The 57,671-nt window shown below is 65.4% G+C and carries 47 protein-coding genes and 2 pseudogenes (2 of these 49 only partly in view); 11 read left to right on the top strand and 38 right to left on the bottom strand.

Annotation, left to right across the window (positions count from 1 at the left end):
- A protein-coding gene (locus ABTV68_RS20490) for a TIGR04028 family ABC transporter substrate-binding protein (RefSeq protein ID WP_433675509.1) crosses the window boundary here: on the bottom strand, window positions 1-554 show its beginning. The gene continues 1,102 nt to the left of window position 1, outside the view; the window shows 554 of its 1,656 coding nt (coding positions 1-554); it begins with the start codon at window positions 552-554; the stop codon falls past the left edge of the window.
- A 186-nt stretch (window positions 555-740) separates the two neighbouring features.
- Here ABTV68_RS20490 and ABTV68_RS20495 point away from each other — a divergent pair, with 186 nt between their 5' ends.
- Window positions 741-1,184: a hypothetical protein gene (locus tag ABTV68_RS20495; protein WP_433675510.1), complete on the top strand. Its 444-nt coding sequence runs from the start codon at window positions 741-743 to the stop codon at window positions 1,182-1,184.
- A gap of 70 nt (window positions 1,185-1,254) precedes the next feature.
- On the opposite strand, the gene ABTV68_RS20500 is transcribed toward ABTV68_RS20495, so the two are convergent.
- The 5 genes from ABTV68_RS20500 to ABTV68_RS20520 form a co-directional block, all read right to left on the bottom strand.
- Window positions 1,255-2,952, bottom strand: coding sequence for a DUF726 domain-containing protein (locus ABTV68_RS20500; protein WP_433675511.1), 1,698 nt, complete (start codon window positions 2,950-2,952; stop codon window positions 1,255-1,257).
- A gap of 275 nt (window positions 2,953-3,227) precedes the next feature.
- Window positions 3,228-5,387: a BREX system Lon protease-like protein BrxL gene (brxL, locus tag ABTV68_RS20505; protein WP_433675512.1), complete on the bottom strand. Its 2,160-nt coding sequence runs from the start codon at window positions 5,385-5,387 to the stop codon at window positions 3,228-3,230.
- Window positions 5,388-5,394: 7 nt separating this feature from the next.
- Window positions 5,395-7,827: a BREX-1 system phosphatase PglZ type A gene (gene pglZ / locus ABTV68_RS20510; RefSeq protein ID WP_433675513.1), complete on the bottom strand. Its 2,433-nt coding sequence runs from the start codon at window positions 7,825-7,827 to the stop codon at window positions 5,395-5,397.
- A gap of 52 nt (window positions 7,828-7,879) precedes the next feature.
- Window positions 7,880-8,827, bottom strand: coding sequence for a hypothetical protein (locus tag ABTV68_RS20515; protein ID WP_433675514.1), 948 nt, complete (start codon window positions 8,825-8,827; stop codon window positions 7,880-7,882).
- Between the two features lie 99 nt (window positions 8,828-8,926).
- Window positions 8,927-10,138, bottom strand: coding sequence for a tyrosine-type recombinase/integrase (locus ABTV68_RS20520; protein ID WP_433675515.1), 1,212 nt, complete (start codon window positions 10,136-10,138; stop codon window positions 8,927-8,929).
- 282 nt (window positions 10,139-10,420) lie between these two features.
- Here ABTV68_RS20520 and ABTV68_RS20525 point away from each other — a divergent pair, with 282 nt between their 5' ends.
- Window positions 10,421-11,578 (top strand): Eco57I restriction-modification methylase domain-containing protein, encoded by a 1,158-nt coding sequence (locus ABTV68_RS20525; RefSeq protein ID WP_433675516.1) that lies wholly within the window; start codon window positions 10,421-10,423, stop codon window positions 11,576-11,578.
- Here ABTV68_RS20525 and pglX read toward each other — a convergent pair.
- The 13 genes from pglX to ABTV68_RS20590 form a co-directional block, all read right to left on the bottom strand.
- Window positions 11,559-14,174, bottom strand: a complete 2,616-nt coding sequence (pglX, locus tag ABTV68_RS20530; RefSeq protein WP_433675517.1) for a BREX-1 system adenine-specific DNA-methyltransferase PglX — start codon at window positions 14,172-14,174, stop codon at window positions 11,559-11,561. The two genes, ABTV68_RS20525 and pglX, sit on opposite strands and share 20 nt — an antisense overlap.
- A complete protein-coding gene (gene brxC / locus ABTV68_RS20535) occupies window positions 14,174-17,656 on the bottom strand; it encodes a BREX system P-loop protein BrxC (RefSeq protein WP_433675518.1) in 3,483 nt (1,160 codons plus the stop codon). Before brxC ends, pglX begins: the two co-directional genes overlap by 1 nt.
- A gap of 4 nt (window positions 17,657-17,660) precedes the next feature.
- A complete protein-coding gene (locus ABTV68_RS20540; protein WP_433675519.1) occupies window positions 17,661-18,272 on the bottom strand; it encodes a DUF1788 domain-containing protein in 612 nt (203 codons plus the stop codon).
- Complete coding sequence (locus tag ABTV68_RS20545) at window positions 18,272-18,928, bottom strand: DUF1819 family protein (RefSeq protein WP_433675520.1); 657 nt, start codon at window positions 18,926-18,928, stop codon at window positions 18,272-18,274. The genes ABTV68_RS20540 and ABTV68_RS20545 overlap by 1 nt, the downstream gene beginning before the upstream one ends.
- 96 nt (window positions 18,929-19,024) lie before the next feature.
- On the bottom strand, window positions 19,025-20,401 hold the full coding sequence (dnaB, locus tag ABTV68_RS20550; RefSeq protein WP_433677659.1) for a replicative DNA helicase: 1,377 nt from the start codon (window positions 20,399-20,401) through the stop codon (window positions 19,025-19,027).
- A 703-nt stretch (window positions 20,402-21,104) separates the two neighbouring features.
- Window positions 21,105-21,557: a 50S ribosomal protein L9 gene (gene rplI, locus ABTV68_RS20555; RefSeq protein WP_433675521.1), complete on the bottom strand. Its 453-nt coding sequence runs from the start codon at window positions 21,555-21,557 to the stop codon at window positions 21,105-21,107.
- An 11-nt stretch (window positions 21,558-21,568) separates the two neighbouring features.
- Complete coding sequence (gene rpsR / locus ABTV68_RS20560) at window positions 21,569-21,823, bottom strand: 30S ribosomal protein S18 (protein WP_040168021.1); 255 nt, start codon at window positions 21,821-21,823, stop codon at window positions 21,569-21,571.
- Window positions 21,824-21,860: 37 nt separating this feature from the next.
- Entirely contained in the window at window positions 21,861-22,376 is a 516-nt protein-coding gene (locus ABTV68_RS20565; RefSeq protein ID WP_402845019.1) for a single-stranded DNA-binding protein, read from the bottom strand.
- A 5-nt stretch (window positions 22,377-22,381) separates the two neighbouring features.
- A complete protein-coding gene (gene rpsF / locus ABTV68_RS20570; RefSeq protein ID WP_231092782.1) occupies window positions 22,382-22,753 on the bottom strand; it encodes a 30S ribosomal protein S6 in 372 nt (123 codons plus the stop codon).
- A 167-nt stretch (window positions 22,754-22,920) separates the two neighbouring features.
- Complete coding sequence (locus ABTV68_RS20575) at window positions 22,921-23,943, bottom strand: hypothetical protein (RefSeq protein ID WP_433675522.1); 1,023 nt, start codon at window positions 23,941-23,943, stop codon at window positions 22,921-22,923.
- Window positions 23,927-24,511: an RNA polymerase sigma factor gene (locus tag ABTV68_RS20580; RefSeq protein WP_433675523.1), complete on the bottom strand. Its 585-nt coding sequence runs from the start codon at window positions 24,509-24,511 to the stop codon at window positions 23,927-23,929. Before ABTV68_RS20580 ends, ABTV68_RS20575 begins: the two co-directional genes overlap by 17 nt.
- 59 nt (window positions 24,512-24,570) lie before the next feature.
- On the bottom strand, window positions 24,571-25,218 hold the full coding sequence (locus ABTV68_RS20585) for a peptidase M23 (RefSeq protein WP_433675524.1): 648 nt from the start codon (window positions 25,216-25,218) through the stop codon (window positions 24,571-24,573).
- 66 nt (window positions 25,219-25,284) lie between these two features.
- Window positions 25,285-25,782 carry a GNAT family N-acetyltransferase gene (locus ABTV68_RS20590; RefSeq protein ID WP_433675525.1) on the bottom strand — a complete coding sequence of 166 codons (498 nt, stop codon included), beginning with the start codon at window positions 25,780-25,782 and terminating at the stop codon, window positions 25,285-25,287.
- Window positions 25,783-25,878: 96 nt separating this feature from the next.
- Here ABTV68_RS20590 and ABTV68_RS20595 point away from each other — a divergent pair, with 96 nt between their 5' ends.
- Window positions 25,879-26,640 (top strand): hypothetical protein, encoded by a 762-nt coding sequence (locus ABTV68_RS20595; protein WP_433675526.1) that lies wholly within the window; start codon window positions 25,879-25,881, stop codon window positions 26,638-26,640.
- Window positions 26,641-26,731: 91 nt separating this feature from the next.
- Window positions 26,732-27,862, top strand: coding sequence for a hypothetical protein (locus tag ABTV68_RS20600; RefSeq protein WP_433675527.1), 1,131 nt, complete (start codon window positions 26,732-26,734; stop codon window positions 27,860-27,862).
- A gap of 311 nt (window positions 27,863-28,173) precedes the next feature.
- On the opposite strand, the gene ABTV68_RS20605 is transcribed toward ABTV68_RS20600, so the two are convergent.
- The 4 genes from ABTV68_RS20605 to ABTV68_RS20620 form a co-directional block, all read right to left on the bottom strand.
- Complete coding sequence (locus tag ABTV68_RS20605; RefSeq protein WP_433675528.1) at window positions 28,174-29,865, bottom strand: dipeptide ABC transporter ATP-binding protein; 1,692 nt, start codon at window positions 29,863-29,865, stop codon at window positions 28,174-28,176.
- Window positions 29,862-30,857 carry an ABC transporter permease gene (locus ABTV68_RS20610; protein ID WP_433675529.1) on the bottom strand — a complete coding sequence of 332 codons (996 nt, stop codon included), beginning with the start codon at window positions 30,855-30,857 and terminating at the stop codon, window positions 29,862-29,864. The genes ABTV68_RS20605 and ABTV68_RS20610 overlap by 4 nt, the downstream gene beginning before the upstream one ends.
- A 1-nt stretch (window position 30,858) precedes the next feature.
- A complete protein-coding gene (locus tag ABTV68_RS20615) occupies window positions 30,859-31,932 on the bottom strand; it encodes an ABC transporter permease (protein ID WP_433675530.1) in 1,074 nt (357 codons plus the stop codon).
- A 77-nt stretch (window positions 31,933-32,009) separates the two neighbouring features.
- Window positions 32,010-33,668: an ABC transporter substrate-binding protein gene (locus tag ABTV68_RS20620; RefSeq protein WP_433675531.1), complete on the bottom strand. Its 1,659-nt coding sequence runs from the start codon at window positions 33,666-33,668 to the stop codon at window positions 32,010-32,012.
- A gap of 683 nt (window positions 33,669-34,351) precedes the next feature.
- Between ABTV68_RS20620 and ABTV68_RS20625 the strand changes: the two are divergent.
- From ABTV68_RS20625 to ABTV68_RS20635, 3 genes and pseudogenes are all read left to right on the top strand, one after another.
- Window positions 34,352-35,197 (top strand): annotated as a pseudogene (locus ABTV68_RS20625) (IS5 family transposase).
- 250 nt (window positions 35,198-35,447) lie between these two features.
- Entirely contained in the window at window positions 35,448-36,665 is a 1,218-nt protein-coding gene (locus tag ABTV68_RS20630) for a hypothetical protein (RefSeq protein ID WP_433675532.1), read from the top strand.
- A gap of 67 nt (window positions 36,666-36,732) precedes the next feature.
- Window positions 36,733-37,278 (top strand): dihydrofolate reductase family protein, encoded by a 546-nt coding sequence (locus ABTV68_RS20635; protein WP_433675533.1) that lies wholly within the window; start codon window positions 36,733-36,735, stop codon window positions 37,276-37,278.
- Here ABTV68_RS20635 and ABTV68_RS20640 read toward each other — a convergent pair.
- Window positions 37,262-37,348 (bottom strand): annotated as a pseudogene (locus tag ABTV68_RS20640) (IS5/IS1182 family transposase); the annotation flags it as partial. The gene ABTV68_RS20635 and the pseudogene ABTV68_RS20640 sit on opposite strands and share 17 nt — an antisense overlap.
- 175 nt (window positions 37,349-37,523) lie before the next feature.
- Window positions 37,524-38,189, bottom strand: a complete 666-nt coding sequence (locus ABTV68_RS20645; RefSeq protein WP_433675534.1) for a YczE/YyaS/YitT family protein — start codon at window positions 38,187-38,189, stop codon at window positions 37,524-37,526.
- A 96-nt stretch (window positions 38,190-38,285) separates the two neighbouring features.
- Here ABTV68_RS20645 and ABTV68_RS20650 point away from each other — a divergent pair, with 96 nt between their 5' ends.
- Complete coding sequence (locus tag ABTV68_RS20650) at window positions 38,286-39,680, top strand: PLP-dependent aminotransferase family protein (RefSeq protein WP_433675536.1); 1,395 nt, start codon at window positions 38,286-38,288, stop codon at window positions 39,678-39,680.
- A gap of 3 nt (window positions 39,681-39,683) precedes the next feature.
- On the opposite strand, the gene ABTV68_RS20655 is transcribed toward ABTV68_RS20650, so the two are convergent.
- The 4 genes from ABTV68_RS20655 to ABTV68_RS20670 all read right to left on the bottom strand — a co-directional run bounded on the left by ABTV68_RS20655 (window position 39,684) and on the right by ABTV68_RS20670 (window position 43,757).
- Window positions 39,684-40,076: a DUF779 domain-containing protein gene (locus tag ABTV68_RS20655; RefSeq protein WP_433675537.1), complete on the bottom strand. Its 393-nt coding sequence runs from the start codon at window positions 40,074-40,076 to the stop codon at window positions 39,684-39,686.
- Window positions 40,077-40,134: 58 nt separating this feature from the next.
- Window positions 40,135-41,685, bottom strand: a complete 1,551-nt coding sequence (exaC, locus tag ABTV68_RS20660) for an acetaldehyde dehydrogenase ExaC (protein WP_433675538.1) — start codon at window positions 41,683-41,685, stop codon at window positions 40,135-40,137.
- Window positions 41,686-41,766: 81 nt separating this feature from the next.
- Entirely contained in the window at window positions 41,767-43,077 is a 1,311-nt protein-coding gene (locus tag ABTV68_RS20665; protein ID WP_433675539.1) for a GAF domain-containing protein, read from the bottom strand.
- A gap of 77 nt (window positions 43,078-43,154) precedes the next feature.
- On the bottom strand, window positions 43,155-43,757 hold the full coding sequence (locus ABTV68_RS20670) for an HD domain-containing protein (RefSeq protein WP_433675540.1): 603 nt from the start codon (window positions 43,755-43,757) through the stop codon (window positions 43,155-43,157).
- Window positions 43,758-43,874: 117 nt separating this feature from the next.
- Here ABTV68_RS20670 and ABTV68_RS20675 point away from each other — a divergent pair, with 117 nt between their 5' ends.
- The gene (locus ABTV68_RS20675; protein ID WP_433675541.1) at window positions 43,875-45,026 is read left to right on the top strand and encodes a hypothetical protein; all 1,152 of its coding nucleotides are present in this window, start codon (window positions 43,875-43,877) and stop codon (window positions 45,024-45,026) included.
- A 26-nt stretch (window positions 45,027-45,052) separates the two neighbouring features.
- On the opposite strand, the gene ABTV68_RS20680 is transcribed toward ABTV68_RS20675, so the two are convergent.
- The 9 genes from ABTV68_RS20680 to ABTV68_RS20720 form a co-directional block, all read right to left on the bottom strand.
- Window positions 45,053-46,045, bottom strand: coding sequence for a malate dehydrogenase (locus ABTV68_RS20680; protein WP_433675542.1), 993 nt, complete (start codon window positions 46,043-46,045; stop codon window positions 45,053-45,055).
- Between the two features lie 39 nt (window positions 46,046-46,084).
- Window positions 46,085-47,167 carry a magnesium and cobalt transport protein CorA gene (locus tag ABTV68_RS20685; RefSeq protein WP_433675543.1) on the bottom strand — a complete coding sequence of 361 codons (1,083 nt, stop codon included), beginning with the start codon at window positions 47,165-47,167 and terminating at the stop codon, window positions 46,085-46,087.
- Window positions 47,168-47,275: 108 nt separating this feature from the next.
- The gene (locus ABTV68_RS20690) at window positions 47,276-48,706 is read right to left on the bottom strand and encodes a CCA tRNA nucleotidyltransferase (protein WP_433675544.1); all 1,431 of its coding nucleotides are present in this window, start codon (window positions 48,704-48,706) and stop codon (window positions 47,276-47,278) included.
- A gap of 33 nt (window positions 48,707-48,739) precedes the next feature.
- The gene (locus tag ABTV68_RS20695; RefSeq protein ID WP_433675545.1) at window positions 48,740-49,399 is read right to left on the bottom strand and encodes a GNAT family N-acetyltransferase; all 660 of its coding nucleotides are present in this window, start codon (window positions 49,397-49,399) and stop codon (window positions 48,740-48,742) included.
- A complete protein-coding gene (locus ABTV68_RS20700) occupies window positions 49,396-50,301 on the bottom strand; it encodes a phosphotransferase (protein WP_433675546.1) in 906 nt (301 codons plus the stop codon). Before ABTV68_RS20700 ends, ABTV68_RS20695 begins: the two co-directional genes overlap by 4 nt.
- Before the next feature lie 22 nt (window positions 50,302-50,323).
- Window positions 50,324-51,616, bottom strand: a complete 1,293-nt coding sequence (locus tag ABTV68_RS20705) for a hypothetical protein (RefSeq protein WP_433675547.1) — start codon at window positions 51,614-51,616, stop codon at window positions 50,324-50,326.
- 72 nt (window positions 51,617-51,688) lie between these two features.
- Window positions 51,689-52,258 (bottom strand): RNA polymerase sigma factor, encoded by a 570-nt coding sequence (locus ABTV68_RS20710; RefSeq protein ID WP_433675548.1) that lies wholly within the window; start codon window positions 52,256-52,258, stop codon window positions 51,689-51,691.
- A gap of 62 nt (window positions 52,259-52,320) precedes the next feature.
- Entirely contained in the window at window positions 52,321-52,749 is a 429-nt protein-coding gene (locus ABTV68_RS20715) for an SMI1/KNR4 family protein (RefSeq protein ID WP_433675549.1), read from the bottom strand.
- Window positions 52,746-54,281, bottom strand: coding sequence for a DUF7059 domain-containing protein (locus ABTV68_RS20720; RefSeq protein WP_433675550.1), 1,536 nt, complete (start codon window positions 54,279-54,281; stop codon window positions 52,746-52,748). Before ABTV68_RS20720 ends, ABTV68_RS20715 begins: the two co-directional genes overlap by 4 nt.
- A gap of 147 nt (window positions 54,282-54,428) precedes the next feature.
- Here ABTV68_RS20720 and ABTV68_RS20725 point away from each other — a divergent pair, with 147 nt between their 5' ends.
- Window positions 54,429-56,699, top strand: a complete 2,271-nt coding sequence (locus ABTV68_RS20725) for a DUF6049 family protein (RefSeq protein WP_433675551.1) — start codon at window positions 54,429-54,431, stop codon at window positions 56,697-56,699.
- Window positions 56,692-57,671 carry the 5' portion of a murein biosynthesis integral membrane protein MurJ gene (gene murJ / locus ABTV68_RS20730; RefSeq protein WP_433675552.1) on the top strand. It continues 637 nt past the right edge of the window, so the window shows 980 of its 1,617 coding nt (coding positions 1-980); it begins with the start codon at window positions 56,692-56,694; its stop codon lies beyond the right edge, outside the window. The genes ABTV68_RS20725 and murJ overlap by 8 nt, the downstream gene beginning before the upstream one ends.

Raw genomic sequence — 57,671 nt, forward strand, 5'->3', positions numbered from 1 at the left:
ACGACGCTCGTCGCCTGCAGGAAGCCGGGGCTGGGAGCGCTGAAGGTGAACTTCACGGTGTGCTCGTCCACCACCTCGCTGCTGACGTAGTTGGAGACGAACTCCTGCTTCGAGAGCCCGAGAGCCTCGTCTCCGAGTCCGAAGTGGTCGAAGTTGAGGGCCACGACCTCCGCCGTCAGCGGCGATCCGTCGGAGAAGGTGACGTCATCGCGGAGGTGGAAGACGTACTCGGTGGCGTCCGCATTCACCTCCCATTCGGTGGCGAGCCACGGGGTGATCTCCCGCGTCTCGGGGTCCTGGTAGGTGAGCTTGTCGCCGAGCTGGTTGATCAGCGTCGCGTTCGGGTAGAACCCGCCGCCGCCGGCGTAGAGACAGGTGGGGATCTGGGATTCGAGGAAGGTGAGCGTCCCGCCCGTGACGGGCGATGCGCTGCTGCTGTTGGGCTGTTCGCCGGACCCGCTGCTCACCGCTCCGGCGGGGGCACAGGCGGAGAGCAGAAGCGCGGCACCAAGCAGCGCGATGCCCGGTGGAGTGAGGCGGTGGATCGAGGACATGTGTGGCTCCTTGCTGGGGGAAGACTTGGTAGTCATCGACCCTAGAAATCGCCACCGTCCCCGGTTCGCCGATGTCGTCGCATGCCGCCGCAATGTGAAATAGCGCGACTTGTTACGCAATTCCGGGCCACGCCCGGCGCTACATGTGCATATGCCACGCCTGCGATGATGGTGATGGGAGCACGAATGAACAACTTCGACAACGCACCGGTGCTGGTGACAGAACTGGATCGCCTTGCCGCCGACTCCAGAGATGACGCGGGTCAGATCGCCGTGTGGCAGGCGGCCGCCCGACTCGGACTCTGGTTCTTCGTGAATCGGGGCGCGCCGGACTCCCCCACCCCGTACGCCGTGCAGCCGCCCGGGATGGGGCCGGTCATCTGCGTCTACAGCTGCCGTGACCGCGCGCTGGAGTCCGCGACCCAGCTCGGCCAGGACGCGTCGGTGGTGCTGTCACTGCCCACCCCACAGGCGATCGACTACCTGGAGTCCCTGGGGCAGCATGGCGTCGCCGGCATCGTGCTGGACAAGGAGCACATCGGCCTGTGGTCGCCGTTGGGGAACCTCCCGCGCATGCGGGAGTGGGTGGTGCCGCAGACGATCATCGGCCGGGGGCCGCGAGGAGACTAGTACGCCGTGCGGTGGCGCTCGGCCCCGATGAGGGCGGAGCGCCAGTGCTCGGCCGATACAGCCCCTTCGATCAGCGGAGTCGGACGTTGTCTTGGTAGTCGAAATGCGTCTTCACATCGGCTGAGACGTCAACGTTCTGCAGCTTGCTCGAATCGGGGATGAAGCCGCCTAGCCCAGCAGCTGTCTCTCCTCCTTGGGCGCTCTTGTACACGTACTTGAGTACATTGTCCGTGCTCGAGTGATATCCATAGACGACGCCGTCAACCCCGGCAGTGAGGCTGTCCCAGTTGCTCTTGGCACCGATCGCGGCCCCCAGCAGATGCGCGGACTCGATCCTTGGCCCGCCCGGCTTTGTGCCCAATGTCTGTGCGGCAACCACCATCGCGCGTGCCCCCAGGCTGTGTCCGATGAGCACATAGGACTCCGCGTCGGTTCGGGCAAGCAAGTCGCCGACGATCACGCCCGTCTTGTCCGCGCGACTCTTCGCAACGTGCCATGGGTTTTTTGCGAGGTCCGTGGCAATCATCGCCGGGCCGACAAGGTTCCCAAGTACCTTCGCGCCCGCCTTCGTGGCGGTCGCGGCCGCGGCCTTCGCCGCCGCGACACCTCCGGCCTTGCCGAAAGCGCTCGCGCCCAGGAGGCCGAAGTCGCGAAGCTCCTTCGCTCCCCAGTGCACACGGTAAACAGGGGAATCTGGATAGCGGTCGGTGACGATCGCCTTCCATCCGCCCCACTTGTCGGACTTGCCATCCGTCAAGAAGCCATTCGCGACCAGTACGGGGACACCTCCGTTTCCTGGCCGGAGAAGCTCAATTCGGAATGACCTGTCCTCTCGCAAATAGGCGTTGACGACCGACGCGCCGAGCGCACCACCCACGGCCGCTCCGACGGCCGTCACGACGGCCGTGCCGCCGGCCATTCCGAGCCCACCCATAGCAAGGCTTCCGCCTCCAAGCAGAGCGAGCCCGTGAGACGTGGCCGCCGCACCTGACAGCCCGCCGAACATTCCCAGCGAACCGATCGCACCTCCGATCGCGGGCGCAGCTAGGAGACCAAGGGGGACTGCCACGCCCACAGCGACAGCGCCGCCGACCACGACCTTGGATGCTCTGTCGAGGTTGGGCTTCTCGTATTGAAGGTAATCCTCGTAGTCGTGAAGCTCGCCGATCGTACCCTGCGCTTTCTCGAACCCAGAGATGTCGTGGCGGTGCTCGGCGCAGAATCGCGGAATCCTGAGTGCGCCTCGTTCGCGCACAGCCATGTTGTCGCATCCGACCGCAACGCACGGCAGGGTCGGCGATCCGCATCCCTGACACACGAACACGGGTAGCTGACCGCCAGGCCGATTGGACTTGCGGTGCTGCGCTTTGGAGAAGCAGGACGAACACCATGCGGTCTCGACATCAAGTTGGGACAGATCATCAGCAACGTCTGCGATCCACTGCGCAGTCTTCGCGTACGACTCAGCCCGCTTCTGGGCGATCTGGCGAGTCTCGTCCACGAGCTTCAGGGCGGCCGCCTGGGCATCGGGATCAGCAATGCTCAAGGCGTCTGCGTTTGATACCGTGTGCGCGACGTACCAGGCCTTCGCATATGACCACATATTGCTTCGGAGAGCTGGGTTCTCCGCGAGAACGCCGTCGACCTCGACGGTTGCTTCGAGGTCCTCCAGCGATCCCGTCATGGATAGCGTGGCTCCCTGATCGGAAACCACGTCAACCCTCAGGCGAGTTCCTTCAACGACATGGGCATGGAGCGTACCGGGCATGGGTAGATCGTCCCATGGGAATCGGTTCTGGACTGGAAACGCACGACCTCGCGTATTGCTGAGCCTCCCGACACGCGCAATCTGCTTCCCATGAGTCGATCCGGTGTCGGGCACTGCGACCGTCCGGAGGGTTGTCAAGCGGTCCAAGTCAAGTTAATCGCCCGGAGACAGGAACGCTTTCACACCGTCATCGGTTTACCCCAGAACGAGGTCGCTAGTTGCGGCGCCTTCAGCGAAGCCAACGATCAGGTTGGACACCTTGTCCTCCTCGGAGCTCACGACGGGACCGTCACGTAGTGGACAGTGAATGCCGAGCCGATGAGCCGGAACTCTTGGCGGTTACGGCCGAAGTCGAACGGGTTGTCGCTTGACCTCTGCCAGATATCGAGGCCCTTACCTAGATCGATACGCCAGCCGTGGTTGGTCTCGATTCGGCGGTCGTGGATGGTGTCGTCCAGCCGCACGGCGAGGCGGACACCCACTGCATCGGACGCGTCCTTGAGGTCCTTGAGCATCAGCAGTTGACGCTGCTTGAACTCGGCTTTCGGTTCTTCCGTGGTGACGAGCACGACGTCGATCTCGTCGGCGTCGTCCTTGGCGGCGGCGAGGAGGCTGAGCAGGTCGGCGAGGTTGCGGCCTTGATGGGGCATGCGGATGTAGGGGTCCGTGATCGTGATCTTGGATGCGCCGCGAAGGTACGGCAGAAGAAGGGTCTCGTAGGAGACTCCTCTCTGACCTGCGATGAAGTCCCGATGCCCCTCGGCCAACACGGCGGGTGCGGGCCCCGCGGGTGCGTCCTGAGCAGCCGTTGATTGTGCCGGGGACGGCTGAGTTGCCGCAAGCGCGGCTTCACGTGACCCGCCGTCACCTTCGGGCGTTGCGTCCCAGGCCCGCCGGTACAGCTGCGGGTACTGTCTCTCTTCGAGAGTGGCGACGTCACGCCAGACCCCTGCCTTGTCGGCGTAGCGGAAGCGGACAGGCGTGTCGCGCATCGTGGCGTCGATCCTCAGGATTGAGTCCTTGACGCGCTTGCGCCCCTCGATCGCGAACTCGAGCAGAACACGGATCTCGTCCTCTGGGGCCTCTCCGGTGGGATGCACGAGCTTCATCAGCCCAGAGAACGTCTTGCGGATGCCGTCCTGGTCGCGCGTCGAGATCGAGCTGTCGAGCGTGAAATAGGCCTTGTACTTGTCCGAGAAGTCCTCCGACCGCTTCGCGCGCAGGATCTCGGCGAGGTAATCGACGACAAAACCGTACCCCGTGGAGAACATCTCCGAACGGATCGGGGCGACCTCCCAACCGGGGATGTAGTGGTGGACGCGGTCGAGCCAGGCCGGGTCGCGGTAGGCGTCGGGCAGCTCGTCGAACAAGTCGGAATGCTTCAGCATGTAGGGCACGGTGTGGGTGGTGTTGCCGATGAAGGCCATTGAGGCCTCAGCGCCGTAGATACTGGTGCCGCGCGAGAAGGATTTATTTGCGAGGTAGTTCTTCATCACGTTGACGAGGTTCTGGTCAGTGCGCCTATTGGCGGCGAACTCGTCGAACGCGACGCAGTCCCAGTACCCGACCAGCCCGATACGGCCGCTGGCGTTGTTGACGAATAGCTTGGCGACGGTGACTTCGCCACCGGAGATGAGAATGCCGTTTGGAGAGAACTCGCTGAACGTGTGCGACTTACCGGTGCCCTTGGGCCCCAGTTCAACGACGTTATAGTTGCGCTCAACGAACGGAATGAGCCGTGTCAGCGCGATGAGTTTGCCGCGCTCGTTGTACTGTTCGGGGTTGAGGCCGATCGACTGCATGAGCAGGTCGACCCACTCCTCCGTCGTGAACGCCCTGCGGGCCTCGTAATAGTGGTCGATGTCGACGCCGGCTACTTGGATGGGCTTGAGCTTGTCGAGAATCCAGGGCACGACGCGTGGGTCATCAGAGTGAAAGTACTCGATGTCGCAGATGCACCATACGCCGCCGACGAGGAGCTTTGGGTTCTGCTTGACCGTGACGTCATCGATGATCACGCCCTTGATCTGGAGGTTCTCGAACTCTGCCTCGTGGACGTCGTCCTTCTCGTTGAGCGTGACGGTGACCTTATCGATCACGCGGTGGCGGCCTTTGCGGCGAATCTCTGACTTCACGAGCATGTGCTCGTTGCGGTTGACATAGTGGGTGGCGAGGATCTGTCGCACGGTGTCGATCCCAGCCTGGATGGTTGCCTCATCGTCGGATGCGGCATACTGGCCCAGCAGGTATTCCAGGACGTAGGACGGCACCACAGCGTTGCCCCGGACCGCCTTGACGAGGTCCTTCCGGACGACGGCACCGGCGAAGTGCTCGTTAATCTTGTCGTCGAGCGCGGACTTCGTCGGCGTGGCAGCTGCCGCCTCAGCTGCAGCGAGAACGTCGATCTCGTCGAGCGCGTCTTCGAGGTTCGTCATGGCTCTCCTAGAAGTCGAAATCCGTCGTGAACGACCGTCGGATGGTGTAGTTCCCCCTCGAGAACAGCCTCCACTGCGTCGTGTTCGGGATCGGCTCTTCGAGCCGCAGCTCGACAGGCCGGTTGTTGAACTGGTCAGCGTCCTCGGTAAGGTACAACACAGCCCTCTGGTAGCGGTCGCGCTGATCGCTGGATGCGCTGTCGAACGTGAGGACGGGCTGGTCGGAGATCAGGGCCTCACCGACGTAAAGCCCGAGGCGAACGTGCCGCGGCTGAATTTTGTCGGTGACGGCCTCACGCTGAAGCAGCTTCACGGCGAGTTGTCCAGTAGTGATCTTGTCAGTTTCTGGCATGAGGTCGACATTCACCGGACGGACGTCGCTCTTGCGCTTCTTGTTGACCGTGATCACCGGGACGACAATCTCCTGGAGGGAGGCCCCCCCGTGCACGTAGCGAGTGCCGGCACCGGGTTGCGGTATGCGGTGAATCGACTTGGGAATCTGGATATCAACGTCTCCCGCGAGCCCGGCCTGAGCCGAGGTGAACGTCATGAAGGATGAGGACGGCTTCAGCGACCGGCCGAGCACGTAGCGGCGATTGGTTTTGGTGACTGCGTCGCCCTGGGGCTTCTCCGAGAGGTAATACGCCTGCTCGAGCGGGATGTCCTGGTAGAGAAACCCGTGGTCAGCGGTGATGAGGATGTTCGTCGCGTTCGCGTTCGTCCACTTCTTCACCAGAAGCAGCAGTTCACGGAGAGTCTCCTCTGCGGCTTCGAACACGGTCCGCTCGGTCGGGGCCTTGTCGCCTGCGGCATCGATGCGGTCGTGGTAGACGTAGAACACCTGGTGCTTCGTGTACAGCTCACGAAGCTCACTGCTTTGCATAGCGAGCACCTCAGCGGCGGTGACTGCATGCCCCTTGACGGCCTGCAGAATCTTGTCACGGTTCGCGGTGCCGTTCGTCGGATTCCCGTCCGCCAGCACCGGCAGACCCTCAGGGTCGAGCTCCAGGCTCGACTGTGGCAATAGCGACGCCATGCCGAGCTGGGTAAAGCTCGGCAACGAGCCGAGCACGGCCGAGAGCGAGGCATCGAACCGATCCTCGCTGCGGATCATCGACGCGAGCTCCTCGGCGACCTCGTACCGCATGCCGTCCGAGACGATCACGACCACCTTGGTGCGGCCGTCCTTGACCACGGGCGCGACGTGACCATCGAAGAACTTCGCCTGCGGCGCGAGCACAGCAGACTTCCACTCGCTCATCGGCTCGAGAGCCTGCTGCCAGAGCCCTCCGAAGTCATACAGATACTTGTTGGCGTACTGCTTATCGACCTCAGCCTTCAGCGCCTCGAGCGGTTTGTGGAAATCGGCAGTCTGGTGGGCGTGGGTGAACCAGCGGTAATGCTGGTCGATGCGGAACCACTCGGACTGGTACTTCTCTAACCCGACGGCTGCCGACGCAATAGCGTGCGGCAAGCCCGCGATCGCTGCGAGCAGCTCTGAGGCGCTTTGGATTGCCTGGTAGAGCTTCGCGTACTTCGCCTTCCAGAAACTCTCCTGACGCTGCCGCACGACGTCGGCAACCTCACGCGGCGTCACCGTCTGCGCAGAGACGGCCGCGGCAAGGTCCACGACCACCTTGCGATCAATCTCCTCGAAAATCGTGATCTTGGCGAGCTCGCGGTAGTCGCGATGCTCAATCTTGGACTTTACGTCGAGAGCTTCTGCCGCGCGGGCGGCAAGCGTCGTCATCGTGTCCTGACTGCGGACGTCATAGCGGAGGGCATTGAAGTCGCTGCGGATGTTGCGAAACTCGTCAGGTGCGGTCGACGCGAAGTCTTCGTTGGCGCGGCTGAACATCCATAGAACGAAGTCGTCGATCGTCGGTGATGCACTCGGGTATTTGTAGATGCTCGCGAGCCCATCCCAGAAGAACTGATCGAGACCGAAGGTGACGAGCTCGTTGAACTTGGCGCTTTTGCCGGCGGCGTTCTCGACGAGGAGTTCACGGACGATGTCGGTCAGCTTGTTGCCCGGTGCCTTCACAAGCACCTGGCACATCTTGGCGCGAAGTCGGGCTGCGTCGTCGCCTTCGTTCAGAAGCTTCTCCAGCGCCTGTTTGCGGCTGCCCGCGGCGAAGAATTTCTGATGCTGCTCGATCACTGGCAGCAGAGCAGGGTCGTTCAGGCCAAGCTCCTGCTGGAGCATGGATGTCTTGTCAGCCGTAAAGACCCCGTACGCGAGCTCGAGATCAAGCAACCAGTTCGCCGTTCCGCGAGGGGTATCGCCAGAGCGGTAGACGAGGTACTTGCTGACGGGATCGGTGAGCACCGTGCTCTTGACGCCAAACTCATTGTCCTCGACACGGATGATGCTGACCGGCCCGAGATCGAGCGCGTCGAGGTCCGCAACGTACTGGCTGGCGGGGTCGTGCCAGAACACGACCCGTTCCGAGGCGAGTCGGGTCTTGAGGGCGTCCTGGACGGAAGTCAGATCAGTCACTCGCTGCCTCCAGCCCGGGGATCTTCTTGAGCGCGCCGCCGAACTTCGGATAGTTCGCCTTGACGCCATCGTCCAGGTCGATGACGATGTTCTCGGACGCCTTCGGGAAGAGGGTGTCGTGCTCGTACTCGTTGAGTTCGACGAGGACCTTACGGAGCCGGTCAGACTCCTTCGCATTCCCTACGCGCTCAGCCTGTTGGAGGGCGGACTCCAGCTTGGTGACGTACTCGCGCAGGTAGGTCAGCACCGCCGAGACCGCCGATGGCGCATACCGGTGCATGTAGATCAGGGCATTGAACGAGCCTTTGGGGCTGGAGAAGAGCCAATAGATCGGCCGCTTCTTATAACGCTGAAGGTGATCATCGTAGAACTTCGACACCGCGCCACGCCCGGCGGCCTTGATGAAGTAGTCCCGCAGATTCTTGAGGCCGAGCGTCTCGATCACGAACTGCAGGTTCGCCTCGAAATGTTGCTCCCCGAAGACGGTGCGAAGAAACAGACGGAACCGTTCGACGATGTCATCCTCGAACCAGTCGCCATCGACGATCGGGATAACGTTGTCCTTGTCGGGCATGAACCTCGGGTTCGGGATCTTGGTGAGGTAGTCCTCGAGAGTAGCCCCTTGGTCGCCGAGGATGAGCCCCGGCTCGTCCAGGCTGTACCGACCGAACATGCATCCCACGGCGTAGGAAATGAGGTCGACGATTGACGACTGAGCGAACAGTGCGTCGCGTTCCTCGGGAGTCTTATTGGGCCAGCGGAACGCTGAATTGTTCGTGAGTGACACACGTTCGAGAGGCACATGGGACGGAACTTCATCTTCGAGCCCGTACAGCCTCGCGACAGCCTCGTTGTTCTCGATCTCCAGCCGCTGTTGTTCGAGTGAGCGTTCCTTCCACTCGTCGCGGTGCAGCGCAACAATCTGTTCGAGCGTCTTCACCGGTTGCCTCACTTGTCATGCATGAATCCCTGCTCGACACAACACCGACGAAGCGGTGTTCGTGACAGGCAGCGATGGATCGATGTGTGCGGTTCCAGGCTATCGGCCCAGCCCGACACTCTCAGCAGACGCCACCAGCGCCGAGCGAACTCGCGTGGTGTCAGCATGGAGATAGGCCTGCGTACTCAGCACCGAAGAGTGCCCGAGGATGGCCTTGATGATGGTCTCGTCGATCCCGTTTGAGAGGAGCAGAGTCGCGGCAGTGTGCCGCGCTTCGTAGAGCAGCGGGCGACGGGTTTCGCCGCCCGGTCCCGTTACGGTGACGCCAGCCTGGTCGACGATCTCGTACCATCGTCGGCGATCAATTTCGGCTGGGCACGGGGAGCCGTCTTCACGCGGCCAGACAAGACCGAAGGGGGACGGCGGCGCACACTTCTGCCAGGCCTCCAGCGCCTCAGCGAGCCACGGCACCACGGGGACGACGCGGATTCCGGCACGGGTCTTCGGCCGCACCAAGTGGAAGGCGCCGATAAGGTGCCGTGACTCGAATCCGCGGGGCACGCGGAAGCCGCTGACCGGGCATCTGTGCCTTACATATGGAAGCGCTTTGAGCTGCCACGCGAGCGTCATCGTCGCCGCATCGAGATCGACCATGTCCCAGGTGAGCCCGAGCGCTTCCGCAGGGCGCAGCCCCGCGACGAGCGCGGCAACCCATCTTGAGGCGTCTGGCCGCTGGGCGACAGCCGCGAGGATACGCATTGCAGCGTCGGGGTCAAGCGCCTGCCGTGACGACGGACCGGCACCCGGACCGCTCGTCTCTCGTGTTCGCTGCGAGACCTGATACCCCTCGGCGACGGCGTCCGTAAGGAGCTTTCCCAGCACCGCATGCGTGCGTTGCAGCGTCGGGAGCGCGAGCCCCGCGTTCTCCTGAGCGACTGCGACTTTGCGGATGTCGGCGGGCGAAAGCGCGTCGAGCCGCAAGTGGCCGAGCGTGGGGACGATCCAACGGTTGACTGCCGAGCGGTCGGCGACGTAGGTTCCCGGACGCACGGCGCGCTGCCGGTCAGCGAGCCATTCATCGGCCCATCGCTTGACGGTGGTGCTGGCGAAAGACGCGACGGCGCCTTCCGCAGCGATTCTCTGATGTGCTTCCGCGAGCCGGGCACGGATCTCCTTCTCCGTCCGGGCTTTGAGCGTGAGACGACGCCGGGTCCCGCGCTCAGTCCATCCGGTCTCGATGGCCGCGACCCACTGGCCGCGGGAGTTCCGGTAGATCGATCCGGTCCCTTTTCTACGTTGCTTGCGTGCCATCTCTCTATGTCACACCGCTGCGACGCACCGCCGGGATAGCCATAGGGGTAGCCATCCAGTCCTGCCAGCGTGGCTGGGACCGCACGCCTCCGGATCTACGGGTCAGCACTCCTCCGCGCGGTGATCACACCATTTGTCTTTCTGTCACGTGGGTAGCCATCAGGGTAGCCATCTCCCTCGCGCGGCCAGAACTGTGCAGCTGAGGCTGCGGGCGACCCCGCGCCTCAACGCCGCTGGATTGGCTGACATCTCCCGCCGCCGATATCCACCGCAACACAGTTCATGAAGGACGAGTACCCGGAATCAAAGTCTGATCTGTTCGCCGGCTTCATCCAGCGCTGCACCAGCCTCGCAGGGCAGCAAGGAATGGTGGCCATGATCACGATGCAGTCGTGGATGTTCCTCAGCTCATACGAAAAGCTCCGCGCCTCACTCCTCACCAGGCAGCGAATCACCTCGATGACGCACCTGGGCGCGCGGGCCTTCGACTCGATCGGAGGTGAAGTCGTCTCCTCGACCGCGTTTACTTTGGCGAACGTCCCGCCGGCAGCTCGTGGTGATGCCCGTAAGCGCGCGGGCATCTTCATCCGCCTCGTGGATGGGACTTCCGAAGCGGAGAAAGTCGCCGCGCTGCGCACGGCCCTTGCGGTTCGGACCGCGGAAGCGGGCTTCCACCGCGCGTCGGACGCCGACTTCACGGCAATTCCAGGCTCGCCGATCGTCTACTGGCTCAGTGAAAAGATGCGCGCCGTGTTCCAGAGCGGTACCACCCTGGCTGACGTGGTGACTACGCGCGAGGGGCTGACCACGGGTGACAACAACCGCTTCCTAAAGTTCTGGTGGGAGCCTTCTGCGCGGGGCGTTGCGCTGCCACAGTCCCTTGACGACTCTCCGCCGCCAGGAAAGCGCTGGTTTGCGTACCTAAAAGGAGGTACAGAACGTTGCTGGTCAGGGAACTTCGAGTACGTCGTTGACTGGGAGCACGATGGCGAACGGCAGCGCCTCAACATCGAAGAGCACACCGGTCGTGTACGATCGCACAACTACAACGGAGAGTGGGCCTTTCGTGCAGGCATCACCTGGACCGGGCTTACGTCTGGCCGATTCTGCGGTCGAGCAATGGGAAAGGGGTTCATGTTCGACGCCAAGGGGCCCGTGGCTTTTCCTCACGACGGCCGCAGGCGAGACTATCTGCTTTCGATTCTCAACAGTTCTGTCGGGACCACCATTCTGAAGATGCTTGCACCGACGATGGACTTCAAGCTCGGCCAGATCGAGAAGGTTCCGCTTCCGGCTACCACGCCCGACGTGACCGATCAGTTGAGTGCGCGCTGCGAGGCCTTGATTGCGACATCGGTCGCCGACTGGGACGTAGTCGAGACAGCATGGGACTTTGCCGACAATCCGCTTGTGACGATCGCTAAGCGTCGGGATCCGTAGAGGAGATCCGAACGAGCGCAACTAGCGGGTTGAGCTGAAACCCCCACGCGGTTTCGGCTTCGTCCCAGTCACTTTCGGAGGTCTCAACAAGACGGGTGACCGCGTTCGTTGGCAGTTCGTCGGCATTCTTCGGCACCGGTACCGCCCCCAGGTATCCAGGATGCAGGTTCAGGGTCGGGTTGATTGCTGAGAGGATCATCGAGACCACGTGGGAGTTCAGGATTGCGAGGTGAATCTCGTCCGTGTCTGACTGGCACATTCCTGCGGCGGCGTCGAACAAGGAACCCCTGGGGACGTTGCGGAACGACTGCTCACCAGACGTGACCACGGTCCAAGCGAGCCCAGCTCTAAAGATTCGATCCAGGTTGAAGTTTGTTGCTCGAACCCTTACGCCGTCCGTTGTCATGGTTTTCTGCAGCCGGAGACCGTCGTCTTGCCAATCGACCACTGAGTCAAGGTTCCCGGCCCAGCGACGAAACTCGCCTCCCTTGGCGTAAGGGAACCAGCGGCGTTGCGAGGCCTGCGCCTCCTCCCGGTTTGACCTGTCGAATCCGGTCTTGTCTTGTGCCACCTCCCACCAGAACCGAACGAAAGTTGCGTTGTCTGCGGTCACGAGGCCCTTCGCAGAGCGAGAGCGCCGTTCCAGAGCGGGCGACTCCTGGAACACGGCGCGCATCTTTTCACTGAGCCAGTAGACGATCGGCGAGCCTGGAATTGCCGTGAAGTCGGCGTCCGACGCGCGGTGGAAGCCCGCTTCCGCGGTCCGAACCGCAAGGGCCGTGCGCAGCGCGGCGACTTTCTCCGCTTCGGAAGTCCCATCCACGAGGCGGATGAAGATGCCCGCGCGCTTACGGGCATCACCACGAGCTGCCGGCGGGACGTTCGCCAAAGTAAACGCGGTCGAGGAGACGACTTCACCTCCGATCGAGTCGAAGGCCCGCGCGCCCAGGTGCGTCATCGAGGTGATTCGCTGCCTGGTGAGGAGTGAGGCGCGGAGCTTTTCGTATGAGCTGAGGAACATCCACGACTGCATCGTGATCATGGCCACCATTCCTTGCTGCCCTGCGAGGCTGGTGCAGCGCTGGATGAAGCCGGCGAACAGATCAGACTTTGATTCCGGGTACTCGTCCTTCATGAACTGTGAAAGCAGCGCGTTCATCTGCTTGCTGCCCATGTACGGCGGGTTCGCGACCACAACTGCGTACTCCCGCGAGAGGTACGAGGCCTGGTCGATGACGCGCTGAGCCCAATCGAGAGCGTCGGCGCGGAGAAGGTCGCCCCCGTCCTCGAGCACCGCGAGGTGTCCGCCGAGGCGAGCGGTCAGCGCGGGATCGGGTTGGATGAGCGAACCGAACGTGTCCGCGTGGGCGAATTGGTTCCAGAACGCCTTCTCCGCTTGGGGATCACCGTCCTGGGTGACGAGGTAGCTCAGCTCGTCGGCGCTGAAGGAGATCGGGTCGAGCACGCAAACGTTCGGTTCGACAGGCTTCTTGAGGAACAGCTTGCGCCTGGCGGTGGCCTTCATCGTCAACGCGAACGCGGCGAGTGCGCCCGCACGAGGGTCGATTTCGGTGCCGTAAAGGTTGTTGGCAAGGATCAGGCTCGGAATCTGTGACGGCGTATACCCCTCTTCTTCGTAGATCGCGTAGAGGAGGTCGAAGGCGTAAGTGAGCATGTGACCGGAGCCGCACGCGGGGTCGATGACCGTGAGCTCTTCGGGCCTAGTGATCTTGAGGAAGTCTGTCTCATCATCGACGGGTGCGATGTAGTAGTCCATCTGGTCGACGAGGCGGGACTCGGGGTGGTTGAGCATCCACAGACGGCCCACGGAATTCTCGACGAGGTACCGGACGATCCAGTGTGGGGTGAAGAGCTGCGTGGCAGCAGGGATCTCGTCGGCGCCGGCCTTCTTGTTCTTCTTGAACCCAGCGAAGACTTCGTCCTTCCGCTCGGCGATGTAAAACTGGTAGAGCCAGCCGATGACCTCGACGTCCTGGCAGACCTCTTCGGTGAGTACCTTGCCGGAGCGGTTCAGGACGGAATCGTCGGCGAGCAGGTTGGCGGGGATGAGCAGCTCGGTGTAGTCGCCTTCGCGCTCGAACATGAACGGCATGGCCTTGTTCCAGTAGCGGCAGTAGTCCGCCAGGAGGAGCGCATATGCCTCGGCTTGAGCGTCGGCGCCGGGGCGAGGGCGGCGGGTGCCGTTGAGCAGCCCGGTGATGGTAGCGACGTTCGCACCTTTGACCACATCACTGTCGATCTGGCCACGCTTGGCCGCAGCGAGTATCTCGGGCTGGCCGACCTGATCGGTTGCGGGCGAGACGACGCCGATGCCGGTGTATCCGTTGGCGTCCATGAACCGCAGGGCGATGATGCGGTTGAACCAGATGTACGCAACCTTGTCGGCCACGTGTGCCTCGCCTTTATCGCCACCCCCCGCGGCGGCGATGGTGCGTTCCAGCGCGGTCACGGCTTGGGGTTTTTCGACGCGTTCGGGTGACCCTTGAGCCAGCACAGCGGTGATGCGCGCGCCGACCTCACGGATGAGTTCGACGCGCGCTGACGTAGCGAAGGACTTGAGCGGTGCGGTATCCATCAGAGCGTGATTCGCTTTCCGTCGCTGAGGGTCGCGACGAGCGCGACGCGGTACTTAGCAAGGTAGCTGTCGATGTCGGCCTCGGATTCCAGGACACCCGACGCGCCGGGCACACTGATCGATTTGACCGACACCATCGGCTTCGGGGGCGCAGCGTCGTCATCCCCATCCTGTTGCGCCGCGATGAGCCGACCCAGCAGATCCGGGTAGTCATCCTGCTCGAAGGTTGCGCCGGCCTGGAGGATGAGTGCGGCCTGAGTCTCCCCACCAAGACGCGCAAGGATCCCGTCGATCCTCCGGATCACGTTCTCCTGTGCGGCTGGCGTGGCTTTGACATAGTAGGTGCTGGCGAGGATTTCGGCCCGGCGCCCATTGATCGCTGCAGTCACCTCCGCACGTTTGTCGGCGACGATATCGTCGATCAGTCCACGCAGGGTGTCGGCCGCGGCCTTGAGCTGGTTCATCTTGTTGCCGCGGAAAGCGTTGACATCCGAGAGTAGATCTCTCACCGTGTCGACGCTTCCTGTGGGGAGGTAGTCAAGGTTTCCGACGTTGGCGCTCAAGAGGGCCTTTGTCTCGTCAAAGATCTTGGCCTGCTGGCCATTGAGGAAGGACTTGATGGGGTCGATCAGGTCTTCCTTGGCTTCGAGCAGCTCGTCAGCCGTATCGAAGTCGTTGAGGTACCAGTCGGCCTGCTTGCCGACGACCTCGTCGAGCAAGGCGACGACGCCGGCGAGCTCGCTGACGAAGGGGTACCGGCTACTACTGACGAGCGCATTGAGTTCATCCCGCCTGGCGGCGAGCTTCTCCTTCCCGAACCGAGCGAGTTCGATGGGGTCGCTCGGTACGGCACCTTCGTCGAAGAAGTCAGTACAGAACTTCTTGAACGCGGCGACCTTCGCATGGTCGTATGCCTTCTGGGGTGAGATGAGGACGTGATGGTGCTTGGCGGTGTTGCGGATCAGGCTCGCCGCTTCGGTCCGGGCGACCGGGTTGGAATCGACGCTCAGAGCGACCTTGCCAGTGCCCACGAGCCAGCCAAGCACTACTTCGATGGATCCGAGATCCCAGCCGTAAGGTTTGGTCTCGAAGCGGTCAGCGATCTTCTTAATCGTCACCTGTTCGCCAAGGCCCGTTTGGGTGATGATCCAAGACTCCATCTCGGTGCCCGGCGAGTTGAGCGCACTGAGAGTCGCCGCGTCAAATAGCCCCGTCTCGTTCTGAACCGCTGCGGCGACCTGCTGCTCGGGGTATGTCTTGCCGCCGAGCAACCCGAGGTTCGTGTACGTCCGGCTGACGAGTTCCTGAAACCCGTCGGTAACGCGTGCCACGGCATCCTCTGAGCTGGAGGGGATCTCAGCGGCGTTGATGATCAGTTGTGCCTTGCCAACAGCCTGGCGGAGGCGTTCGATGAGCTCCTTCTCCCGGTCCTCGTTGAGTACCTGCTTCGCCTGGAGGATCGTTTGGATCGAGGGCATCACCCCCGTGCTCGTGCGCTGTTTGGTGTATTTCTCCGTCTTGAGCAGCAGACGCAGGTCCGCGAGCAGCCGCTTGTCACGACCGAGGAACACCCGCAGCTCGTCCCGCCCCATGCTCTGCGCCGCGATCTCGGAGTCGCTGTAGCTCGTCTCGGGCGTGATGAAGTGAATAGTCAGCTCACGCTGGTTTCCCTGGGGCACGTCGTCGAGCTTGTAACCGAACGAGAAGTCCTGGCCGTTCTTCACATACTTCAGCTTGTTGGTCCTGAGGATGTCGGACGAGAGGTACCGGAAGAGCTTGGTGGAGACCTCGGACGAGTCGATGTCGACCGCCTTGATCTCCTTCTCGATCTCCTGCTCCTCGTTCGTGAGGTATTCGTAGACGTTGCCGTTGCGCTGAACGTACGACTGTGCCTCGAGCAGGTTGAGCGACTCCTGCACCTGCTTGCCAAGTCCGGTGAGGTCGAGCCCGAAACGGTCGTATATCAGCACCGTGAGGTTGCGGGGCGTGGCCTTGAAGGTGTCGACGTACTTGACGAGGAACAGCGCCTTGAGCAGCCGATTGGCGAGGATGGTGATCTCGGAGCCGGGGTCGGGCAGGTGCTTCTCGGCCTGGAGAATGGCGCTCTGCGCGGCTGACTTCAGCGCGGCGCTGATACCGGCGAACATCTGGTCAAAGGTCGCAAGATAGCCGACCTGTTCTGTGCCGATGCGCTTGGCGACCTCCTGCACCACGCCGAGCATCGAACGTTCACCAACTGAGCTGTTCTTGCCCTCGAACATGTTGTGGTCGGACAGACCCTCGATCGCAGCCTGGAACATCGGGATCTGGTAGGTGACGAACGGGTACGTGCTGATGAATCGTCCGCCATCGACGTAGTTACGGTAAGTCTTCGCACCGTCGACGAAGTCGAAGATGGTCTTGAAGTTTGCTCCTTCCTCGGCGTGGATGGCCATGAGTTCGGCAGCGCCCGCATCGTTCTTCTCCAGCAGACGCTTACTGATGACCTCTTCAACGTCCTGGCTGGTGAGCTTCACCTTGGCACTGAACCGGGCTTGGATCTTGGAGAAGTCGTTACCCTGCTGCTTGGTACGGTCCCCGATGACCTTGTCCATATCCTCCTGCGATGTGACGAAGACCCACGACTGCCCCTTGCACTTGGTGTTGAGGGACTCGGCGATCGTCTGCAGGTTGAGCATGAGCTTGACGTCGTCGGCGATGAACTGACCGACCTCGTCAACGAAGAAGTTGAGCCGGAAACCTGGTACCTGCTTGTCGATCCACCCCTGAACCGAGGTAGCGAAGTCCTCGATCGAAACGGCGTATGACTTCTGGTACTGCGCGATGATCCCGGGGTTCGCTTCCCCGTTGACCTCGGCGAACGCCTTGTCGATGTTGTGCCCTTCCAGAGCCGTCTGCTCGCGCCCCTGCGACCAGTCGATACCGGCGTGCTTCGCGAAGGCAGACTTGAATGCCTCGTATTGGCCGCGCTTATCGAGATCCTCCTCGAACCGGGCAACGGCGCCGTCGTTGCCGAAGTAGCCCCGGCTCTCGTCGAAGACCTTGACAAAGACCTTGAGCAGCGCGTCAGTCTGATCCTTGGCGATCAAGGTCGCCTTCTGGTCGATGTTGAACAGTAGACTCTTCGCAGGGATGGCCGCAGCCTTCTTGAGAGACGCAATGAGCATCGCGTCGTCGGTCTTGCTCAGGAAGGCCTCGCTCACCTTCTCACGGGGGAACGCCTGACCTTCCACGTTGCCCAGCAGGTGGGCGAGCATCTTGAGCAGGTGGGATTTACCGGAACCGAAGAAGCCCGAGATCCACACACCGTTGGCGTTCGTGTAGTTGGTGTACTCCTCCAGCAATGGCGCCACACCCTTCGCGGCGTCGTTGGTGAGGACGTACTCCTCAACCTCAACGCCCAGATGGTCGATGTCGTCGGCTTTGACGACACCCTCGATCGAGCGGGTGACATCTTTGAGGAAGATCTCGTTGAGTTTCATCGGGTCATGCTTCCTGGTCGAGGATACGCTTCGCGCGGTAGAAGGAGTCGTCTTTGAGCTGGCCGAACAGCACCAGTGCCGAACCCTGCGTGGCCGACACCTCGTACCGGCCAGGGAAGAACATCAGCATCGGCTTGTCTGAAACCACAGTCTGCAAGTTATTGAGAACGGTGTGCGAGCGCACGAACGGGAACACTTCGCCGATCCCCGTGAGGAAAAGGATCTGGAACGACTCGTTCGCGATGCGCTCCTTGATCGCCGGAGCGAGGTGCATCTGCGGGTCGAGCATGTTCTGAAGCATCTTGAGAAAGTCGAGCTTGTCCATCGTCGGCTCAGCCGCGAGGACACGCTCCCATACATTGCGTTTCTTGAGAAGCTCGACGCACAGGTCGTAGAGGTTGATCTCGAAGACCTTGATCCCACGCTCGGTGTCAAGCTTGGTCTTGATGCGCTTCTTGGCCTGGGCCACATCCAGGGCCCATGTGGGGTCGTAGTCGTAGATGAAATGAGCGACCTCGTTGCCAAGGCCCTCCATCTTCAGAAAGCGATCGCTGCTGAGCACCTTGAACAAGTGCTCTTCTTGCTGAACCAATGTGGCCCTGAAGTGCAGAGGCATCAGACTGTCCTCGTCGGGAAGAAGCGGACGTCGCTGGGCGTGCGTTCGTTGAGGAGCTCGGCGACTCGAGCGGAGAACAAAGCGGGTTCGATGGCCCCCTTGGACGTCACCAGCCCTGCCTCGACCATCATCTTGAACAGCACCTGCCGAAGCTTCTGGTACGTGGCGGCCGAGACGCTGTCGAGTTCGTCGTGCCACATCGCCTTGGCGCGATAGAAGGAGTCGTAGTCCTCGTGGGAGACGGTTCCCGTCAAGGTGAGGAAGCGCTCACGGAGCACTTCCTCACCGAACTCGGCGATGAGGTCGTATCGACGGCACGCCGCTGCCCACATGAGGTGACCTCGTTCAGTTGCTGTGAGATCGGGAAGGATCTCAAGCTCTCGTCCTGAGAGCACCGACAGGCGTCTGACAGTCTCTCGTACGCGTCGGACACCCGTGCTGTGTGTGCGCGATTGCAGGAGATTCTCGTTGACCGCACGGTCGCGCACTTTCGCCCAGTCACGAAGCTCGACATAGACCGGCGCCAAGACCGCTGCCTCGCGCGAGAGGAGGCCGCCGGTGGTGAACGACAGTGCGTAGCGTTTGGCTGCAGTCGATCCGATGTTCATGGACACCCCCGCGGCGATCTCCTCAGCAGACAGCCAGGGCTCAGCCACGTCGACAAACCTCCAAGATCAGCCTGTGCGATGGACGCACAGATTCACCCTATCGGCGGTGATACCCGCCTGATCCCTAGGAAGCACGAGTTGCCGTCAGTCGAAGCCGCCGCCGTCGTCGGGACCGGGGCCGCCGGGGGCCTCACCCGGCGCCATGTCGGTGAAGCGGGAGTAGTGGCCCTGGAACGCCACGGGCACGGTCGCCGTGGGGCCGTTACGGTGCTTGGCCACGATGAGGTCGGCCTCGCCCGGGCGCACGTCCTTGTCGTAGGCGGACTCGCGGTGCAGCAGGATGACCATGTCGGCGTCCTGCTCGATCGAGCCGGACTCACGCAGGTCGCTGATGGCGGGCTTCTTGTCCTGGCGCTGCTCAGGACCACGGTTCAGCTGTGACAGGGCGATGACGGGAACCTGCAGCTCCTTGGCGAGCAGCTTCAGGGCACGCGAGAACTCCGAGACCTCCTGCTGACGGGACTCGACACGCTTGCCGCTGGTCATGAGCTGGAGGTAGTCGATGACCACCATGCGCAGACCCACACGCTGCTTGAGGCGACGGCACTTGGCGCGGATCTCGACGAGCGTCATGTTAGGGCTGTCGTCGATGTAGAGGGGGGCGTCGTTGATGCGACCGCGAGTGGCCGCCACCTGCGTCCAGTCGCGGTTGTCCATCATGCCCTTGCGGAGGTTCTGCAGCATGATGCCGCCCTCCGCACTCAGCAGACGCATAGCGATCTCGGCGCGACCCATTTCGAGGGAGAAGAAGATGGTGGGCATCTCGTGCTTGATGGCCGCGGCCCGCGCGAAGTCGAGCGCGAGGGTCGACTTTCCCATGGCAGGACGCGCGGCGACCACGATCATCTGGCCACCGTGCAGACCGTTGGTGAGTTCGTCGAGCTCGCGGAAGCCCGTCGGGATTCCGGTCATCTGGCCGTCACGGCCTCGGGCGGCCTCGATCTCCTCAACGGCGGCGTCGACGGCGATGGTCAGCGGCACATAGTCCTCGGCGGTCTGCTGGCCCGTGACGCCGTAGATCTCCGCCTGAGCGCTGTTGACGATCTCGGTCGCGTCACCCTCACCGGCATAGCCCATCTGCACGATGCGAGTGCCGGCATCGACGAGGCGGCGCAGCAGAGCGCGCTCGGCCACGATGCTGCCGTAGTAGCCCGCGTTGGCCGCCGTCGGAACGATGGAGGTCAGCGTGTGAAGGTAGTCCGCTCCCCCGGCCCGCTGCAGATCACCGGTCTTGATGAGCTCATCCGTGACGGCGACGACGTCAGTCGGCTCACCGTGCGAGTACAGCGAGAGGATCGCCTCGTAGATGACCTCGTGCTTGGGGATGTAGAAGTCGGTGCCGCGCAGCGTCTCGATGACATCGGCGACCGCGTCCTTCGACAGCAGCATGCCGCCCAGTGTGGACTGCTCGGCAAGGAAGTCGTGCGGCGGAGTGCGCTCGGGACGCGGAGCCCCGCCCATCCGGTCTTCCGTGATGTCGGCAATGGACACACGCACTCCTTCCCCGCGCAGGGCGCAACGATACGACGGATGATGCTCGCCGTCGGTTCCGACCGAACTCGCTTCCCAGCATCAGATCACGGGCCTCCGACATCCCTCTGGGATCGAGAGGTGCGGGGCCCGCGCGCGAGGATGAGATCCGGTCGTGAACTCACGCTATGACCCGCTCCTCCACAGGTCAAATGCCCCTGTGGATAACTCTGTGGAGAGGCTGCGTGAAACGCCGTTCGAACTGTGGACAAACCCTGGGGAGAACTGGGGATAACTTGTGGATTGCCAACTTTTTTATGCGAATCAACCTGGGCTTTTGTCGTCCACAGCCGATCTGGGGAAAGAATCTTGAAGTACCTGTTGAATGTTAACGCAGGCCGGGCGCGCCCTGTGTACAAACCGGGGGATAACCGTCGCAAGATCCTGCTCGTATGAGCGGTGCGGCATGTTAACCACCGCTCGCCCGTGAGCACCCTGCGGGTGCCGTGAAACGAGGAGATTTCGCCCGTCTGAGGGCCCGGCTGCAGTTCTCGTCCTCCGCTCGCGACAATGCCCTCGTTTCGCGACACGCGCTCGACCAGACGCGAGCGGAAGCGGCGTCCCACGCCACCCCGAACACAGCAGCAGCGCCCCTCCTCCCGAAGGAGAAGAGGCGCTGCTGCGGCGTTGCTGCTTACTTGGCAGCGACAACCTGAAGGGTGATGACCGCGGTCACGTCGTCGGTGAGACGAACGGTGGCCTCGTGCTCGCCCGTCGACTTGATCACAGAGGTGATGTGCACCTTGCGCTTGTCGATCTTGCCCAGGCCAGCAGCCTCGACGGCGTTCGCGATGGTCTCGGTCTTCACCGAACCGAACAGACGACCCTCGGCACCGGCCTTGACAGCAACACGGACCTTGGCGGACTCGATGCTGTTCTTCAGCGCGACGGCCTCATCGTGGTCGTGGATCGCACGAGCCTGGCGAGCGGCCTGGATCGAAGCAACCTGCTTCTCGCCACCACGCGTCCAGTTGACGGCGAATCCCTGGGGAACGAGGTAGTTACGGGCGTACCCGTTCTTGACCTCGACAACGTCACCGGCGCTACCGAGCCCGGCGACCTCATTCGTGAGAATCAGCTTTGCCATTCCGGTGCTCCTTAGCGGCCAGCGCCGGCGTAGGGCAGGAGAGCCATCTCGCGTGCGTTCTTGATCGCCTTGGCGATCAGACGCTGCTCCTGAACCGAGACACCGGTGATACGACGGGCGCGGATCTTTCCACGCTCCGAGATGAACTTGCGAAGGGTTGCGACGTCCTTGTAGTCAATGACGCCAACCCGGATCGACTTCGCGGGAGCGGCGTTCTTCGCGCCCTTCCGCGGCTTGCGGCGGTCGCCGCTCGACTTTCCAGCCATGGTTTTTCCTTATCGAGAATGTGTGCCCGAAGGCGAATCAGAACGGGGTGTCGTCGCCGTAGGCGCCGGGAGCTGCCCAGCCGTCGCCACCCGAGGAACCCGGGGTCGACCAGGGCTCGTCCGAGACCTGCTGCTGGGGGCGGCTCTGGCCGCCGCCACCACCGAAGCCTCCGCCGGCACCGCCGGACGAGGCTGCACGGGTGACCTGGGCCGTCGCGTAGCGCAGCGAGGGGCCGATCTCGTCGACCTCCAGCTCGATCGCCGTGCGGTTCTGGCCCTCGCGGTCCTGGTAGGAGCGCTGCTTCAGGCGACCCGTCGCGATGACGCGCGAGCCCTTCGTCAGCGACCCGGCGACGTGCTCGGCGAACTCACGCCACACGCTCGCACGCAGGAACAGCGCTTCGCCGTCCTTCCACTCGTTCGCCTGACGGTCGAACGTACGCGGGGTCGAGGCGATCGTGAAGTTCGCCACCGGCAGGCCGTTCTGCGTGTAACGCAGCTCGGGGTCTGCCGTGAGGTTACCCACGACGGTGATGATCGTTTCGCCGGCCATCGTGATTACGCGTCCTTCTTCGGAGCCTTAGGCTTGCGAGCGGCCTTCTCCTCGGCGCGCTTGGCCTCGGCAGCGACCTGAGCGATCGCCTCTTCGGCACGCAGCACCTTGGTGCGCATGACGAGCTCGCTCAGCTTCAGCTGACGGTCGAGCTCCAGCGTGGCCTCGCTGGTCGCGGTGAAGTCAACGACGGCGTAGATGCCCTCGTTCTTCTTCTGGATCTCGTATGCAAGACGGCGCTTGCCCCAGACGTCGACCTTGTCGATCGAGCCACCATCGTTCGTGATGACCTTCAGGAACTTGTCGAGGTTGGGGGCCACCTGGCGCTCGTCGAGCTCGGGGTGAAGGATCACCATGAGTTCGTACTGGTGCGTCACAGACCCACCTCCTTCGGACTAATCGGCCGCGAAGACTTTCTCCGCGGCAGGAGGGTGTGTTGCACGTGCCCGGGCAGACTGAGCCCAGGCAACCACAACAGCCTACCGTATGGATGCACGCGGAACGCCCCGGGTCTGCACAGGGACCCGGGACGTTCGCTCGGCGCCTACTGCGGCGTGGGTGCCTCGTCCACGATCGAGGTGGTGAAGCTGATCACCTGCTCGGGGATGTCCGCCGGCACCACGCTGCTCGGATGCTGTTGCGGATTGGTGAATCGCACGATCTGGCCCGTGGAGGTGTCGATGGTCAACAGGGTCGGATTCGCCTCCGGCCCATCGGACCGGGATGCTTCCTGAAGAACGGCGATGTCGCCTTCACGAGACACCAACGTGTAACCAGGGACACGAGCCAGCGCCCCGAGCATCGCGGCGCGAACATCCGCCGGCGGCAGATTCTGGAACAGGGCGTTGGTGATCGCGAAACCCGCGTAACCGGGAGCACGCGCGCTGAACCACTCCAGGAGCTCATCCGGATCCCGGGGCATCGTGTCGTAGTCGTTGCGGTACCTGTCGATCGGCTGTCCGTTGTCCATGCCGCTCGGGTATGACCTAAGAGAGTCCTGACTCAACCCTTCGCTCAACACGTTGGCCGTGAAGGCCTCCGCATCGTCGCCATAGAGCGCGACCACTTCCGAAGCATCCGCCTGGACGATCCAGTCGTCGCTTCGATCGGCCGGCACGTAGAGCACGCTCACTTGCCGCTGCAAGAAGCCTGCCTTCTCTGCAGCAGCCCCATTCTGAGTGCCGTCCGTGTGGAGCTGTTCAGTCACCTGCTCCACCCGCAGGTACTGTCCGGGCTCCAGCGTCACGTCCGCCGCGCCGATGCCTTCGAGCACCGACTCCTGCGCCTGCAGGAACACTTCGGCCGCCGCTGCATCCGGGCTCGGCACCGGCGCGAACACGCTCCCCGCGACGATCCCGACCACCGCGAGCGCTCCCGCCACACCGACACCGCCGAGCCCGAGGCTCAGACCCAGCCGACGAGAACGCGGTTGCCGCGAACGCGAGCGGCCGCCCGACGCCGTCCGATCGATCTCCCGCTGAAGCGCGCGCCGCGCCGTAGCCAGCTGCGCCTCGGTCACCTGCGTCTCATCCGTCCGCACCGTGCGGACCTCATCCACCCACGACATTCGCTTCCTCCTTCGCAATCCATGTCACTCGTCCGGGTCCCCGAGAATCGGGCGGTCCGAGTTTCTGGCGAACACGACTGAGCCGAGAGCGGACCGTTCCCACCGGAACGTTGAGCGCGGACGCGATCTGCTCGTAGGTGAGTTCTTCCCAGGCGTAGAGAAACAGCACGTCGCGCTCTCGCTGTGACAGTGCTGCGATCCGCGGAGCGAGCCGCCGGAGGGCCGATGCAGCATCCAGCTGGGCATCCGCTCGCGACTCGTGAGACGACACGGTCTCCGCCTCCCCGAATCCCAACCGCCACTGCCGCGCCTCGACGCGTCGCAGCCGATGGATGACGCGTGTCGCGATCCCCAGCAGCCAGGGTCGCGCCGATGTCGCCTCGCGATCGAAGCTGGCCCTGCGGCGGAACGCGACGAGAAAGGTCTCGCTCAGCACGTCGTCGGCCGCATCCGCGCCCACACGGCGACGCGCGTATCCGCCGATCGCGGCAGCATGTCGTTCGAAGAGCTCGGCGAAGGCGCCGGGTTCGTCTTGCGACCGGCTCAGGATCTCGCTGTCAGTGTTCACACCTGGTATTCCTCATCGCGCGGGAACGAGTTCCATATTCGCGTGCGATGAGCCCGATGTCAGGGTTGCGCGAGCGCGGCGACCACGGCGACCGCCGATTCCCAGTACTTCGCGTAATGCTGCTCGTCACTGTTCACCTGCACGAGATGCGCGACCACGGTGGGCTCCAGGGCGTCGCGATCCGGAACTTTGCGCAGGAGTGCGGCATAGAAGAGGTGCGCGCTGGTGGGCGGATCCAATCGCTCGTCGCGCGTGCCCCACCAGTCCTGCTGCTGGAACAGTCCGAGCGATGAGGTCGGCGATCCGTCGGGATTGGTCCGCTGCGAGGTCTCCCAATCGCCGTAGTCGATGTTGCGGAGGCTGGACTCGCCCATCGCGGTCATCACCGCAATCGCCTGGTCGCGCGGGCCGAGTCCCAGCTGGTTTCCCACGTCGATGATGACCGCGGCGTTGACCAGCTGCTCGTGGTCGTAGCCGTCGACCGTCATCTCCGGTACCGCGGACGGGTTGACGCTGACGCTCGCCACGTCCGGCAGGACGGGTGCCGGGGGAGTGGCGGCGATGATCGCTCCCGTCATCCCCACGATCCCGACGATCGCCGCGAGAATGACTCCGCGCACCTGCCACTCGCGACGCGCCGCGCGCTGCTTCTTCGTGAGGCGACGCGTGCGCGGCTTCTGTGAGCGCCGATCGGTTGAGCTCACCACGCGACGTCGACCTCCGTGTCGCGTCGAATCACGAGCACCGGGGTGTGGTGTTCGCTGCGCACCCGCTCAGTCCAGCACGGCAATCCCGGCGAGCGCTGTTTTGTCGCCGTGAGGTTGCTCCGTATCGAGCGGACGTGCGGGGCGCACCAGAACATCGTCGATGCCGTCCGCGCTCACCAGCCCGAAGCCATGCCGCTCGTAGAGCCGCCGGGCGGCAGATCCGTCGAGCACCTGAAGGTGGATATCGCGCGAACCCGTTTCCGCGAGCACACGGCTCAGCACCGCGGAGCCGATGCCCCGTCCCTGCGCGGTGGGCTCCAGGTAGAACATCTCGAGCCAGATCACCGCGTCCTCCGGACGCATTGTGATGGTTCCGACTCGTTCGTCTCCATCCCACACGATCCGCGTCCACGCCGGGGAGAAGTGGTCGCGAACGCGCTCCGCAGACCGGAGCGGGTTCCACGCGCCGACCGCGCGCTCGAGATCTGCTCTCAGGACTCTCGCCTTGAGGTCGATGACATAATCGACGTCGTCGGGGGCGGCAGGAACGAGCGTGATAACCACGTCGACCAGCATCCCACCGATCGGTGAACCTCCGGGACACCGCATTCGATACAGGGGGGCGACGCTTCGGCGACGCTCGAATGAACGGAGACGCATATGCGCGCGACCACATCCAGAATCGCCTCGGGGTTCATGCTCCTCGCGGCATTGACTCTCGCCGGGTGCTCGTCCAGCCCGGCTTCGAGTCCAGTCGACTCATCGCAGGAGTCGACTGCCTCGCAGCCGAAGGCGACCGATGAGCCCGCGGGCGACACGACGTCCGAGGATACGTCGGCGAACACCGCCGACTGCGCTCCGCTGACGGCGGGACAGACCGTCGACCGCGAGCAGTTCACCTCCTGCGTCGCCGGCGCCATGTCCCAGGCCAAGGGGTACGCCGCCACCAGCGATGTCATGGGCATGTCCAGCACCACCCGCATCAACCTCACCGAAGGTCAGGTCAGCGCCTTCTCCACCGCGACACCCATGGGTGACGTCATCAGCATCGACGGGAAGACCTATATCCGGGTGGGCGGCGGGGAATGGAAGCCGGGCGATCCGAACTCCACCGACCCCATCGAGGCCGGCTTGTCGCAGGCCGCTGTCACCATCGGCACGATGGACCCGACCACCCTGGCCGGTCAGGTGACGGGGGATCTCACGGTCACCGGGACCGACAACAAGGCTGGCACGGACGTCCTCGTGCTCTCGGGAACACAGGAAGCGAACGGCGTATCCATGGAGGCCACCTTCTTCGTCACGCCGGAGTGGGTCGTGATGGGCTCCACCGCCACCGGCGACCTGAGTGGAACTCCGATCACCACCACCATGGAGCTCACGGAGTGGGACGTGCTGCAGGACATCGCCGCGCCGATGTGAGCACTCTTCGTGCGAGGGGGTCGGTCCGACAGGATCGACCCCCTCGTGTGAGCGCTCCGGGACGGTCAGTCGGCACAGATATCCTGTCGGGATGATGGCCATGAGCCCCTCGTCTGTTCCCCGAAACGACGATGAAGCCGCCCGTTCGACCCTTCGCACACAGGCGCTCACCGACCGCATCCGCTTCGGCGATGTGCGTCGCTACGCGCGCGCGGTGCGCACTCAGTTGCCGAAGCGGCTGGCGTCGGGGGCGCAGTACATCGTGCTCATCGGTGTGCTGCTTGCGTTCGTGATGGTCAGCATGGTGTGGCCGATGGTGGACGACCTTTTCTCGGGCGATACAGACGCGGCGGACCTCGGCATCATCGCGATCGCGCTGATCGCGCCCCTCACCGTTCTGGTGGTGTGGGTGTGGCTGTGCGTCCGGCTCATCCGTCAGGATCGGCGCCGCTATCGGCTCTCACGCTTCGCGGCGGACAACGGCTGGCGCTATGACCCGTGGCTGCCGACGAGCTGGTACCACGGCATGTACGCGATGCCGGGAGCCGTCGAGGATGTGTTCGACCGAACCGTGATTCCTGGTCCGGCGCCGATCGAGGTCGCGACCTACCGCGGGACGACGGGAACCGGCAAGAGCCGCACGATCCGGCAGACCGACTATGTCCGCGTGCAGCTGGGGGTCGTGCTTCCGCACATCGTGCTGGATGCGCGGGCGAATGATCGACCCTTCGGACGCACGAACCTCCCGATCGGCCTCACGTCCGATCAGCGACTGATCCCCGAGGGACCGTTCGCCGACGCGTTTCGGCTGTACTGCCCCAGCGGATACGAGAGGGACGCGCTCTACCTGTTCCCGCCCGACGTGCTGGCCGTGATGCTGGATCACGCGCGCGATCTGGACGTGGAGATCGTCGACGACACCCTCTACCTCTGCGCCCCGAAGAACGTGGTCAGCACCGACCCGCAGCGCTGGCAGTCTCTACTCACCACGGTCGAGGCCATCACGGCGAAGGCTCGTCAGTGGGAGGCGTGGCGTGACGATCGCCTCGTCCCGGATTCGGCCGATCCGCTCAACCGGCCGATGGGCGTCGCCCCCGCCGGCCGTCGCCTTCGCCAACGGTTCGAATGGTGGTGGCTCGTGGGCGGCATCCTCGTCCTCGGATTCGGCCTGTACTCGCTGATCAGCGACTTCGTGAGCTGGCTCATGTCGCTCGGTTCCTGAAACGCCGGCCCGGAAAGTCAGCGCACGGGCGAGCGTCCGTGCATACGCCGCTGCTACACACCGCCGGCTTGCGATGTCGCGAAACGAGGAGATCGTCGCCGAACGAGGAGGGAATCAGGGCTTCAGCGCCCGGCGGGGCGAAATATCCTCTGTTCGCGATGGTCTCACCCCACGCCACCCGGCATGACGCACGAACCCACGGCAGAGCGCGAGTACGGCGGAACAGGAGAGGGGCCGACGCGAAGGCGCGCGTCAGCCCCTCCGTTCCGCTACAGCCGGAACTGTATTCCCAAACGGGAATACAGCGAACCTCAGGCCCTGCGGGATGCGGCGCGAGCCTTCTCCCAGTCCGCGCGGCGCTGTTCCTGCGCCACCGGATCCGGCACCGGAAGCGAGGCCAACAGCTCCACCGTGTACGGATCGGCGGGATGATTCAGCACCTGCGATGTGGTTCCCTGCTCGCGAATCACTCCGCGCTGCAGCACGATGATCCGGTCGGCGACCTCGTCGATCACGGCGAGATCATGGCTGATGAACAGGCACGCGAAGCCGAGCTCCTTCTGCAGCTGCACGAACAGCTCGAGCACCTTCGCCTGCACCGAGACGTCCAGGGCGCTCGTCGGCTCGTCCGCGATGAGCAGCTTCGGGTCCAACGCCAGGGCTCGAGCCAGCGAGGCACGCTGACGCTGACCGCCCGACAGCTCGTGCGGGTAGCGGTCACCGAAGTTGGTGGGCAGGCGCACAGCGTCCAGTAGCTCGTTCACCCGGCCTCGTGCATCCGACGTCGATCCGGCGCGACCGTGGACAACGAGCGGCTCGGCGATGCAGTCCGCGATCGTCAGCAGCGGATTGAAGCTCGTCGCGGGATCCTGGAACACGAACCCGATGTCGGCGCGCTGCGCCCGCAGCTGCCGCGGTTTCACGTGGAACATCTCTCGACCGAGAACCGTGAGAGATCCGCCAACCACCTGGGTCAGCCCCACCATGGCGCGACCGATGGTCGTCTTGCCGGAGCCGGACTCACCGACCAGGCCCACAACCTCACCGGGCCCGATCCAGAAGCTCGCGCCCTTCACCGCCACGACGCCCGCGCTGCCGAAGCGGCCCGGATATCCGATCTGCACGTTGTCGGCGACGACGAGACTCCCGGCCGGCGGTGCACTGGGTGCCTCCAGCGTCGGATCCTGCGTCGCCGACTTCCCGCGACCCACATGCGGAACCGCGGCAAGCAACTCCCGCGTGTACTCCTGCTGCGGCGCGGCGAAGAGCTCCCGCACGGGTGCCTGCTCCACGATGTCACCGCGATACATCACGATGACGCGGTCGGCGAGATCGGCGACCACACCCATGTTGTGGGTGATCAGCACGATCGTGGCGCCGAACTGGTCGCGGCAGCGACGCAGGAGATCCAGAATCTCGGCCTGCACCGTGACATCCAGCGCTGTGGTCGGCTCGTCCGCGATGATCAGTCCGGCGTTGAGCACGAGCGCCATGGCGATGACCACGCGCTGCTTCTGGCCACCGGAGAACTGGTGCGGATAGTCGTCGACCCGACGCTCAGGGTCCGGGATGCCCACCCGGCGCAGGATGTCGATGGCCTGCGCCCGAGCGTCCTTGCGGCTGATCTTGCCGTGCGCGCGCAGGCCCTCGATGATCTGCCACCCGATCGTGTACACCGGGTTGAGCGCCGTGGACGGTTCCTGGAACACCATCGCCGCATCGCGACCGCGCATGGCACGCAGCTGCGTGTGCGTGGCGTGCACCACGTCGGTCTGCTGGCCGTCGCGGCCTCGGATCACGACAGCACCGGACATGGTGGCCGTCTCCGGCAGCAGTCCGAGGAGCGTGTTCGCCGTCACCGTCTTGCCCGATCCGGACTCACCCACGATGGCGACGACCTCGCCGGCATGCGCCTGCAGGTCTATGCCGTTGATGGCATGTACTGGTTCACCGTCTGTCGCGAACGTGACCCGAAGATCGCGGATCTCTGCGATGTCGGTCATGCTGCACCTCCCGCGCGACGACGCTTGCGCAGTCGCGGATCGCTCAGGTCGTTGAGGCTCTCGCCCACGAGGGTGATGCCGAGCACCACCAGCACGATCGCCACACCGGGGAACACACCGGTCCACCAGATGCCGCTCGTGACATCGGCGATGGCACGGTTGAGGTCGTAGCCCCACTCGGCCGCCTGCGTCGCCTCGATACCGAAGCCGAGGAAGCCGAGTCCGGCCAGGGTGAGGATCGACTCCGACGCGTTCAGGGTGATCACAACCGGCAGGGAGCGCGTCGAGTTGCGCAGCACGTGACGGATCAGGATGCGCCCGGTCGGGACTCCGATGACCTTCGCGGACTCCACGAACGGCTCCTGCTTCACACGCACCACCTCGGCACGGATCACGCGGAAGTACTGCGGAACGAACACCACGGTGATCGACAGCGCCGTCGCCATCACACCACCCCAGAGGTTCGACTGACCGCGACTGATCACGATAGTCATCACGATCGCCAGCAGCAGCGACGGGAAGGCGTAGATCGCGTCACAGATCACCACGAGGATCCGATCCAGCCACCCGCCGAAGTAGCCGGAGATCAGACCGAGGGCGATGCCCAAGAAGATCGAGCAGACGATACCGGCGACGATAACGAGGAAGGCGGTCTGCGCGCCCCAGATCACGCGGGAGAACACGTCGAAGCCGGAAACGGTGGTGCCCAGGATGTTCGTGGCGTTCGGCGGCTGCTGGGTGCCGAACGAGGTGCCGTCGGGCAGCTTCTGCTGCGCCCACCCGAAGGGGGCGATCAGCGGGGCGAACACGGCGATCAGGATGAACACCGTGACGATGATCAGACCGGCCACCAGCATTCCGCGCTGCAGGCCGACGCTCTGGCGCAGCTGCGAGATCACCGGCAGGCGATCCTTCAGCGGTCGCTTCTGCGGCGCGATGGCGGCGAGCGTGGAGGTCTTCGGGGTGGGGAGGTCGCGAGAGGACTCGGACATGTCAGTACCTCACCCTCGGGTCGATCATGGCGGCCACGACGTCCACGAGGAAGTTGGTCAACGCGACGATCACGGCGATCATCACGACGATTCCCTGCACGGCCACGAAGTCGCGAGCCTTCAGGTAGGACGCCAGCATGAAGCCAAGGCCCTTCCACTCGAAGGTCGTCTCGGTGAGCACCGCGCCGGCCAGAAGCATCGCGATCTGCATGCCCATCACGGTGATGATCGGGATGAGTGCGGGTCGGAACGCGTGCTTGGTGACCAGTCGCGACTCGCTCACGCCGCGCGAGCGACCGGAGGTCACGTACTGCTGACCGAGCGTTCCGATCACGTTGGTGCGCACCAGTCGCAGGAAGACGCCACCGGTGAGCAGGCCGAGCGCGACCGCCGGGAGGATCGCGTGCTGCAGCAGATCACCCACCGCATCCAGGCTCCCCACCCGCAGGGCGTCGATCAGGTAGATGCCGGTGGGGTTCTGCACTCCGCTCATGAGCAGCTCGGTGTCGGTGCTGGCACGGCCGGCGACCGGAAGCACATCCAGCCACACCGCGAAGATGAGCTTGAGCAGGAGGCCCACGAAGAAGATCGGCGTGGCGTAGGCGAGGATCGCCATGATCCGCAGCACGGCGTCCTGCCACTTGTCCCGCCGATAGGCGGCGATGAGTCCGAGCGGGATGCCGATGAGGAGCGAGACGATCACCGCGTAGATGACCAGCTCCAGGGTCGCCGAGCCGTAGAGGAAGAGGATCTCGATGACCGGACGGCCGTCGGTGATCGTGGTGCCGAAGTCACCACGGAAGACGTTTCCGAGGTACTCGAGGTATTGGACGATCACCGGTCGGTCATAGCCGGCCTGGTGAATCCGTTCCTGCAACGCGTCCGGGGTGAGCCGACCGCCGAGAGCGGCGGTGATCGGGTCTCCCGTGAGGCGCATGAGGAAGAAGACCATCGTGACCAGGATGAACACGGTCGGGATGATCAGGACGAGGCGGATGAGAATGTACCGCCAGAGCCCGCCGGAGGGCGCTTTGGCAGCACTCTCCACGACGGGGTCCGCGACGACTGTTGCCATGCGTGAACCTTAGCTGTGAAGCGACAGAGACCGGGGGACCCAGCGCATGAAACGCTGGATCCCCCGGCCTCAGGTCATCACTTCTTGGTGAGCGGTCCGTAACGGAACTTGAACGACGCGTCCAGCGTCGTGCCGTCCACGTCGGTGCCGACGATCGCGACCTGCTTGCCCTGCAGCAGCGGCAGGGTGGAGAGGTCAGCGGCCACCAGGTCCTGGATCTTGCCGATCTCCTCGAGGCGCTTGGCCGAGTCGGTCTCGGTCTGCTCCTTGGTGATCAGTTCCTGAACCTCGGTGTTGTTGTAGTGGTTGTTCAGGAAGTTGTCCGCCGTGAAGAACGGGGACAGGTAGTTGTCCGGGTCGGAGTAGTCCGGGAACCAGCCGAGCTGGTACATCGGGTAGACGTCCGCGCTGCGGTCCTCGGCGTACTGCACCCACTCGGTCTGCTGCAGGTTGACGGTGAACAGACCGCCCTCCTCCAGCTGCGTCTTCACCGCGGCGTACTCGTCACCCGAGGACGGACCGTAGTGGTCGCCGTTGTACTGCAGGTTCAGGGTCACCGGGGTGGTCACGCCCGCGGCCGTGAGGATCTCCTTGGCCTTGTCGAGCGACGGGCCGCCGTTGCCGTCACCATAGAGCTCCTTCAGCGGCTCGGTGGCGCCGGGCATGCCCTCGGCGACGAACGAGTACAGCGGGCTGTAGGTGTCCTTGTAGACGTCGGTCGCCAGCGCCTGGCGGTCGACGAGCGACGCCATCGCCTGACGGACGGCCAGCGCCTTCGCGGGGTCAGCGCCCTCGGCCTTGGCACCGAACGGCATGGTGTCGAAGTTGAAGACGATGTAGCGGATCTCTCCGCCGGGACCGTCGACGACCTTGACCTTGTCGTTCTTGCTGAGGTCTTCCACGTCGGTGGCCGACAGGCTGCGGAAGGCGACGTCGATCGCGTTCTTGCCGATGTCGAGCTTCAGGTTGGAGGCGTCGGCGTAGTACTTCACGGTGACACCGCTGTTCGCCGGCTTGCCCAGGTTGCCCTGATAGTCCGCGTAGGGCTTGTACTGCACGAGCTCGTTGAACTTGTACGACTCGATGGTGTACTGGCCGGCGAATGCCTTGCCATCCACGATGGCGGAATCGTCGGTGAGCGCGTCGGCCGAGAAGACCTCTTCGTCGACGATGGGGCCGGCGGGGCTGGAGAGGATGAGCGGCCAGATCTGGTCGTTGCCGTTCTTCAGCGTGAAGACGACGGTGGTTTCGTCGGGGGTGGCGACTGAATCCAGATTGCCAAGAAGCGGCCATGCCCCGTTGTCATCCTTGATCTTCACCATGCGATCGAAAGAGAACTTGACATCGGAGGAGCTCAGGTCGTGACCGTTGGCGAACTTCAGTCCCGGCTTGAGCTTGACCGTGTACTCGGTGGGGGAGGTGAACTCTCCCGACTCGGCGATGTCCGGCGTGACCTCGGCGGTGCCGTACACGCTGTTCATGAGGAACGGGTACACCTGATTCATCACCGCGAACGAGCCGTTGTCGTAGGAGCCGGCCGGGTCGAGCTTGGTGATCTTGTCGGTGGTGCCGACAACGATCTTAGAGCCCGACGACTCGGAACCACTGCTAGCTCCCTCCGAGGGGGAGGTGTTGCCGCCCGTGCTGCTGGTGGTGCAGCCGGCGAGGATCAGTGCGGAGGCGCCCACGACGCCGAGGGCGAGAACCAGACGGCTCCGCTTGTTGTGCGATGACATATATTGCTACCTCTGTGAAATCGGGTACGGGGCCGGCCTGCAGGCGCGACCGTTGCGTCATCCTCTCCCTTGAAGCGCATTCATAGGAAGCACCCCTTTCACATCGTGACGAGACTGAGACAGTGGAAAGCCGTCAATCACCATGGGAATTACAAAGGCGGGCGCGACGCCAACAGTGTTGACGTCGCGCCCGCCCTGATTGTGCGTTAACGCTCTTGAACCCAGACGCTACTCACCCCCCACCAACCGCACCAGGCCGACGAGCGATGCCCTGATGTGACCCACAGGCCAAAGACGCGCCCTCCTGCACCATTGCAGTCGGCCACGGCCCGGTACTGCCCACTTCCATTGGCACAGATCGCATCGCCATACCACCCCAGGTCCCTACCTCCGACTGAGGTTGAACAGTTGTATGGGGTGGCTGACGCCGCGAGCGGCGCGCTCAACACGAGCGCTCCTACACCGAAAGTGACCGCCGCAATCGCCGCAGCTACCTTGCTGTTCTTCTTATTCATGGTGTGCCCCCTTGCACTAGTATCCATTGCCGGTGACCATACTCGTCCCTCACCGCCCCCGCAAGACCTAGGGCGTGTCCGATAAATAGATCAGCGGTTTGCTGGGAGTGTTTAAGTCGTGTCGCGTTCCAATTGCTGTCGGATGCCCAGTGGTTGTTGATCGAGTCGATGCTGCCGCGTCCGACGGGGCGGAAGGGTAGGCCGTTCTCGGATGCGTGGACTATTCACGAGGGAATCATTTACCGGTATCGGTGCGGGATCACGGTGGCGTGATCTGCCTGAGGTGTTCGGGCCGTGGCAGACGGCGTGGACGTGGCATCACCGCATGGCGGTCGATGGGGCCTGGGACCGAGTGGTCGCGGAGCTGACCGCCGCGGCGGACGCGGCAGGTTGATCGATTGGTCCCTTTCTGTGGACTCCACCATCGCTCGGACGTATCAGCATGCGACGACATGACTCGCGTCACTGGGGGGGGGCTGGATCGAATTACACGAATCCGGGCGTCGAGCCGCCTGATCACGGGATCGGCCGCTCCCAGGGAGGCCTGTCGAGGAAGATCCACCAGCTCGTCGACGGGAACGGGCTCCCGCTGGTAACGCTGATCCCACCCGGGCAGGTCGGCGACTCGCCAATGTTCCTCCCGTTGATGTCCCTTCTGCGCGTGGCCGTGGCACGGGCAGGCCCAGGACCCGTCCGGATGCAGTCCGCGGCGACAAGGCGTACTCGTCTCGCGCGATCCGCACCCACCTGCGCTCTCGCGGGATCAAGGCCGTGATCCCCGAGCCCGACGACCAGAAGCGGCAGCGGAAGCGGCGCGGCTCACGAGGCGGACGCCCGATCGGGCTGGACCACAACGACTACAGGAACCGCAACACCATCGAGCGCCGATTCTGCGCCGTCAAACAATGGCGCGGCCTCGCGACCCACTACGACAAACACGCCATCGTCTACCGCGCCGCCGTCCTCGTCCAAGCGGCCATAGCCTGGACCCGGCAATTAGAAGACACACCCTAGTGGAAACACCAGCCTTCCATCACGAAGGCTCGTGACCTTCCTCCCCATGAAACGATGGATCATCACATCGAATCCGGCATAGCGCAAAAGGGGGACTGCATGACGGTCTTGTTCGACGCCAGGTCATTTGGCCCTCCGATTGCAGCTGAGGACTTTGGCGTGCTTCTTGAACAGCGCGTAAGACGGATGACCACTGCGTCCGGCACCATGTGGCCGATCACCGCTGCTTCGGGATGACGGCGGTGGTGTGATGAGCATTCCGTTCGATCCCCGCCCGCTTCTCGATCCGGTCGACGAGCACGCCGCCCGCATCGAGGGCAAGCTTCGCCGTGAGCGCGATCCGCTGATCGCCCGCACCGGCAGGCGACAGCAGCGGACCACGTTGATCCTGCTCGCCACGCTGGGGCCGTTCGTGCTGTCGCTGGTCAGTTCCGCGTTCGTTCCGATGCTGATCAGCGCGGTGCAGACGCCGTCGATCCTTCCCGCGGTGATCTTCTTCGGGCTCCTGATGACCGCGTTCATCGCCGGCATCATCGCGCTCGCCCTGGTGCTGGTGCGTTCCGCTCGCCGAGCGCAGGACGTGCAGTGGTTCCGCTTCTCGCGCTTCGCCGCCGCGAACGGCCTGGAGTTCCACCCGTACATCCCGAGTCCGCCGCTTCCCGGCCTTCTGTTCAGCGGCCGCAACGGCACGGATCCCGCCAGCGAAAACGTGCTGCGCGGTATGGCCCCGCGGGTGGTGGAGTTCGGCGACTTCGCCTACACGGTGAGCAACGGCAAGAGCTCCACGCGCGTGCGGCGCGGGTACATCGCCATCCGCGTGGACAATCTGCTGCCCAACATCGTGCTGGACGCCAAGGGGAACGACGGCCCGCTCGGCGGCCTCAGCCTGGATCGTAATCAGCGACTGAGTCTCGAGGGCGACTTCGATCGCTTCTTCACGCTGTACTGCCCGACGGGATATGAGACGGATGCGCTGTATCTGTTCACGCCCGACATCATGCTGCGGCTGATGACGCAGGCTGCCGTGCTGGATGTGGAGCTGGTCGACAACTGGATCTTCTTCTACGCCAACCGATCCATCCCCTCGATGGATCCCGCGGTGTGGGCGTGGCTGTTCTCGCTGGTGCACGCGATGCTCACCAAGCTCGAGCAATGGGAGCGGTGGCGTGACGAGCGCCTGGCCGGGGTTCATCCGGGCAGCGGGATCGCTGTCATTCCGTCCACGCCGCGGTCGACTGGAGCACCGGCACCCCTGGCGGGGGTTCCGTTCGCCGCACCGGGAAACCCGGCGCCACCCGCCGCGTTCGTGCTGCAGCCGCCGGGGGTTGCCGCACCCGGCCGACGCCTGCGCAGCGGATGCAGCGGACGGGCGTGGGTGGTGGTGCTCATCGCCCTGGCCGTGGTGGTGATGCCTGCACTCGCGTTCTTCGGGATCCTGGCGGCGACGGTGATCGGATCCGTGCGCTGAGAGAGTGGGCTAGGGCGTGTCCGACAATTACCGAGGCGATGTCGGTGGGCGGCGATACGTTGACCCGATGACTTCCTTTCACGCGTTTCTTGGTTGCAGCATAGACGGCTTCATCGCGGGCCCGAACGGCGAGTTGGACTGGCTTCTGTGGTTTGACGAGCGTCTCGGTGAGTACGGATACGACGCCTTCTTCTCATCGATCGACGCTCTAGTGATGGGGCGTGCAAGCTATGACGCGATCCGTCAGCAGAGTCCCGATCTCTACGACGGCACTCCCGTATATGTGCTGTCACGCACGCTACCGGCCGGACCGCAGCCCGAGATGGGTCGCTCCCGTGTGACCGTGTACGCGGATCTCGCCACGCTCCGCGCGGCGCTGGCTGCCGACGGCATCAAGCGCGCGTACGTCGACGGAGGCCGGACGGTTCAGACGTTCTTGGCTGAAGGTCTGCTCTCCGACATCGTCATCACTCGGGTTCCGGTGCTGATCGGCGAGGGTGTTCCCCTTTTCGGCCCGGTACCCCACCCGGTCCCCGCTGAACTCGTCGAGACGCGGGAACTCGGCGCTGGTGCCGTCCAATCGACCTACCGGTTCTCGCCTGGCCGGGAGTGAGCAGAGTCACCAGGGGGCGCCCGTTGCCGTCGACGAGTTGGTGGATCTTCGTGGACAGATGCACACGAGCGATAGCGCTCGACGATTCCCTCGACCATCAGTCTGGCGGCCATGGACGGGCGGCCCTTACGGCCCGTGGGACGCGGCATCTCCTCAATCATTGACCACTGGGCATCTGACAGCACCCGAAACGCGACACCCGAGCAGACTCTCGGCGAACCACCTAACTATTTGTCAGACATGCCCTAGGACGTCAGCGCGGGGGCCAGACGTGCGGAGCGGCGGGCACGCCATGCGGTGATGCGCGGCAGGAACATCCCGATCAGCGGTCCCACTCCGAACGCGAAGATCACGGTTCCGACACCCACCGGACCGCCAAGCAGCCAGCCGACCAGCAGCACGCTGCCCTCGATGATGGTGCGGACGATCCACACCTTCCACTTCGTCACGCGCACGAGCCCGGTCATCAGCCCATCACGCGGACCGGGGCCGAAGTCCGCGGCGATGTACACGCCCGTGGCGATCGACAGCACCACCAGTCCCGCGAGGAACAGTGCGGCACCGGCCACCACGTTCGGCATCTCGGGAATGAGCCAGAGGCCGACGTTCGCCGACGGTCCCACCAGGAGGGCGTTCAGCAGGGTTCCCAGCCCCATCTTCTGGCGCAGCGGAATCCACAGCACCAGCACCACGAACGAGATGACCAGCGTGGCGGTCCCGTAGTCGATCGGCAGGTGGAGGGTGGTGCCCACCGAGAGCACGTCCCAGGGCGAGAGCCCGATGCCGCCGCGGATCATCATCGCCAGGCTGATGCCGTAGACGAACAGCCCGACCAGCAGCTGCACAATGCGCTCCACCAGATCGCGCGGCGACGTGGCGGTGATGGGAAGCAGGGGTGAGCGGAGAGCCATAGGTGCCATGGTGCTCCTCATGCGGCCTGTTGTTCCCAGTCCACTCGTCGATAAGTGGCCTGTGACGGGCAGGCCACATCGTGGCACAGTGGGTTCATGACCTCCCGACTCGTTCTCCTCCTCGGCACCTGGCAACCCGACCGTGCGGTCGCGGCGTCGCTTGCGGAGCGCGTACGAGCCCTGATTCTGGACGGCCGTCTGACCGTGGGGGAGCGGCTGCCCAGCGAGCGGATGCTGGCGCAGGAGCTCGGTCGTTCGCGCGCCACGATCACGGCGGCCTATGGACGGCTCGAGGCTGCCGGCTACGTTGTGCGGACCCACGGCGGCGGCACGCACATCGCGCTGCCGCATTCCTCCTCGGGGCGTCCGACGCTTCCCGGGAGCGCCTCGATCGACTTCTCGATCGCCTCCACGGGCTCAGCTCCCGGCCTGCACGAGGCCACGATCCGCGCCCTGCCGCGCCTCGCCGCCCAGCGCGGCGGTACCGGCTACACGCTGGAGGGTCTCGATGAGCTGCGCGAGATGATCGCCGCTCGGTACCGCGACCGCGGCGTTCCCACGGATGCCGACGAGATCATCATCACCTCTGGAGCGATGCACGCCCTGGCACTGGTGCTCGCGGCATTCTCCCGACCGGGCCGCATGGCTGTGGTCGAGGAGCCCACCTTCCCGCACGCGATGGATGCCATCCGTCGCGCCGGGCATCGGCTGGTCACCACCCCGGTCACGGCGGCCGGGTGGGACGTGGGTCATCTGACCACCACCCTGCTCGATCTGCACCCGCACCTGGCGTATCTGATCCCCGACTTCCACAACCCCACGGGCGCGAACATGCCCGACGCAGACCGCTCCGTCGTGGTGGCCACGGCACGCAGCGCCGGGACGATGCTCATCGTCGACGAGACGTGCGCCGATCTCGACATCGATCGCCCGTTCACGCCCCGGCCCTTCGCGGCCTACGGCGATGTGATCACCCTCGGCTCGCTGTCGAAGATCGCGTGGGGAGGACTGCGGATCGGCTGGATCCGCGCGTCACGAGCGGTGGTGAGTCGGATCCTCGCGGTGCGTCCCACCATCGATCTCGGCACAGCTCCCCTGGAGCAGTGCATCGCCGTCGAGCTGCTGGACGACGTACCGGCGCTGCAGGAGCACGTGCGTTCCCGACTGGCCGCGGGCCGCACCGCTGTGCGAGCCGGCCTGGAGGCGATCGGGCTCAGGATGCCGGAGACCTACGGGGGTCTCGCGGTGTGGATCGGTCTGCGCGGATTCGACTCGACCGCGCTCTCACTCGCAGCGCATGACCACGGGTTGCGCCTGCCGCCGGGGCCACGCTTCTCGGCATCCGGGGTGCTCAACGGCTACATGCGTCTGCCGATCACGCTCGATCCCGAGACCACCGCCGACGGCATGCAGCGTCTGGCCGCCGCGTGGAAGGACGTCCACGACGGGCCCGTCACGCACGCTGCGATGGAGCACCTCGCGGTGGTGTGAGCCCTACCCCCGGGGAATCAGGTCGAAGTGCTCCAGCTCCGGTGTGGTGAGCATCCGTGAGCGCACGATGAACCGCATCCCGCTCGGGCCCTCCACACTGAACCCGGCACCGCGCCCCGACACGACATCGATGGTCAGGTGCGTGTACTTCCAGTACTCGAACTGGCTCACCGACATGAACACGTCGATCGGATCGATCCCGGGGACGTCCAGCGTGGCGAGATGCACATCGCCGAGCCCCGTGATGAACATGCCCACCGGGTAGCACATCGGTGCGCTGCCGTCGCAGCAGCCGCCGGACTGATGGAACATCAGCGGTCCGTGCTGGGCGGCAAGCGTGCGCAGCAGGTTCGCGGCCTCCGCGGTGACCGCGACGCGTGTCGGCTCATCCGTCATCTCGTCACCTTTCGACAGCGGAGCACCCGCCCGACGCCGGACGGGTGCTCCATACCGATCAGAAGAAGCCCATGCTTCCTTCGGCATATGACACCAGGAGGTTCTTCGTCTGCTGGTAGTGATCCAGCATCCGGAGGTGGTTCTCCCGGCCGATTCCGGACTGCTTGTACCCACCGAACGCCGCGTGCGCGGGGTACTGGTGGTAGGTGTTCGTCCAGACTCGTCCGGCCTCGATCGCCCGACCGGCGCGATACGCGGTGTCACCCGACCGACTCCAGACCCCGGCACCCAGGCCGTACAGGGTGTCGTTGGCGATGGAGATGGCGTCGTCGAAGTCGGTGAAGGAGGTGACCGACAGCACCGGTCCGAAGATCTCCTCCTGGAAGATGCGCATGTCGTTGGTGCCCTCGAACACCGTGGGGGCGACGTAGTAGCCCTCGGAGAGGTCGCCGCCGAGGTCGACCCGCTCGCCGCCGGTGAGCAGCTTCGCCCCGCCCGCCTTGCCGATCTCGATGTAGGACAGGATCTTCTCCAGCTGGTCGTTGGACGCCTGCGCACCGATCATCGTGCGCGGGTCCAGCGGGTTGCCCTGGATCACCTTGCCCACGCGCTCCAGGCCGTCGGCGAGGAAGCCGTCGTAGATCGAGCGCTGGATCAGAGCCCGCGAGGGGCACGTGCACACCTCACCCTGGTTCAGTGCGAAGAGCGTGAAGCCCTCGAGCGCCTTGTCGTAGTACGCGTCCGACGTGTCGCGAGCCACGTCCTCGAAGAAGAGGTTCGGGCTCTTGCCTCCAAGCTCCAGCGTCACCGGGATGAGGTTCTGCGACGCGTACTGCATGATGAGTCGGCCCGTGGTGGTCTCGCCCGTGAACGCGATCTTGCGGATCCGCTTGTGCTGGGCCAGCGGCGCTCCCGCCTCGATGCCGAAGCCGTTGACGATGTTCACCACACCGGCGGGAAGCAGGTCACCGATGAGGTCGAACAGATACAGGATCGACGCCGGCGTCTGCTCCGCGGGCTTCAGCACGACGCAGTTGCCGGCCGCGAGCGCGGGGGCGAGCTTCCACACGGCCATGAGGATGGGGAAGTTCCACGGGATGATCTGACCGACCACTCCCAGCGGCTCGGCGAAGTGGTACGCGATGGTGTCGCCGTCGATCTCGCTAATGCCGCCCTCCTGGGCACGCAGCGCCCCCGCGAAGTAACGGAAGTGATCGATCGCGAGCGGAATGTCTGCCGCCAGCGTCTCCCGCACCGGCTTGCCGTTCTCCCACGTCTCCGCAACGGCGATCTCCTCCAGGTGCGCCTCCATGCGATCCGCGATGCGGTTCAGGATGAGCGCTCGTTCTGCCACGCTGGTGCGTCGCCAGCTGCTGAAGGCGAACCAGGCCGCCTCGACCGCGCGGTCGATGTCCTCCGCGGTGCCGCGACCCACCTCGCAGAAGGGCTTTCCGTTCACGGGGGAGATGTTCTCGAAGTACTGACCGCGGGCGGGCTCGACCCACGCTCCGCCGATGTAGTGGCCGTAGCGCGAGCGGTAGTTGGCGACGGCTCCGGGCTGTCCGGGTGCAGCGTACGCGGTGGTGACGTCCTCGTCGACGAGTGTCATGGTGTCTCCTTTGACCGATCCAGCAGCGGTATCCCGCCGTGGCAGAGACGTTAGGCGCGGGGACGTTGCAACAGGTTGCGGTCAGTGCTCGAGACGTTCGATGCGGGTCACCAGGCCCGCGCGTTTCGGCGAGCGGGGTGGGAGGAGCTCCAGTGCCAGCCGCAGCACTTCCTCGTCCTCCTCGCCCGCCGCGGTGTCCGCATACGCGAGCAGAACGTCGGCGCTCGCCTCCGCGATGAGGGCGCCGCGCAGCGTGGTGCGCACCATGTCGCGGAACTCCTCGACCCCGGGAGCGACCGAGTCGATGAGCACGTCGCCCGCAAAGGAGGCCAACGCGACCCGGTGCGCCCCGCGATCCAGCAGCGACAGCACGCGGTGCGCGTCGGTGTCGAGCTCCGCGGTGAGCCGGTAGGGCCGCGACTCCACGCCGATGAACGGTGCCGAGCGCGCGAGCGCCTTGCGCAGCCGCACCATCTCCGGGCGCAGGGTGTCGACCGCCGCATCGGGCCCGTAGACGAGCTCGGTGAGACGTTCGGCGGTGAGGCCCTGCCGGTGCAGGCTGAGAAGCAGGAGGATCTCGGCATGGCGACCCGACACGGTGTGACGGGTGAGCTCCCGACCGTCATCCACGTCGAGGTGAGCCCGCTCCTGACCCAGGACGCGCAGCGTCGCCCGCTGCGGCCGAGCCGCCGGCGCCCGTCGCGGGGTGGTCTCGCGGGCGCGCATGCGGGTGATCAGCAGTTCGCCCTCCACGGCGCGGGCGGCGGCATCCACGAGGAGCTGCGCCTGCGGAGTGATCACTTCGGTCCCGCCCGTCACGTCGATCACGCCGACGATGAGCCCGGTCTCGGGGTCGCGGACGGGGGCTGCCGTGCAGGACCACGGCTGCACGAACCGGTTGAAGTGCTCGGCCCCCAGGATCTGCACGCCCGTACCGAGCGTGAGGGCGGTACCGGGGGCGGAGGTCCCGACGGCCGATTCCGACCAGTCCGCGCCGGCCACGAAGCCCATCTCTCCGGTGCGGGTGCGCACCTGGCGGTCGCCCTCGACCCACAGCAGCCGACCCGCCGCGTCACCCACAGCCACGACCACACCGGCTTCCTCTGCCACCCCGGGCAGGAGCAGCGAACGGATCATGTCGCGGACGCCGGCCAGCGGATGCGCTTGGCGATACTCCTCCAGAGCCGACCCGGTCAAGGCCACGGGTGGCAGAGCTTCGGCGGCGACGGCACCGTCTCGGCTGCGTCGCCACGACTCCCGCACCAACTGACGGACATCAGCGAGGCGACGATCATCGGCGTTACCCGTGACGAACTCCTCGTGCGCGCGCTCGACCATCAGACGTGACGTCTGCGGGGAGACATCACGCTGCGGCGACCAGCTCGATGACATGAGAGATCCTGGGGCGACGTTGCGGTGTGGCGCCAGTGTAAGCCAGCCTCGCTCGCATGTCTCCGGGCAGGCGCTGATCAGAGCCGTTCGAGAGGGTTGCTCGCGAGTCTGTCCGTCACTCCGCCGTCGAAAAGTCGACGGGCGTGGCTGTGCGGCTTGCGCTCGGACTGATCGCGCACCCCCGCACCGAACTCATCGGCGAGGGCGAGACGCGGATAGATCGCAAGCACCTCCTGCCGGAACTCGAGCGGGATATCGGTATCGCGCCGACCGCCGATGTCGAGGCCGGTGGCGATCTCCAGCAGGTACCCCTCGACGTCGAGCGCCGGATCGACCTCGGGCCAGTTGTGCCGCACGATGACCTCGTTGATGCGCTGCCGTCGTTCTCGGGGCCATCCGGCACCCGCGGCCATCGCCTCACCCACGTGTCCTCCGGCCTCCTCGTAGCCGAGGACGTGGTTGTCGAAAGCCGGAACCAGACCGATATCGTGCAGCAGCGCCGCGGCATAGAGCAGCTCGTGGTCGATACCGGCCCGATCCTCGATCACGGCGAACGCCTCGGCCCACAGCCAGGACCGCACCACGTGGTTGATGAGGGCCGGGGAGTGATACTGCGCGATGAGCTCGCGCGCGCCGCGTGCAGCGGCGGTGTCCGGCACGGGAAAGTCGGTGATGCGCATGGAATCACGCTAACGATGGCGCGCGTGCTCCGACGGGTGAATGGTGCCAAGCTCCTGCGGGAAAACGCCAAACGGTGGCGTGCGCGCACCGACGCGGCTCCTCGGTACGGTAGACCCATGGCGATGCGTGTGGGGATGACGACGACTGCGCTCACCCGCCCGCTCTCGCACCGTGAGGCGCGCGAGATCATCGATGCGGCGACGCCCGCTCCGACGCCGCAGCCGACAGGACGCAGCAGCCTGAAGCTTCCGCTCGGGTCACGAATTCAGCTCGGCGTGCTGACGACGGTGGCGTGGATCATCGGCGCGGTGATCGTGCTCAGCGCGATCGCGGGAAGCATCGCCATTGCGATGAACGTCTGGCATAGTCCGATCGGCTCGCTGCGCTGGATCATCCCGATCCTCGTGGCGGCTATCGCCTTGGGAATCCTCCAGCAGTACGAGGAGCGTCAGCGTCTGATCCGCCGCGCCCGCACGGTGCTGCTGGCGCGGGAGAACGGCTGGGACTTCGCGATCGAGACCCTCGCCGTCCCGCCCGCGCGCTCGATGAAGTTCGGCACCGAACGCAAGGTCCTCGACCTGGTGCGGCTGCGGCGAGCGCCGCGGATCGAGCTCGGCGTTTTCCAGACGAAGGTGGACTCCGGCAAGTCGACCGCGCTGGTCCGCCAGGACTACCTGGCCCTCGCACTGCCCCAGAAGCTGCCCAACATCGTGTTGCAAGCCCTCCCGACGGGTCCGCGGATCGGGAACGCGGTCGCCCCGCTGAACGGCGTTGATCCGGACCAGTTCCTCAGCCTTGAGGGTGACTTCGACAAGTACTTCCGGCTGTACTGCCCGCCCGGCTACGAGCGCGACGCCCTGTACCTGTTCACGCCGGACATCATGGCGCTGTTCATCGACCACGCACGCGGTTGCACCGTGGAGATCATCGACAACTGGCTCATCGTGTCGGGGAAGGAGGGACGTCTGCGCGGCGCGAAGATCGCGCAGTGGACCGGCACCCTCGACCTGATCGCCGCGGTGGAGGAGAAGCTGGAGCAGTGGGATCAGTGGCGTGACGACTCCAAGCGTCGCGTCGCACCTCGCGGAACGCCGCGGGCCCTCGCGCGCCCGAAGCCCGATGTGGCCGCAGCCGGAGCGCGCCTGCGCGACCTCTCCCGCGCCGACCACATCAAGCGCCAGCTGGCGATCGGCGGCATCGTCCTGGGATCGCTCGCCGCGGTCTACGCCGCGATCTTCATCCCGATCTTCATTGCCGACTCCCGCTGACCCACATTCCGCACACGGAATATGGATCAGATCAGGCCGAGCTCTTTCACCGCGTCGCGCTCGGAGAGCAGCTCAGCGACCGAGGCATCGATGCGGGAGCGGGCGAAGTCGTCGACTGCGAGATCCGAGACGATGCTCCAGTCACCATCGGCGGTGGTCACCGGGAACGAGGAGAACAGACCCTCGGGAACACCGTACGAGCCGTCCGATGCCACGGCCATCGACGTCCAGTCGTGGCGTGGCGTGCCGGCGAGCAGGTCGCGCGCCGCATCCACCGTCGCCGAGGCGGCCGAGGCCGCAGACGACAGGCCCCGCGCCGCGATGATCGCCGCACCCCGCTGTGCCACGGTCGGGATGAAGAACTCCTCCACCCACGCCCGATCCACGTAGTCCACCGCCGGTGCGCCGTCGATCGTGGCTGCCGAGATATCGGGGAACTGGGTGGCCGAGTGGTTGCCCCAGATGCTCATGCGCTGAATCGCAGACACCGGTCGGTGCGTGTGCTGAGCGAGCTGCGCGAGAGCGCGATTGTGGTCGAGACGGGTGAGGGCGCTGAACCGCGACGCGGGAACGTCGGGAGCGTGCGTCGACGCGATCAGTGCGTTCGTGTTGGCGGGGTTGCCTGTCACGATGACCCGCAGGTCATCCGCCGCCACCGCGTTCAGAGCTGCGCCCTGGGCGCTGAAGATGGCACCGTTGGCCGCCAGCAGATCGCCGCGCTCCATTCCGGGACCGCGCGGACGCGCGCCGACGAGGAGGGCGAGGTTGACGCCGTCGAACACCTTCTCCGGGTTCGAGCCGATCTCCACGCCGGCCAGCCCGGGGAACGCTCCATCCTGCAGCTCCATGACCACACCCTCCAGGGCGGGGAGGGCCGGCTCGATCTCCAGCAGGCGCAGTTCCACCGGACGATCACCGACGATGGCTCCGCTGGCGATGCGGAACAGCAGGCTGTAGCCGATCTGTCCGGCGGCTCCGGTGACGGCGATGCGAAGCGGGCTCTGCGTGGTGTGGGTCATGACTTCACGCTACGCCACCTCGCATCGCCGTCGGGAGGCCTACATCCAGTCTTTACGGCGGAACACCATCCAGAGCACCACGCCGAGCAGGAGCATCGCTCCCACCGCCAGCGGATAGCCGAACTGCCAGTGCAGTTCGGGCATATCGTCGAAGTTCATGCCGTAGATCGCCCCGATGAGGGTGGGCGCGAACAGGATGGCGGCCCAGCCGGAGATCTTCTTCATGTCCTCGTTCTGGCGCTGCGTCACCAGGGTCGAGTTCACGCTGAGGATCTGGTTGAGGGCGTCGCGCAGATCGGTGGTGCGGGTGGTGGCGCGCGAGAGGTGGTCGCCCACATCCTGCAGGTGCGTCTGGAGCTCCTCCGCCACGCGGTACTTGCCGAATCCTGCGCGCAGGCGCACCAGCACGAGACCCATCGGGCTCGCGGCGTGCTGGAGGTCGATGACCTCGCGGCTGAGGCGGTAGATACGTTCGGTGACCGAGCGCTCTCCGGTGAACACCTGGCGCTCGATCTGCTCCTTGTCCACGTCCAGACCGTCCAGGGCCGAGGCGTAGCCGTCCACGATCGTGTCGAGCACGGTGTAGACCACAGCCTCGGATCCCAGTGCGAGCAGCTCCGGGTCGCCCCCGAACTGCTCGAGGTCCCACTTCTGCTCCTTCTCGCGGTCCTGACAGATCACCGCCACGGTGTTGCCACGGACGATCAGGTGGAACTCCGCGAACTCCACCTCCTCCGTCCAGTCCCGGTACAGGGCCGAGCGGACCACCACGAAGAGGACGTCGCCGTAGCGTTCCACCTTCGGGCGCTGACCGGCGTTCTCGAGGTCCTCCACGAGGATCGGGTGCAGATCGAACTGTTCGGCCAACTCCGCGATCTGCTCCGTCGTGGGCAGGTCGTAGCCGATCACGGCGAGGTGGTTCGACTCCCCGTCGGCGTAGGCGACGGCCTCGGCAAGGGTCGCCGACTCGTCGCCGGGAATGCGCGTCCCGTCGCGGAACAGGTGCACGGTGCGACTGCCACGGCTGCCCGCCGGAGGCGCAGGCGGGACGGGTCTGCGCGCCGGGATGAGGCGATGCGGATCCAGACGGTTCACTCGCGGCTGATCATTGCGGATACTCATCGGACCTCCCCGGGTTGTGTGTGCGTGTGCAACGTTCCACCGTACGCCCTGAATCGGAACGAACCGTGTACGTGCTCGTCACACGAACCGACGAGACGAGAACGGGCTTCAGCCGGAGCGGTCCGCCCACCAGGAGCGCAGTCGATCTTCCGCATCCGCCTCGGAGATCACGCCCTCGTCGAGGCGGATGTCCATGAGGAAGCGGTAGGCCTCACCCACCTCGCGACCCGGGCGAATGCCGAGCACCTCCTGGATGCGGTTGCCGTCCAGGGCCGGACGCAGCGAGTCCAGCTCTTCCTGCGCTGCGAGTTCGTCGATGCGGCGCTCGATGTCGTCGTATGCCCCGGCCAGTCGCGCGGCCTTACGCCTGTTCCGCGTGGTGACGTCGGCGCGCGTCAGAATGTGCAGTCGGGCCAGCTCGTCACCAGCATCACGCACGTAGCGACGCACGGCGGAGTCCGTCCACGTGCCCTCGGCGTAGCCGAAGAAGCGCAAGTGCTGTTCGATCAGCTGGGTGACGGACGCGATCGTGTCGTTGTCGAAGCGCAGGGCCTGCAGTCGCTTGCGCGCCATGCGAGCACCCACGACATCGTGGTGGTGGAAGCTCACCACGCCGCCCGGCTCCAGCTTGCGGGTGCGCGGCTTGCCGATGTCGTGCAGCAGTGCCGCCAGACGAAGCGCGACGTCGGGTTCCGCGTCCGGGAAGCGGGTCTTCTCCAGCTGGATCGCCTGGGCGAGCACGGTCAGCGAGTGCTCGTAGACGTCTTTGTGGTGGTGGTGCTCGTCCGTCTCCAGACGCAGTTCGGAGATCTCCGGGAGGAACTCCTCGATGAGACCCGTGTCCACCAGCAGACGCAGACCGCGGGACGGGTCGTCGGTCTGCAGCAGGCGCACCAGCTCGGACTGGATGCGCTCAGGGGACACGATGCCGAGCGTTCCGCGCAGCGTGGCGATGGCGGCGATCGTCTCGGGCGCGACCTCGAACTCCAACTGCGAGGAGAACCGTGCGGCACGCAGCATCCGCAGGGGGTCGTCGCCGAAGCTGATGGCGGGGTCGATCGGGGTGCGCAGCACCCCGGCCACGAGGTCTTCGATGCCACCGGTCGGATCGACGAGCTGCGCCTGCGGAACGCGCAGAGCCATGGCGTTCACGGTGAAATCGCGACGGGTGAGATCGGCTTCGAGGGAGTCGCCGAACGCCACCACCGGCTTGCGCGTGACGCCGTCGTACTCGTCGGCGCGGTAGGTGGTGATCTCGACGTTTTCGCCCTGCACGCGCGCACCGATCGTGCCGAAAGCGCGCCCGATGTCCCAGTGCGTGGTGGAGATGGGCTTCACGATGGCGAGGATCTCGTCGGGGCTCGCGTCGGTGGTGAAGTCGAGGTCGTGCACCGGACGGCCGAGCAGCGCGTCGCGTACCGGCCCACCCACCAGGGACAGGTCGTGACCGGCGGCGGCGAACGCCTGCGCGACGGTGGCCACCACCGGATTCGCTGCGATGGCGCCCAGGCGCGCGACTCCTTCAGCCATGTTCAGCATGATTTCCAGCCTACCGGGGCTAGTCTCCCGCGTTCATGTGGGCTCATTCAGCCCCAGGAACGTGCGCACCGGACCGACCCCGCTCACCGCGAGTTCCCACTCGGGACGGACGAAGTCCTCCTTGCTCAGGCGGAGCCGGACCATCGTGTCCACGGTGTCGGGACGGGTCACAGCGCGCTGTATGCCGTCATCGGTATATCCCAGGGCGCGGGATACTCCAAGGGAGGAGGCGTTCCATTCCGCAGCTCCCGATGTGGCCTCCCGCGCGCCGAGGTGATCGAACGCGAAGCACAGCACCGCCTGACGCATCTCTTTTCCGAGCCCGCGGCCGTGCACCGACTGCGTGAGCCAGGATCCGGTGGAGACCTCGCGCAACTGCGGGAACTGATGTCCGCCGAGGTCCTGAACCCCGATGACGACCCCCTCGTGGATGATCGCGAACAGAACGGTCCAGGACTGCGGGTGAATGGCAGCACGCATGCTCCAGTGATACCGAGCGATCGCCGGTCCCATCACGTCGGGGGATTGATCGGTCCAGGGTACGGAGAACGGCATCACCGCGGGATCGTGAACTCCCGCCAGCGCCGCGTCCACGATGGCCGGGATGTCCTCGTCTCGCGCCGGTCGCAGCAGCAGCCGAGGCGTCCGCAACTCCAGGCCGAACAACGGCCACACGTCCTCGATCGTCGTCATCGCGACAGCCTACGGGCGGACCAGCGACGGCGCAGCAGCAGAACCGCCGCATCCGCCTCGCGGCGCTGGAACTCGCGCAACGTGGGCATCCCCGGAGGCGATGGCTGCTCCGCGCACTCATACCAGGATCCGGCGATTCCGGCGAGGATCGCGTCGATGTGCTGGTCAGACGCCCCAGCGAAGGCGTCATGGGCGAGCCATGCCTCAGCCGGGGCGGCGGGGTCGCGCACCAGCACGTCCACGAGGTACATCAGGGGATCGATCCACGGCGCGCCGGCAACGGCCCAGGGCCAGTCGACGATGCGGACGGATCCATATGCGTCGATCAGCATGTTGTCCGCACGAGCGTCGAAGTGCGTCAGCGATTCGCCGTCGACGGCTTCCAGCAGCGATCCGGCGGCGGTGATGACCGCATCGTGGATGTCCGAAACTGTCGGCGGCACGGACCTCAGACGCTCCCAGGCACCGTGATCAGCCACAAACTCGGCACGAGCACGGGGCAGTCCGGGCGGGCCGGAACTCCGAGCCAACGCCGTCAACGCGTCGAGAACCGCGCCCGTGTCGGCAACAGCGGGATGATGCCCATCGATGTCTTCCAGCACGAGTACGTAGTGGTTGTCGGCATCGAATGCATCCACCAGTGCGGCGATCGGAAGCGAGGAGGGGAGAGTGCGCAGAACCTCGGCCTCACGTCGGTGCAGGGTTGCCGTCGACGGCTGCTTCACGGTGTCGACGATCTTGACGAAGAGGCGGCGCCCATCGGCAAGCACCAAGCGCTCCGCGAGGCCAGGGGAGAATCCGCCGCGCTGGGTCTCCCACAACACGGCTGGCGATCCGAGCCGCTCTGCCACGGCGTCCTGAACTTCGTTCGGCAGCGTCTCCCACCCCGGTCGCGTCGTCATCGCGACAGCCTACGGGGCGGCGTCACTCGGCGGAGAAGGCCAGTGCCTCGTCGGCCACCGCGATCACCGACCAGGCCCCGCCGTCGCTGGCGGTGAACTCGTACGCCGGCATGAGGACCGTGCTGCCGTCGGGCTGCATCTGGGTCGCGAGGCCGAGACGCGCATCCACGATGTGCACGTCAGTGACGGGCCACACGATCGATGAACCGGCGGCTGGCGTCGTCGGCGGCGCGGTCGGCGGGGTCCAGCTTTCGATCTCCGACGCGTTGGTGACATAGAACGGACCGATCAACTGGGCGCCGAAGCGGGGATCGGAGAGCCGCTCGAATGCCTCCGCGGCACTGACCACGGGATAGTCGCCGAGGCTCACGAGAGGCGCAAGCCCTCCGGAGACCGAGGAGATGCCGGCTGCCGACAGCTCCAGGGACCATACCGAATCGGCGCGTTGACCATCCACAAGCCGCCACGCCTGCGCCGTGCGACTTGTCGCGCCCTCCCAGGTCACCGAGTCGTAGTCGAAGCCGTTCACGTCTTGGCCAGCGGCGGCCATGATCGAGCGAAGGGCGTCGATCGCGGCCTCTTCGCTCGGGATGTCACCGACCGGCGTGCACTCCGCGCCATCGCTGGGACAAGCCCAGGGTGAGATTGCCGGGTCCCAGTACCAGAAGCTCAGGGTGCCGTCGAGACTCACCGACAGAAACCGGCCCGTTCCGTCCTCGGAGCCGACGCGCCATGCTCCGCCCCGCAGCTCGGGCTCGCCGTCGACGCCCAGCGCCTGAGCCAGCGCGCGGATCGTGTCGACGTTCGATGCGGCAGCAGGGTCAAATGCGTACCCGGCGGCGGTGGTCGCCTGGGTCGACAGCTCCAGCCCCGAGGAGGTGAAGTGGTTTCGCCCCCAACCCGGCATCACCGAGTCCGCCGTGGAGCCAGTGGCAGGATCCACGAGGGGTCCCTGCTCCGTCACCGTTCCAGATGGATCGGCCACGTTCGATCCCTCCGCCACGTTCGATCCCCCTGATGAGGTCGGAGGGGCAGCCGCCGTTGTGCCACCACGGTCGGACCCGAGCGCCGCGATCCCGTATCCACCGGCACCGCCGATCACCAGCATGGACGCGGCGACGGCGGCGATCGTGAGCCAGCGCGGCCGACGCTTCGCACGTTCCGTGGCGAGGTCGGTGACAGGCATCTCATCCTCGGCCGTCGCGTCGGCGACGACCCGCTCCACGAACCCGTCTGCCGGCTCCACACCCGTCGCCGGATCCGCGGCGCGCAGCCGCGCGATCGCCTCGTCGTCGCGGGCTGTCTCGTCGTTCATCTCTTCGCCTCTCGTCGCGGGGCAGTCATCACGGAATATGTCGTCAGAACGCCGAGACTTGCACGGCCCCGCTCAAAACGTGGTGCGATCGCCCCACGCCTCGCGCAGACGCTTGCGCGCACGGGACAGTGCCGCGTCCGCTCCGGACCGGCTGATGCCCAGCACCGCCGCCAGTTCCTCCCCGTCCAGACCCTCCCACGCGTGCAGCAGCAGGATGTGCCGGTCTCGTTCACTCACGCTGGCCAGCGCTCCGCGCAGCTCCGCGTCGAACAGAAGGCTGAGTTCAGGATCCTCCGCAATCGGTGTGGTGCCTCGCTCGGGCAGAGCATCGACCGTCAGATCGACGTGCTTGCGCCGATGATTCGCGAGCGTGAATCCCGCCGTGCGATAGAGCCAGGGCAGCACGGCCTCGGCGGGAATGTCCGAACGACGACGCCACGCGATCATGAAGACGTCGGCAGCAAGGTCCTCGGCGTCTTGACGCGGCCCGCGGCGAGCGAAGTACCGCACGAGCGACGACGCGTGCTCGCGCACGATGGCCTCGAACCACGCCCCATCGCGCGGAGTCAGCGCGATCGGCTCCTGCTCGCGCATCGACGCCCCCTCGGTCGGGGTGCTCTCGGCGATGTCGGCGCGCTCCACACCCTGCTTATGTCACCCGGTGCCCGAGTCTTGCACGCGATCCGTCCTGTTGACGATCAATCTCACGCGAAGGGCAACGGGTAGGGGTAGCGATCGCCGAGACCGGGGGAGATGGACTCCAACATCATGTCGAGTCGCATGACGTCGTCATCGGAGGGTTCCGCAATGCGCTCGAAGGTCCGCAGCGCGTGCGCCAGGACCAGCCACTCCGTGATGTCGATGCGCAGCGCCTCGAACAGATGCGCCGACTGCAGTCCGTGATTGCTGTCGAAGAGCCAGACGCCGCCGTCCGCACCGAGAAGCCAGGTGTCACCGTGGTCGTTTCCGCCGATCACCGCCCACCGTGGGTCGACCTCGAGATCCTCCCAGCGCGCCGGGTCACGGAAGCGTGCGGTCTCGCCCACCGCCATGGCCTCATCGAACGCGGTGATGTCGGTGCAGATGCGTGCCGCGTGTTCCGGCAGCATCCGCAGCAGGGAATCGACGCTCACGCCTCGTCCTCACTTGGGAAGCGCAAGAAGCCGGTGATCACCAGTTCGCGGACCCGCGGCAGCACGTCGGCGCGAAGCTCGGCGGCATCCACGTCGAGGAGCTGCGCGATCGCGGCGATGAGCGCACCCACGGCCAGCTCGCCATCGCACGCGCCGACGAGCCCCGCGACCGCCGGATCGACCGACAGTGCGCGCCCGAAGCCGGTGCCCTGACGCAGCTCGATGACGGTGGGATCCTCGTGGCCGGGGAGGTGATGACGGACCTCGGACACGTCGGGCGCCGTCACGAGCGGAAGGGCCGCGAGCGCGTCGTCGTCGAGCTGCGCCAGCCGATCGTGTGCAGCCAGCATCGCGGCGAGGTGCGCGCCGAGGGACCCTTCGGCGGGGATCGGGGTGTCGACACGTTCGAAGCGGCGCAGGGTGGGTTCCCCGATCGCGCGACGCAGGAGCACGTACCCGAACCCGACGCGCGTGACGCGACGGTGTGCGAAGTCGTCCAGCCAGGCGTTGAGCAGCGCTTCGTGGCCGGCCGAACCCGCCACCGTGCCGCCGTCGCGGATCCACAGGGACGCGTACTCGACGGGATCCAGCTGCTCGCGTTCGATCACCCAGGCATCGAGCGGGATCGGCGACGACGCCACCCACTCGCGGACACGATCGAGGCCGTCCGATCCCCAGCGGTACTCCCAGTTGCCGAGGAACTGAGCGATACCGCCGTCCACCAGGTGCTCACCGACGCCGGCGAACACCGCTGCGACGAGATCGTCGCCCTGCATTCCACCGTCGCGATAGTCGAAGGCGGGGACATCGTCGCGGCGCGGAGTGATGACGAAGGGTGGGTTCGACACGATCCGGTCGAAGCGTTCACCGGCGACGGGTTCGAAGAGACTGCCCTCTCGCAGGTCGATATCGGACACGTTGTTGAGAAGCGCGTTGAATCGCGCGTAGGACAGCGCGGATGGCGAAATATCGGTGCCGACTGCACTCTCGGCGTAGCGACGGGCGCGCAGAGCCTGGATGCCGCATCCGGTTCCGAGATCCAGCACACGTCCCGTCGGGAGCGGCAGTTGGAGGCCCGCCAGGGTCAGCGATGCCCCTCCCACGCCGAGGACGTGGTCATCCGGCAGCGGTCCGCCGAGCGCGACCTCGTCCAGATCACTCGCGATGAGCCATTCGCCCATTCCCGACTCGTCGACGTAGGACTGCGGACGCAGGAGAGAGCGTGCGCGCACCTGGTCACCATCGACGGCGGCGATTCCGAGCGCCTGCAAGCCGTCTGTTCCCACCGAGGGAAGCGCTGCGACGACGGCCGAGAGCGGCTGCGGAACACCCAGCACGAACAGCCGCGCCAGGGTCGCGAGCGGATCGGTGCGATCGCCCAGAGCCCGGAGCGCCGCGACGCGGATCCCGCGCCCGTAGGCGTCATCCGCGCTCCCGCCCCACGCGGCGCGGATGCGCTCCGAGGTGTAGTCGGCGGCACGCAGGTCGTGCGCGAGGAGCGCGACGAGCTCGGGATCGGGATGCACGTTCACCTCCCTATTCAAGCGCGAACGTCGGACCCTGCGGGTTTCGCGGTCCGAGACGGTGCGGGACACGGTGCGAGCGGATCGGAACTGTCAGGTGGCACGACCTAGAATCGACACGGGTTCGCGGGCGTCCGCCCGGCTCCCGACGACACAATGACTGCCAACAGCCTCGATGTCCGGGCGTCCCGGATCGCGCGCAGCCGTCGCCTGCGCCACGCGGGTGCCGCGGCCTTCGTCGTCATGGCCTTCCTGCTCGCGGTGCTCGGCGGTGCGGTCTCCGCCCCGGCGCATGCCGCGGCCACACCGTCACCGTCGGCCACCCCCGCCGAGCCCGAACTCTCGGTGTCGCCCTCGGCGAACGGTGTTCTCCGCCCGGGCCAGTCGCTGCGCGTGACGGCGGATGTCACCAACCCGGGGCAGGAGTCCCTTCCCGCCGGCACCGTCTCCCTCTCGCTCGGTCGCCAGCCGCTCGGCGACCGTGCCACCGTGCTCGGCTGGATGAGCGGCACGCGCACCGCAGACACCGTTCCGGTGGCCAGCACGGCGATGCCCGCGATCGATGCAGGAAGCGTCGGGTCCGCCACCATCACAACGACCGTGACCGATCCGGTCGTCGTGGCCCTGGTTCCCGGGGTCTACGCCGTGCAGGTGCACTACTCGGCGGGCACGCAGTCTTTCACGCAGCGAGCCGTGATCACGGTGGTCGCCGCCGACGCGGCACCGATCACCACCACGACGGTGCTTCCGATCACCGCCTCGGCCGCCGGCAGCGGACTGCTGTCGGCGGAGCGCCTCGCCGAGCTGACGAGCCCGACCGGGGCGCTCACTGCTGCTCTGGAGGCTGCCGTCGAACCCAGCGTTGTGCTGGCGATCGATCCGGCGATCCCCGCAGCCATACGCGCGCTCGGGTCGGCCGCGCCGCCGTCCGCGGTGACTTGGCTCGCCGAGGTGCTGGCGTTGAAGAACGAACGCTTCATGCTTCCGTTCGCCGACGCCGATCCGCAGGTCCAGGCCGATGCCGGGCTTCCCCAGCTCCTCGCCCCGCTGTCACTGGATGCGTACCTCACTCCCGACAACTTCCGGGAGGCCGCAGTGGGTCTGCCCGGTACGGGGCCTCGACCTTCTGATTCCCCCACCCCGACGCCCACCACATCAGTCACGGCGAACGCCGCGGATGCACCGACTCCCACACCGACGACGCAGGCGCCGTCGGACACGCCAGTGCTGCCTACCCTGGAACAGCTCACCGATCTCGGCGACACACTCGGCGAGCTGATCTGGCCCGCGCCGGGATCCGTCACGGATGCCGTCCTTCCGCTGGCTGCGGGCAGTCCGATGCTGGTGTCCAGCGACCAGCTAGCGTCGACAGCGGGTCGGCAGGCCGTCGGCGACTCCGCGATTCTCGGCTATGACGCTGCCCTGGCGGAGGTGCTCCGCGCGGCCGCGGAGGAGCCCGATGCCACGGCTCGCGGCACCTTGCTGGCAACCGCGACAGCACTCCTTCGCCTGGATGCCGAGCAGTCGGGCGCCCCCGTCGTCGTGGTGGTCGACCGCGGTACCGCCGCGCAGCCGGAGGCCCTCCGCGCCACACTCGGCGCGGTCTCGTCCGGCACCCTGATCACCGGGCAGCCGATGTCCCAGCTGCTGTCCTCACCTCCCGTGGCTGCCGCGCTGACCTCAGCATCCCCCACGGATTCCTCCGCCGATCGTGCCGACGCGCTGCGGAACCTGCTCGGCGATGAGGAGCGAGTGACCGCGTTCTCGTCGGTGCTGGCCGATCCGGCAGTGCTGATCGGCCGCGAGCGCGCCCGGATCCTCCAACTCCTGTCCGTGAGCGAGCTCTCGCGTGACGATTGGGACGCCCTCGTCACTGCTCAGCGCACGCGAACGCGGGACGAGATCATCGGCGCGGTGAGCATCGTGCGACCCGAGACGGTGACGCTGGTGAGTTCGGGATCCAACATCCCGATGAAGATCCGCAACGATCTCGACCTTCCCGTGACTGTCGTCGTGACGGCCACGCCGAACGATCTCCGGCTGGGGGTGCAGGAGACCACCGTCGTCGAGGCGGCGGCGCGCAGCAACACCAGCTTCTCGGTGCCGGTCACCGCCGGCATCAGCAACGGTGACGTGAAGCTCGCGTTGAGCGCGGCGTCGCCCACGGGTGTGCCGATCGGGAGTGTGCAGTACGCCGAGATCCGCGTGCGTGCCGACTGGGAGACCATCGGGCTCGTGATTCTCGGAACCATCGTGGTGGTCCTCTTCAGTCTCGGCACGTGGCGCACCATCCGCCGGCGCCGAGCCGACGCCGCCAACGGAGTGACGTCCGAGCCCAACCGGCGCGAGGCACGCGCCGCCTACCGTGCTGGCTCCGCGGCGAAGAATGACGCGGTCGACTCCGCAGAAAAGGAGCCTCGTGGCTAGTCTCGGACGCAGCAGCGCGATGATCGCCGCCGGAACCATGGCCTCGCGCGTGCTGGGTCTGGTCCGCACGGTGCTCCTCGTGCAGGTGCTCGGCGAGTTCTTCGTCGGCGACGCGTTCGCGGTGGCCAACGGTCTTCCCAGCACGATCTTCAACATCATCTCCGCGGGTGTGCTCACCGCGGTCTTCGTGCCGCAGATCGTGAAGTCCCGCCAGCATGAGGACGGCGGAAACGCCTTCGTCTCGAAGCTGTTCACGCTCTCCACCGTGGTATTGACGGTCGTGACAATCATCGCGACGATCGCGGCGCCGCTGCTGGTGCTCATCTACGCCGGGGCCTTCAAGGGCGGAGCGGCACAGGTGGCTCTGGCCACGGCGTTCGCCTACTGGTGCATCCCGCAGGTGCTCTTCTACGGCCTGTTCGCGCTGGTGGGGGAGACCTTCAACGCTCGCAATGTGTACGGGCCGTACACGTGGGCCCCCGTCGTGAACAACGTGTTCTCCATCGCCGGACTCGTCGTCTTCATGACGATGTTCCACACCCCGATGACCGCCATGGCCGACTGGACACCGGATCGGATCGCCTTCATCGGCATTGTGACCACCGGCGGAATTATCGCGCAGTTCCTGGTGCTCCTGCTGTTCTGGCGCCGCGCAGGTCTGAAGCTCCGACCGGATTTCCAGTGGCGCGGGGTCGGACTCAGCGAGATCGCTCGCCTTGGCGGGTGGACATTCGCGATGGTGATCATCGCCCAGATCGCCGGCGCGATACAGTCGCAACTCGTCTCGAACGCGTCGGGCGATTCACCCGCGCAGTTCAGCATGAACAACGCGTTCCTGGTCTACATCCTCCCCTATTCGATCATCGTGCTCTCGATCGGAACGCCCTACTTCACCCGCATCAGCGAGCATGCTGCCGAGGGGCGAAAAGACGAGTTGGTCAAGGACATCGACTCCTCGATTCGGACGCTGGG

Origin of the sequence: Microbacterium gorillae (assembly GCF_050990725.1) — a bacterium.
In the GTDB taxonomy this organism is placed as follows: Bacteria; Actinomycetota; Actinomycetes; order Actinomycetales; family Microbacteriaceae; genus Microbacterium; species Microbacterium gorillae_A.

Bases quoted from the DNA above. Each gene is read 5' to 3' on its own strand.
- ABTV68_RS20495 (WP_433675510.1), top strand. From the start codon at position 741: ATGAACAACTTCGACAACGCACCGGTGCTGGTGACAGAACTGGATCGC.
- ABTV68_RS20500 (WP_433675511.1), bottom strand. From the start codon at position 2,952: ATGCCCGGTACGCTCCATGCCCATGTCGTTGAAGGAACTCGCCTGAGG.
- brxL (WP_433675512.1), bottom strand. From the start codon at position 5,387: ATGACGAACCTCGAAGACGCGCTCGACGAGATCGACGTTCTCGCTGCA.
- ABTV68_RS20520 (WP_433675515.1), bottom strand. From the start codon at position 10,138: ATGGCACGCAAGCAACGTAGAAAAGGGACCGGATCGATCTACCGGAAC.
- ABTV68_RS20525 (WP_433675516.1), top strand. From the start codon at position 10,421: ATGAAGGACGAGTACCCGGAATCAAAGTCTGATCTGTTCGCCGGCTTC.
- pglX (WP_433675517.1), bottom strand. From the start codon at position 14,174: ATGGATACCGCACCGCTCAAGTCCTTCGCTACGTCAGCGCGCGTCGAA.
- brxC (WP_433675518.1), bottom strand. From the start codon at position 17,656: ATGAAACTCAACGAGATCTTCCTCAAAGATGTCACCCGCTCGATCGAG.
- ABTV68_RS20540 (WP_433675519.1), bottom strand. From the start codon at position 18,272: ATGCCTCTGCACTTCAGGGCCACATTGGTTCAGCAAGAAGAGCACTTG.
- dnaB (WP_433677659.1), bottom strand. From the start codon at position 20,401: ATGGGCGGGGCTCCGCGTCCCGAGCGCACTCCGCCGCACGACTTCCTT.
- rplI (WP_433675521.1), bottom strand. From the start codon at position 21,557: ATGGCAAAGCTGATTCTCACGAATGAGGTCGCCGGGCTCGGTAGCGCC.
- rpsR (WP_040168021.1), bottom strand. From the start codon at position 21,823: ATGGCTGGAAAGTCGAGCGGCGACCGCCGCAAGCCGCGGAAGGGCGCG.
- ABTV68_RS20565 (WP_402845019.1), bottom strand. From the start codon at position 22,376: ATGGCCGGCGAAACGATCATCACCGTCGTGGGTAACCTCACGGCAGAC.
- ABTV68_RS20575 (WP_433675522.1), bottom strand. From the start codon at position 23,943: ATGTCGTGGGTGGATGAGGTCCGCACGGTGCGGACGGATGAGACGCAG.
- ABTV68_RS20595 (WP_433675526.1), top strand. From the start codon at position 25,879: ATGCGCGCGACCACATCCAGAATCGCCTCGGGGTTCATGCTCCTCGCG.
- ABTV68_RS20600 (WP_433675527.1), top strand. From the start codon at position 26,732: ATGATGGCCATGAGCCCCTCGTCTGTTCCCCGAAACGACGATGAAGCC.
- ABTV68_RS20605 (WP_433675528.1), bottom strand. From the start codon at position 29,865: ATGACCGACATCGCAGAGATCCGCGATCTTCGGGTCACGTTCGCGACA.
- ABTV68_RS20610 (WP_433675529.1), bottom strand. From the start codon at position 30,857: ATGTCCGAGTCCTCTCGCGACCTCCCCACCCCGAAGACCTCCACGCTC.
- ABTV68_RS20615 (WP_433675530.1), bottom strand. From the start codon at position 31,932: ATGGCAACAGTCGTCGCGGACCCCGTCGTGGAGAGTGCTGCCAAAGCG.
- ABTV68_RS20620 (WP_433675531.1), bottom strand. From the start codon at position 33,668: ATGTCATCGCACAACAAGCGGAGCCGTCTGGTTCTCGCCCTCGGCGTC.
- ABTV68_RS20630 (WP_433675532.1), top strand. From the start codon at position 35,448: ATGAGCATTCCGTTCGATCCCCGCCCGCTTCTCGATCCGGTCGACGAG.
- ABTV68_RS20635 (WP_433675533.1), top strand. From the start codon at position 36,733: ATGACTTCCTTTCACGCGTTTCTTGGTTGCAGCATAGACGGCTTCATC.
- ABTV68_RS20645 (WP_433675534.1), bottom strand. From the start codon at position 38,189: ATGGCTCTCCGCTCACCCCTGCTTCCCATCACCGCCACGTCGCCGCGC.
- ABTV68_RS20650 (WP_433675536.1), top strand. From the start codon at position 38,286: ATGACCTCCCGACTCGTTCTCCTCCTCGGCACCTGGCAACCCGACCGT.
- ABTV68_RS20655 (WP_433675537.1), bottom strand. From the start codon at position 40,076: ATGACGGATGAGCCGACACGCGTCGCGGTCACCGCGGAGGCCGCGAAC.
- exaC (WP_433675538.1), bottom strand. From the start codon at position 41,685: ATGACACTCGTCGACGAGGACGTCACCACCGCGTACGCTGCACCCGGA.
- ABTV68_RS20665 (WP_433675539.1), bottom strand. From the start codon at position 43,077: ATGTCATCGAGCTGGTCGCCGCAGCGTGATGTCTCCCCGCAGACGTCA.
- ABTV68_RS20670 (WP_433675540.1), bottom strand. From the start codon at position 43,757: ATGCGCATCACCGACTTTCCCGTGCCGGACACCGCCGCTGCACGCGGC.
- ABTV68_RS20675 (WP_433675541.1), top strand. From the start codon at position 43,875: ATGGCGATGCGTGTGGGGATGACGACGACTGCGCTCACCCGCCCGCTC.
- ABTV68_RS20680 (WP_433675542.1), bottom strand. From the start codon at position 46,045: ATGACCCACACCACGCAGAGCCCGCTTCGCATCGCCGTCACCGGAGCC.
- ABTV68_RS20685 (WP_433675543.1), bottom strand. From the start codon at position 47,167: ATGAGTATCCGCAATGATCAGCCGCGAGTGAACCGTCTGGATCCGCAT.
- ABTV68_RS20690 (WP_433675544.1), bottom strand. From the start codon at position 48,706: ATGCTGAACATGGCTGAAGGAGTCGCGCGCCTGGGCGCCATCGCAGCG.
- ABTV68_RS20695 (WP_433675545.1), bottom strand. From the start codon at position 49,399: ATGACGACGATCGAGGACGTGTGGCCGTTGTTCGGCCTGGAGTTGCGG.
- ABTV68_RS20700 (WP_433675546.1), bottom strand. From the start codon at position 50,301: ATGACGACGCGACCGGGGTGGGAGACGCTGCCGAACGAAGTTCAGGAC.
- ABTV68_RS20705 (WP_433675547.1), bottom strand. From the start codon at position 51,616: ATGAACGACGAGACAGCCCGCGACGACGAGGCGATCGCGCGGCTGCGC.
- ABTV68_RS20725 (WP_433675551.1), top strand. From the start codon at position 54,429: ATGACTGCCAACAGCCTCGATGTCCGGGCGTCCCGGATCGCGCGCAGC.